Consider the following 57,671-nt stretch of genomic DNA (forward strand, 5'->3'; position numbering starts at 1 on the left):
GGATCAGCATTATCCATTACTGTAGCTACTTGTGATTCACTCTTTGGAAATGCCATCATATTAGTATTAGGATAGACATCTAAATCAGCAGTTACTCCTACAAAACGATTTTGATACTTTCCATTTTCTGTAGAATTGTGAGATACACTGATAATTCTAAAACTTCCATAATCAGAGTTTTCTCCTTTTATTTTTACAACTTGACCAAGATTAACACCAGGATTATCACTTACTCCGTGTATTTCTACTTGTCTTACTTCTGTTGCTTTCTTTTGTTGTTCTACGTGTTTGTCTAGTCGCTTTTTTAATTGAGGGTCATAGTATGAGTTTACGTAGATACTTGTTTCTTTGGCAAAGATTGCCTCGCTTTTTTGACTAGTAAAACCATTAAATCCATTGACACCAGAATTCACTTGGGCAGTAGCCATCTCGTGCTGCTCATCGGTTAGGTAATCATTCGTAAAGTATTTAAAATTATTAGGAATAGGATTGAGATTTAAAGAAAACTCTTGTAAATCATGGCCGTAATTTAGTTCTGTTGCTTCTTTATCTTCGGGTTTTCCGAATACTAGTTTACTACCATCATAAAAAAACCATTCACTATACTGGGCAGCTAATCTACTAGCATATTTGAAAGCGCTCTCATTATGCTGTACACTATAATGAAGACTTTCTGAGTTTTGAGGACTAATATTAGTGTCAAGTTTAGATTTATCATATCCTTGAAAAGTTTTATCCAATATTTCAGAAAGTCCAACATCACTATGAGAGTCATAATGCGGACCATCATCCGTAATAATGCTGCAAGAATGTGCTTTTATAGAAACTAGATCACCGCTTTGTTGATGAAATCCTTTTGTATTACTTACTGAGGTAACAATACCTTTAAACTCTAATTCTTTATATCCGTTTACAGTATCTAAAGAGGATACTTTTACTGTTAGAATTTCGCCAAGATAATTTTTGCTTTCCGAGGCAATTTCTCCTGCGATAGTTTCTAATACATCCATTCGACATAAAAGTTCTAACACATGATGTGCATCAATTTCTTGATGTAACATTAACCTTTTATAAGCTTTTATGGGAGATCCTCCGATAAAAATTTGTGTATTTGATTGCAGTGCCATGATTTTCCTTATTTCCAGTTTTATAAAATGCCCTAATAATAAAAATTCGTTATTCAGTCAACTATTAGTATACCATTTATAGTCATAGTTAACAGTTCGAACGATTTGGGGAAAGAATGTATGTTCGAATTGTGTGAAAACTATCAAAAATAGCATCTAACTATTCTATTATAAAAATACTTAAATTTTTAAAAACCTTATAGTTAGCAACGTTATATTTACGTTTTCTTACACAAAAATGGGTTGTTTTCCCCCTTTATTTTGCACGTTCTACACTATATACAATCTATAGTATAATTGTTACCCTTATATATTGGAAAATGTTTTGTAGATGTGTAATAGAAATTTGTAGAGAGTAGTGTGTTATTCTGTTTTGGACGGACTAGAGCCTCTAGGATTATTAGAATAAAATATTTTATTTATGTATTCTAATATGTATATTCTGATAGGATTTATTATAACTTCCGGAGCTTTCCCACATCGTGGCTATAGGAGTTGCTTTTACTACAAAAGAGAGATTAGAAGTCCAGAGAATTTCTGTGTTCTCCATATTTTGTCCCCAATAAACTATTTCTATTTGATGCTTTAACGTAATTTGGTCTTTATTATCTATCTTATAAATAAACAACTCAGAACGTTTATTGTATATATCAAAATAGAAACAAACTATTGTTTTTTTATCTGGTGAAATATGTGGGTAATCAGGGAACCTAGTTTTTATTTTTCCGTTATTTTGATCAACAAAAAAGAAATCTCCTTCTTCAAAATAACTGCCTGCTATTAAGTGGTAATTGAATGATTCTAAAAACCCAATATATTCGTAAGATTCCGTACTCTCTAGGTATTCTGTGTTATTTATGAATGTTTTTTTATTTCCATTAGTTAGTGGTAGTGTTATTTTATCTTTTTCTAGTATTACGTTATCATTTTTGGTGATAAAATTAGTAGGGATACTATTGGGTAGTTTTTCTAAAATAATTGAATATGTGTCATCTAAACAAACTCTTTCTCCGTTATTAAAAGGATCTTTATCATCCTCTGTGAGCATATTTGGACATAATTGAGTATTATATAGTTTTAATGCGGTATCATCAACAAGGTATCCATCAAAAACATATCTTCTTTTGTTATAACCAGATTCATAATTACATATTTCTACTATAGAGCCATTTATGATTTTTCCATTATCGTTTACAGATAGTTCTTTATTGGTATATTTTATAATATTTACTTTTTCTCCATACAGTAATTTGCCAATTTTGTTTCCGTTTTCATCTCTAATATTAAGCCCATTTAATGCTTGTACATATTTTACTGCTAATGGATCAAAATAATGAATACAGGTATCTGGGATGTCTCCATTGTAGTATTCTTTTTCACTTACAATTTCACCTGTATCTTTAAAAATAAAATTTATGTATTCTATCTGTTCTGGTTCGATATATAATGCATCCATTCTGTGAATACGGTGTCGGGTAATAGTACTTTCTGATAAAGTCCATCCTTCTGCGTTTTCATCCATTGCAAGTTGCTCTGAATCGATAAAGTTATATTCTAAATCGTAATTTACAAGGGTGGTATGAAGTTCTTCGCCCCAATAATAATAAAGGACCCAAGTAATATAGTTTTCGGATAATTTGAGGTTATAAAGTACTCCACAATCTACTTGTTTCCAATCTTCTGTGATTTTATCAAAATGAAGTGCTTTTTTTTGAATTAATGTAATGTGATTCGTCGGTGCGTTCTGATCTAATTTCGTTTTTTCTTCTAGTGGAACTTCTTTAGTAGAATAATCGTTTAAAAACTTATAATTAAACTTCTCTTGTCCAAAAGATAAGGTTACAGTAACGATAGAAATGAGCAAAATGAATATTTGAAGTCTTTTCATAAGATTAATAAACTCCTGTTGGATAATTGTTTTCGAATTGATATAATAGTTTTTCTCCTTGAATAGTACTTTCTTATTCGTTATGAAACATTAACATGGAAAGAAATAACGAAGCTCCACTAGTTTTTCGTTTCGAAATGTAAATATATAAAGATCATCAGATAAAGGGTGTGAGAACATGTTGATTGTAATTATTCCATTTTTTTCTTCACTCTTATTTTTTATAAAGGAAACAGGGAAATCTTCTTTAAAATTTAGCAGCGTATATTTTTTTGAAAAAATAACATTCTTATGTTTAATGGTATAATTAGAAGATTTTAAATCTATTTCTCTGAATGCATATTCAGTTTTTGATACTTCAATTTCACAATTTAGATAATTCCATATTTCATAGGAGTCTTCTATAACATAACCACAATCGTCTTGTTGTTTTCTTATGGAATCAGCTTTTTTTATTAGAGGTTTTAGGGCATCTAGTTTTCCTTCAAACGGATATTTGCTGTTTATATATAAAGTCTCGGATAAATATTCAACTTCAGGCTGTTGAAACAAAATAGTATCCACTTTGATTCGAGAATCAGTTGGTTTTGTATTTATATTGCTTACATAAACAGTGGAAAGTAATATGGCGAAAAATAATGTGATGTGTATTGTCTTCATCAACTTCTATATGTGAATTATTAACCATCGAAATCCTCACAATCAATTCCTCCAAACTTGGAAATAATAGTCTCATTCGCAAAGTATTTACTCATGCGAATATCTTGAGAAATGCTTCCTTTGAATTCTGTTTTATATAAATAGAGGTCTTTTATAAACTTTGTAAGAATTAGTTGAGTTAAGCTGTCATTTTCTAATTTAAGAATAAGTTTTTTCTCTTCGGATATACTATTTTTAATATCAATTACCATTTTTATTTTTGGATCATAATAATTACTAAGGGCTATTTGATTTTTACTTATTTCTATTACACAAAGGTCACTTGAATAACAAGCTCCTGTAAAGTCTACTGAATATTTTTTATATGGATCATTTTCTTTATCCTCTTGATTAGATTCCATACCGATAAGTCTTTGACCTATTAGTTCATTTATAGAAAAAGCATCTTGATCTGTGATAATAATTTTTTCTATATTTTCATTGGCTTGTTGAACAATCACCTGACTGTTTTGGACATTAGGCTGTGGATTGTTTTTACAGGAAAAGAATGATATTAGTAATAAGAGAATGACTTTCTTCATGGATTCTTGTTATTTCTGTTTTATTGATTAGATTGAAACAACTTTTGTCTAAGTTATCAAAAAATATACTTTTAGATAGGTAATGTTTTTAGAGAGGTTATTTATAATCTAATGTTAACGATGTGCCTTTGTTTTTATAGACAATATCAAGTACATTACTTTCTCCTAAAAATATGGAATAGACGAAATTATCCGTTTTAGTATGATACTTTATTTCTTTGATTTTATTAAATACCTGATATAGCGTTTCTAGTTTAAATTCATTATTGTTAACTTTTAGAACACGTCGATTTATTTTGGATGAGGTTTGAACCGTAATAGAAATAGAACTATCTTTATATTGTTGACCGACAACTATATTTTTAATGCTGAATTGTTCCTCATTCAATTCATATACCATAACCAAATCTTCATCATTTACTTGATCAAAAGAAAATTCGTTTGGAGGAGTATATAAGTATACATCACTTGCTGTTAACGATAAAGAAGTACCATATTGATGATCTTTATAGGTTTTTGGCAAATTATCCATATAGCTGGATGCTTTTAAAGAATCGACAAAGTGTTTTTGGGCTTTTATTTCACCTACTACATAAAGATTCATTTTTTTCAATGCATCGATATCATTTTCAATATCAAAAACATAATTGGTGTAATATTCATTTAATGAGCAATAACGAATACTCATTCCTTGTTGCTGCGGTTTACAACAGTTTACTAGAATAATTATTAATAGATATTTTAGAGTCTTTTTTTTCAATTAATAATAAGGATTATTTACCTTTCCAAAATTAAGATTATTATCTCAACCAAATTTGATTTTGATGTTTACTAAACAATACGTTTTTTCAATTCTATGTTTATTAATCTCTTTTTTTTCCAATAGTCAGGAAGTTACAAATAATTGGGTAGCTGGAAAGTGGAATATTGAAGAAGTGATCGTTCCGGATCAAAAATTTAATGATAAAAAAGAGAGAATATTTATTGCCGAATTAGGAAAAACAGTTTTACATTTTAAGGGGGATGGACATTTTTCTTTTATTTATAGTGGAGATGATAAGGAACTTATAAGAAACATTAAAGAACTAGAAAACGTTAGATGGAACGCTATTGAAGGAGAAAACGCGATCTTGTTAGAAAAAGAAACTCCTTTGGTTGTACTACCGGTCGAAATTGGAGAAAATATTATAATTGGTTTTTTTCAACCTATCAAGTTTCGAGTTTCTAAAATAAAAGATGAGCTCGTTAATTTTTTACCGAAACCAGCAATTGAACGAGAAAATGTTGAAGTCGAGCGAAATGTAGATTCGGTATTCAAGTTCGTTGAGGTTGACAAAAAAGGTTTGAAAGACTCAGTGATTTCTGAATATCCGGTTCTGGAAGGTTGTGAGAAAAAAAAAGGGGTTAGTTGTTTTAATAAAGTTATTAGAAATAGAATAGCAAGGGAATTAAATTTAAAAAAATATAAGTCCGTACAAGATTCCAAACGTATGAGGTTATCAGTATCATTTGTTATAGACATTGATAAGGGGATTAAGAATATTGAAACTACCTCTGAAGATGAAGCTTTATCTTATGATTTAAAATTGATTATGAATAATTTGGGAGTTATCGAACAAGCGAAGGATGATAGAGGGAAGCCAATGATCAGTTCTTATATCATTCCTTTAACATTATTAATACGATAGATTACTTAAAAGATTTAAAGTAACTATGATGAAATTTGCAATTACCATCCACCTATCTTTTCTCGTTCTTCTTGTTGTTTTTTAGTGGCTTCTGGAGTTTTGATAATGCTTGGATATTGAGGTTTTGGAAACCCTTCGGCTTTGCGCCGTTCATAATCTTGTTCCCGAAACTCATCAAAAGCATCACCAGGAGGTAATGGTCGATTTTTATCCATATACCAGGTAATCATTGCTAAATCTTCATAACAATTAGTGCCGCCAAATGAAAAAATATCAAAAGATCTTATTTTATTGGGCCTTACTACTTGCAGTATAAAAGCTCCAGTACCATCTTCATTACCAGTAGTATAATTAAATTCGACATCCTGAAATGTCATTGTTATATTTTTTTGCCAAAAAGTACCTGTAAAGGTAATTAGTCCATCTAATCTATTAAGTATATGTTCTTTTTTTGGCATCGTTAAATAATAAACAATGAAGAAAATTAGAGAAATTATTGATATAGAAAAAAGGCTAATGCCCATAATCCCTAAAGAACCTTTAAAGTACCAGACATAAGAGAATAATAATAATACGAAAATGCAAATTATACTTCCTACCAAAGGAATTGCGTTAGCACCCGTTTTTATTTGAACATATTCATTACTTAAATATAAATAGTTACCGTTTTTAGATACCCATTCTTTTTTAATACCTCTTGGCTTTACACCAATATTTTTGGTTAAGCCTTTATAATATTTTTTATTTAAATTGTTCGTTTGGTAAGCTGTGTGTGTGACTTGTCTTTTAAAACCTACCATGTTTCAGGGTTTTTGAGATCACCTAAAGAAGTAATGTTTACTGCTTTATTTTGTTTTAAACTACTAATATATAATCCCGCACTTAAACTTCTCACTCGTATTTTGGCTCCTAGAAAACGTTCTTCACCAGCTAGTGGATAAGGGAAATGTAAATGTTGACTTTTATCAAGGTGTAAACGCCCTGCAAAGATTACTTCAGATTGTAAACGAATTTTATCTTTATGTATATCAGGTACTGAAAATTCTACCTGTAGTGCATTATCTCTTTTTGGATCTTTTACCGTAATGGGTTTGTTCATGATCATCTTAATTGCTCCTCCATTTTTTACTCCTTTTGGGTAAAAATATGCATAAGCTTCTAATTGATCAGGGTCATTAAAAAACTGACTAAATACCATAGTCGCAGTAAAACGAGATGCTGTAGATACTGAACTACTTGTGCTCACTCCAAAGGAATCACGTCCACTGGTAAAGGTTTGTGTATCTGGATCTATAGGTTCAAAAGCAATTTGTTTACATATAATAGCGTCAAACAAACTGGCCTCAGCATCTGCTGGATGCATCAATGTTTCCGTATAATCGTCATCCACTAAATCTTCTTTGCTAGCCAGTACCTTACGACTGTATATCATTGGGGTGTCTTCTTCATCTTTAGGAAATGCTTCCGTATCGCTTAATACAAAGTTTTTGAAAAATGTTTCCAATTCACTATCACTTAATAACGTAGCAATAATAATTAATCCTACGCCAATACCCGCAGCGATCCATCCAACTGGGCCAGCAACCGAGGCAGAGGCAAAAATATATGGTGCCGCAGTTGATAATGCAAATGCAGCTCCAGCACCAGCCAGAGCGATTCCACTATCTACATCTCCTTTATCCATGGCTTCTATACTTTCCCAAAAACACATTCCAGCTGTAAATGCCCCTCCAACTACACTTGCTACTTTAGTTGAATTTTTTAAAATACTAGAAACTTCCTTACCTCCAAACTCCACAAATGCTTTTCTTAGATTTAATCCAGCTTCTCCCATTTTTATGCTGGCACCAGCAAAATTGGTAATATTTTTTTCATTTATTTCATCATTTAAATGGTCTTTTCGTACTTTATTAAACGCGGCTCCAAGATTGATAAATTCCAAAATTGCAAATACCCCATTAAACGCACGACCATTCACCATTTGAGCAATTTTTACATTTTTTGCATTGGATTTTATTTGATCAGCATCTATCTTCTTTCGTACGCGTAAACCTATTTTGTTTTGTGTGCCACCACTTTCCACACTTTCCAATATTTCAATACCTTCACTACCATGTATCGCCCTTAATACTTCGGTTTGCATTTTGGTATTCTTAAAACCAGGTTTTCGTTTGAGTAAATTCCCTTTTTTCCCCCCATAATTTTGTTTTCCTTTTACACGTACGTGATTAGATTGTTTGATATAATCATCATCAATTTCAACACCTAGCTCGTGTAGCCGCATTCTCATCTCTCCATCCTCGATATGAAACATTGCTTCATCATAAACAGTAAGGTTTTCGTTTAGTTTTTTAACTATGAATTCCTGTTTTTCCGTAATCTCTTTAAACATGGTTCGCCCTACTTGTTTCATTACGAAAGCCTGTTTTGCATGATGGCCTAATTTTTTCTTGTAAACCTTTGCAATTTTATGGCTAATACTTCTACCTTTATCAATTACTTTGTCCAAATTAATGGTAGGTGTAAGCAGTGCATATATAGGATCTAATTTTTCATATCCTGAAGTCTTACTTTTTGCATTAGTATTAGAAAACTCTTCTTCATAGTCTTTATCTATCATTCGATACACCCAATCGATCCATTCATCAGAATTTTTATAGTGCTTTTTTAATAACATATGCCTGTCGAAATCATATGTGTTAATAGTAATAGCATCAATAATTTCTAACACTAATCCACGTCCTTCTATGGTTCGTTCTACTAGGTTATCTATATAATCATCTAGAACCGTTTTAAACTCCTTTGTGTCAAGGTAGGTAGCAAAATCTTTTTTATATTCAAAGACTTCTTCTCTTAATGCTTTTCTTTCTTTGATCCCAAGAATTCCTTCTAGTTTTTGATAATCTAGACCATAGCCAATTGTACTTGTATTAGGTAATGTATGTGTGGTATGTTTACCATAAAATGTTTTGGTTTTGGGACGAGGATCTAAAGAGTGTCGATCACTAAAATTCCATCCTGGTGACCCGCCATCATAATCTAGTATAGCATCATTATCATTGTAAACCATCAAATAACAGGTGAGAGCCAATGATATCAAAGATTGATATTCTTTTTCCGGTTTAGGTCCTTCAAGATTTCCATCTAATATTCTATCATAAGCTTGTTTTAAAGTTTCACCAGTTTGTATGGCATCAACTAAGGCTTTAAAATCAAGTATTTTATCTGATAAAAAGTTACTGATTTCTGCTGCAGAACTTATAGGATCCTCAAGGGTTATAAACATATCTGTTTGTAAGTCAGGTTCCTGATGATTTGGGTTTTCTGTTCGGTTTTTTTCTCTTTTTTCTTCCTGTCGTTGTATGGTATCTATTTTTTGCTGGATCGCTCTACATAGATTTTTTCTGTCTGCAGGAAAATAGGTTGTTATGTAGGAATAAGGTGCATGCTCAGTTGTACTTTGTATGAGTCCCAGAGGAAAACCGCTGGCTTGTATTTGGGTCATACGCTCTTTACGCTTATTAGTATCACCTGCTAAAGAATCATAATATGCTTTGGTCCATTGGATAGGAGAGTACGCTGCCCAAACGATGGATTCAAATTCTGCTTCATAAAATCCATTCGTATTGCTTTTTCCATCGGTAGTACGAACATCTGGAAAACCGTCGCCTCCTTTTTCCCAAGAGATAGATTTGAAATTACCGTATTCATCAACTTCAAACTCTATAGGTTCATCTGGTTTATTTTCATCTATGATATAGATATATCCAGGATTTAGACCTGTATGTACGGTACTAAAATTCTCTAATTTAGGATCGGTAATAATAACTTCTTCTAGAATAACATTTCCATTTTCATCTTTTTGAGACTTCCCATCCTTGGTTTTCATTTTAGCCTTTATATGGCTCTGTTTTGGATTGTCTTCGAGTATACCCGATCGCAAAAAGTGAAGCTTTATAGTTGGTTCTTCTTTACATTCTAGCACTAATGTTTGATTACTAAAATCAAAAGATCTTCCTTCTGCTTCTATTTGTAATGTTAATTTTCTAGTTCTGTCACCCATAATAATAGAAATTTACTCGATCACGAGATTACATATTCTGAGACTTTTATTGAAATCAAAAATGTTTTCAAAGAAAATATCTCTTCTTACTTGCCATTAGTACTTTGCTTTTCCTTATTCCAATCTTCTTTTGTATCTAATGGCTTTAATTCCGCAGAACCATCTGCTTTAACTGTACCTGTGTATACTATTTGATTTTGTTGTCCATCAATTTGTTTTCCGTTTTTTTCGGAAACATTTACTTTTACACTTTTGCCAGGATCCATATTTTCTGTCATAACAAATATGGTTGCTTTTTCTCCATAATTGATTTTATCAATCTTTTCTTTACCAGCAGCATCCATCCAATAACTTTCTACTACCTTGGGAGCTTTGTCGTTGCCCATCATCGCACCAGGAATAGTCATTGCAATTTCCTTGAATTTTTCACTAGCATTTCCACCAGTATTGATCTGCATAGGTTGCATAATGGTAACTTTACCTCCAGTACCACACATACATTCAGAATCTTCGTATAAGAATTTTTTACTTCCTCCTAATGTTGAGGTTTTAGTAGTTTTAGTCCACTTTTGTAGCGCTGGAATACAAGGTAAATATCCACCACTAGTTGGTTTTAGTTTACATTGTCCGAAAGTAGCAGGCACCTGAACATCCATATCCGTAGCTTTAAACTTGCCTTGGATTTTCACTTTTTGATTTTGCGTTACTAAAAGCTTAGCAGGCACAAAGCCCTGATTACATTCTAATAATGCGCCATCTAATACATATATTTTACTACTCATCTTTTTCTAAATTAAAGGTTATGGTAGTTGTTTTTTTTATATAAATCCTTTACTTCGAAGGAGTAATTTAATTTTCCTTTGGTTACCAATCCAAATTGGGGTTTTACTTTATAAGTACCTTTATACTCAAAATCTAACATGTGTTTATCACCTGGATTCGTTGGTAATTTGCCTAAAAATCCGTTAAGCTTAGCTAATGGAAACTTTTTATGATCAATATCCATTTCGGCATCTGATGTAATAGTTACCTTGGTGAACCCAATATCTTGTTTAGAAATCTTTTTTTGCTCTAAAATTGGGATGTTTATATTACCTAGGGCATTGGCAGATACTTTAGTTTGTTGTGCTAACTTTTTATCTTCAAATTCTTGATAAAAAATATTAGTAAAAAAGAATTGATAAAAATTATCTTCTAAAAATACGCGCTGAATATTATCTTCTTGTAATTGCCAATCAAAATCACTTGTCATTTTAAGCAAATCTGGGTATTCTTCTAAAAGATCAATTTTTACTTCTTTCCATTTTTGTCTTATTTCTTTGGTGTTGTTTACCTTATTCAATTTAAAACTCTTGTCAACTTTTAGTTCTAAGATATCATTAACTGAAGCAACTTTTAGCGCGATTTTTTGTGCTTTATCTATCTTACGAATAACACTAAATTTTTCATTTAATAGGAATCTCTTTTTAACTTCCATTCTATAATTTAGAAGCCCTTCTTGATCAATTCCATAAAAAGTTAAATCAAATTCGATCCCCACAGCAGCAGAGGATTTATTTTTACCTTGTTCTATAAGGTTAACTACCTCAGAAGTATAGGTGCGGGTAATTCGCTCTCCGTTGAGTTTTATAATCTGATTGATATGGGGTAGGGCACGTTGCATGATTATTTTGTTATCCAGCTTGTGTTACTCGTTCTCGATTACCATTTACTCTATTTGGTCCCATACCTATACTACTGTAATGAGCAGAAAAATGGAAATAACGGTTTCTAAGCGTCTCTAATAATATTCTATGTTCTGGATTGTCATAAGACATTTCTACACCATCGTTAAATACATATTCATCCAGAATGGTTTTAGCTGAATTTAATTCATTAGGTATTTTAAACTCTCGAGAGATTTTGCTCATTATTAAATTCACATTTTTATCAATTGAGAATTTTGTCATAATTTGTAAAGGAATAAAACTGTATTTGTTACTTAGACCTTTTCTATCTCCAGTGAGCGTTCCCCAAAAGTCACTTACCGTTATTTCTTTAGGTTTAAACCATCCTTGATCAATGAGTAATTGCCTTTCTCTTTCTAGATCATTAAGATTTGTAATTGTATAATCAAGACGAACTTCTTCATCTGCATTATCCACATAACCGCCTCCAATGTCAGAATGAACTCCAGGAAGAAATTTCTCGACACCTCTATTACCTGTACTTCTGATATCCGTAAGTCTAAAATTACTTCGATGTTCATCGGCAGCAGCAAGTTGCAATGTATGTTGAGATTTTTTTACAGCGTTTAACTTTAATTGAGTAGTATTATTATGGTGAGACAGTCCTAAGGAAGCCACCGTATCAAATAATCCTGCAAAATGAATTATTATCATTTTTACTTTGATTCCTTTTTCTTCTAGGAATTCACCAAGTGCTCCATAATCTACCTTATAATAGATTTTTCCACCGCGTCCTACACGTTTTTTAAATTGCCCTTTTCTTTGAGTTATTTCATATATAAAATTCCTTGCAGCTGCTGCACCTCTACTAAAGCCGTACGTTTCTATAGTGAGTGTGTTAATATTTGTAATACTTAAATCTGCAATAGCATTAGATACTTCTTCACACCCTTTTTTTACTTTAGCTCGGACTCCAGTAGATCCTGTACCTAATCCCATTCCCGTTTTAGAATCGGAACTTTCATTTTCTGTACCAATACCTTCTATGTAAATAGAAAATTTTTTTATTGTCTCTTCTTCTACAGGTTCATAAGCTGGTTCCATTCGGGATACATTCGAGTGATCATTATCATAGCTACCTGTTTTATTAGGACTCCATGGAGTTCCCCACCAAAAATCGCGATACTTTTTTACAAGCTCCTCATCATGTGGCTCACCTCTTTTCATCTTCTCATACTCCAAACGAATATTCGTATTTTCTCTATTGTTGGCTGTTCCATCAAAAAAAACAGCGGCTGTGACATTTACAGAATCATCTGGTGTTAACTCTTCATACTCTGCATTCCCTACATGAACTGGAGCGGTTTGCACATTAACTCCGCTTAGTACATTTTTGCTAGCCTCTTGAGCTCCCGATGATGTAGCTGTCAATCCAATACCTCCCATAATATTTATTAATTAGAAGTTTCGTATACTTTTATTCTTGCCTTTTTAATATCGATGCTTTCTGATGCATTCTGTAAAGCAATAGTAATATCGCTATTATATTTATCAATAGTTAACATCAATTCTGTAGGCACATCTTTTGACTTTTCATACATTTTTTCGAAAACAGTGTGTATTTCATTTTCTTCAAAATAAATTCTAGTCCCATATTGATTATTATTTTGGTCTGTCCATTCCATTCTGATATGATCCGGAATAGCATAATTCTGAAATTGATCTAATATTTTGTTTGAACCAATAGTATATAGACTTTCACCATTAAAAAATGTTATTCTTATTTCTTCAAGCTTTCCTTCTTTTTTAAATGCAACAGAGGGCTTCCATTCGAACTTTTTTCTATACGCATTCCATTTGCCAAATGGAATACTATCAGGATTCATTTTAGCTTTTACTTCGTCTTTAAAATCTTCTTCTAGTACAGAATCAATAAATTCTTCCATAGAAAGTTCTGCATAAGGTGAAAATTCCTTAATACTTACTTCTGTTTCTGAAGCTTTAAATATACCGATCTCTTTAGACCACCCATTTCCCATCATCCATACGACAACTTCTCCTCCTGGAATTAATCCGATATTAATCCTTCCGTAGGTGTCTTTCTTACCTAGTCGATTAATATAGCCTTCTTTAAAAAGTTTATTTATTTTTTCTGAAGGCAAGTCAAAATTACCTGTATAGAATTTTCTTTCTAAGTAGGAAATCCAAGTTATTTCTAATTTTACAGGTGCAGGCTTTAAGTCTTCACCCACCACGTGTGTTGGCCCTATTTTACCCCATCCTTGATGTAATGTATGCCCTGAAGGAATATAAATACTTTCTCCATTTTCATACAGCAATCGTCCCTTATGAATCTGCATAGGATTATATTTCGGTGCACAAGCAGTAGGTCTCCATTCGTATTTTTCCATTTTTTTTGTAGTCTTAATTTCTTGGGAATTATTCTTTTGACAAGAAACAACTCCAATACTCATTACGGTGAATATTACCATCAATAAAGAAGCGGTATTACGAATACTGCTTTTATTCTCCATATTCAACTGTTTCGGCACTAGCAATTGTAATTTTACCTCCGGCATTGGTTTTGATTTCGCCACTTGCATCTGTAGTTATTTCCTGAGCTTCCTGCTTATATTCACTACTAATTACTTTGATTGTTTCTCCTATCTGGCGATCTTCATTAGTCGCACTGATAAAATAATCTTCAGTAATTGTTTCACTTTTATTTTTTCCAACAGAAATATCTAAATTTTCATCTACATTTATCTGCATGTTTTTAGCATTCAATGTCATATTTTCTCCAGCTGAAATGGTGATATCATTATTGGCAGTATCAATATTTATAATATTTTGATTCTTATCGGTAATAGTAATAAATTCTGCGCCATCGGCATCATTTAATTCTACCGTATGACCACTTCTCGTGCGCAACGCTTTTACATCATTGCTTTGGGTATTCCAACTTGCAGGATTAGCTCCTCCTGTATATAAAGTTCCCAATACATAAGGTCTTTCTGCATTACCCCCTTCAAAACCAATCAATACTTCTTCATCAAGTTCTGGGATGAAATGAAAACCTTTTTCTCCTCCAGCGTGCGGAGTGACAATACGTAACCAAGGAGTTAATTCTCCTGTTTCTCTTTGCCAAGGGAATTGTACTCGTATTCTACCAATTCCATCAGGGTCACTATTTTCTTTTACAATAGCTACCTGAGATTCACTTTTAGGAAAAGCCATTAAATTGGTGTTTGGATACACATCCAATTCAGCAGTAACTCCTTCGAATTTATTTTGATATCTTCCGTTTTCGGTATTAGTATGAGTAACTTTTGTAATTCTGAAACTACCGTAATCTGCGCCTTCTCCCTTTATGTTAACTACTTGTCCAATTTTAACACCAGGATTGTCGCTAGATCCTTTAAAAATCACCTGCTTTATTTCTTCAGCCTTTTTCTGTTGCTCTACATGCGTATCTAATCTTTGCTTCAGTGATGGATCGTTGTATGAATTTAAATAAATATTAGTTTCATTAGGGAAAATTTCATCTCCTTTATTGCTAGTAAAACCATTATATCCATTTACACCAGAACTAACTTCATTCGTGGCTTTTTCATGCTGTCCATCTGTAAGGTAGTCGTTAGTAAAATATTTGTAACTATTAGATGTAGGTTTTAAATCCAAAGAAAATTCCTGAAGATCGTGTCCATAAGTTAAGGTAACTTCTTCTTGATCTTCTGGTTTTCCAAATATCAAAGCACTTCCATCATAGTAAAACCATTGACTATATTGCGCAGCTAATCGACTTGAATATTGAAAAGCACTTTCTTTATTCTGTACACTATAATGAATGTTATCAGATCCAGAAGGGTTAAAGACTGTTTTTAATTTAGACTGATCATATCTTTGAAATGTTTCATCTAAAATGGTAGTGAGATCAACATCATTAAAAGAATTATAATGTGGTCCATCATCAGCTATAATACTACAACTATGCGCTTTTATAGTTACTAAGTCACCATTTTGTTGATGAAATCCCATAGTGCTATTTACAGAGGTTACCACTCCTTTAAACTCAAATTCTTTGTAGCCCGAAAACGTTCCAATAGAAGAAATTTGTATGGTAATGATTTGTCCTAGATAATCCTTGGTTTGAGAAGCAATATCTCCAGTTATATTTTCTAGAACATCCATTCTACAAACTAATTCTAGTACATGATGCGCATCGATTTCTTGATGCAGTATTAATCGTTTATAAGCATTTATTGCTGTTCCTCCAATAAATATTTGAGTGTTAGATTGCAACGCCATGTCTTTTGTTTTTTAGTGATTTAACAACCGATAAGTTGTCAATATAGTTTTCACAGGTTTTTATAAAGTTACCATTTTTAGATTAACAAATAGTATGTTTTTAAACAATACTATGTATTATCTGGTGTAATAAGGATAACTCATATCTATATTATATATTCTAAGATAAGAGATTTTTGTTTTTAAAAATCATTTTTAGCTTTTCCCGTTCTTTCCCAAATAAACACCAAGAATTAAGAAGAGATACTTTTTAGACGGTTTTATCCCATAATATTCCTCTAAAACACTAAAAACTTTATGATAAATATTAAAGCAACCACTTTATAGGTATCATTAGTTTTTAGTAAGTTTATTTAATTTCAGAAATACTGTTATCTTAGAATAAAAATCCTTTGATATTCTATTCAATTATGAAAATATTCAAAATCACAACTGATAATAAAAAAAGAATTATTACACTTTGGAAGGCCAATTGTTGGTAAACGTAGTTCCTTTAATTGAAATTTCCTTAGCGGATAATACTAAATGTATCTGTAACGGCTTTGTGCTTTCTGCATTAAAATGCTCCGTGTATTCGATACAATAAGCGTCCTTAACTTCTACATTTTTTAGACTAGACATATTATCTCTTCTGAAAAAAGTAATTTTACAACTTTTAGTAATAGTAGGAGAGATGGTCCAGTCCAAAAAATCTGTTTTGGCAGTAGATTCTATTAATAAACTAACTTGTCCTCCTTGTGGTTTTGCACAAGGTCTCCCTGTGTAATCGGTATCTTGTCTGAAGGTGAAAGAGCAATCCAGAATGTTTATCTCTTCCCCATCAAGATCTAGTTTTGCTAAAAATGACATAAGTAATAATTTTAATGTGAATAACTACTTTATCAGTTCCATTATTGTTTACAAGAAAATGTAACAAAGAGGAAATGATGATGTAAGATAAGAAAGGGAGTGAAAAAACCACTCCCTTAATTTAAATCTTATATAAAACGAAATGATTTATACCCATTCGTTTGTATGCTCACCGTTTCCAATACCGATTTCTCTTGCAGAAATGGTAATTTTTTCAGTCATTGGATTAGAACCTTTAGCGTCAAAATTTTCCATATACTTTACTGCATAAGCATCGGTAAAATTTAATTCTTTGGAAGTAGCTTCTGTATCTCTCTTTAAGAAAACAATAGATCCACTTCTCATTTCGAAATTGTTAAACATCCAATCAGAAAGGCTAGTGTCTGAAGTAGATTCTACTTCAATAGTAATCATTCCACCTCTAGTTACAGATGATGGACGTCCTGTTGCGTCGGTTTCTTGAGCTAAACCATAATTACAGTTTAATACATTGTACTCATTTCCTCCAACTTTTAATTTTGCTTTAAAAGACATAATAAATAATTTTTAAATTAATAATAATAAATAATGATTATAATAAATGTAACTTGTACGATGTAAAGATAGTAAAATATATCAGACTTAGGTTGTTACTATATCGTTAAGTGTGAAGGGATTAATGGATTAAGAAAGAAAAAGACTACACGGTTTTCAGGGAATTTGCACTTTATCGTGAAGTTTGTCTAATAAAAAAAAGATCTCAACGAGTAAACTGAGATCTTTTTTTAACAAAATTTTAACACTAATTTTTTATGCTCTTTTGCAGATGATTACATCATTTTCCTTGATATTATTTCCCTCTATTGTTCGAGTGAAATCAACATGTGTTTGCATGCCCATCCAATTTGGTTTTGTATAGAAAATCCATCCATAAGGGTTGTTTTTATCATCTAAAAACTCTATTTCACCTTCAGGATGTCTATCATTGTAATCGTTTATGAAAAAGTAGAATAGCTTACCAAACTCCATTTTTTCTGGTGCTTTTAATCTAAAGTTGCTCAACTCATCAATATTTTCACCCTTATTAAATTCAAAAGAAATAACCAACGGGTTAATTAATTCGTCGTCTTTAGGGTCTTTCATCTTTTTGTCAATAGGGTAGAACCATTTTTTATATATAGGTACAGGAACGGAGACTGCAAATTCATAAAGTTTCACAATCATTATAGGAATAAGAAAGCAAATTGATGATGCTGTGAAAATATATTTGTAATCAGGTTTGTAAATCCCAACAACGAACAGAAACGTAATTAATCCAACAAATACTGTTACTATAGTATATAAAAATTCTGGCCAGAATTTTGTTGGATCTTCTTCTGATAGGTTTGGGAAAAATTTACGCATAGCAAACACGTGTAAAGATCCCAAGCATAAAAATATTATTTGGAAACCTATAAAGCTGTTTAAAGGTATGTCATTAAGTACTTTTTCATTACTTAATAGGGCTGTCGCAGCAAATAATAAAAGTACCACTAGCATGTATAGTAAAAACTTCTTTTTGTTTTTGACAAAAAGTTTCTTCAACCCGGCAACAACTCCCATTAAAATAGCACTAACGGCCAATAGTAAGATTCCTACCTTAAAAAAATCAGCATTTAATGCTGCAGATTGTAATATCAAATTCATATCATAGTTGTTAGACCCATCCTGGGACCGTTAGTCTCATTTAATACAAATGTTTCTTCTTTACTCGAATATGTTACGTTAATTTTTGTATCTATTTCCATAGGGATAAAATAGTCACAAAAGATAGTAATAAATTTTTTAGTAGCACCACTTACTATATATTTATCAATATTTTTTTGGTCAACAGGCCCTATTGTTATTTCCCAGCAAGGATAGGAGATTACAGTTTCTTTTAGTTCTAAAACCAAATCAACTCCTAGTTGGTGTTCTTTAGAAGTGTCATTTATATTGTCATCTAAAGTTTTATACTTTTTTTCGATAGTCACTTTTTCTCCTATGATTTTCTCTAGACTTAAAGCAGTTAGTTCAATCTCACCTGATATTTTGTGTACATAAGGTAATAATTGCAAAAGTTTAATGCTGTAATCAGAAGGAATCTCAGGGTCTAAATTCCAAAATTTTAAAAGAAAATCTGTTTTTAGGTTCGCAAACTCATTAATTAGTTTACGTTCGTTTTTTTCAATATTGACTCTTTGAGTGAAAAATTCGTTTTCTAACGGGGAGAAAAAAGATCGAGCATCTTTTTCTTGTTTCTTCTGTTTTTGGTGTAATTCTGTAAAGGAAATATCACTTTTCGCTTTTACCGGTTCATGGAATAGTCCTTCTGGTAAGGTGTCATAAAGACCATTTCTAGCAATATTAAATTGTAACTTATCTGTATTTCCAGAATAAGAATCTAATTTAAAATTAATTACATCTCTTCTGTAGGATCTGGAGAAAGTACTGTTATTAAAAACATCAATATCTGTAAGATTTACACTAGATTTTTCTAAAATTTCAGTAACAAAAACTTCTGCTTTTAGATTTTGATAGGTAGTGGTTAATTCTTGATAGATGTCTTGGATCTCTTTGTTCTTCATTCGTTTAGTTGGTGTAAAGAATGCGAGCTTCTTCTCTAGTTTTCTACAGTGTTGGTGTTATTATTAAATTTAGGTTTTTTTCCAGCAGCGACAAACATCCTTTTCCAAGGTTGTTTGGATAAGTCACTAATTTGAACTCCATTTCCTCCAGAATTTCCTCTTCTTGAAGTAGAGTGAACAAATTTATTGTTTCCAAGATAGAACCCTACGTGGGTTATATCACGAAATTCAGAACCTTTATTGTTAAAAAAGATTAAATCTCCCTGCTTTAGATTATGTAATCCTTTAAACTTATTTGTGTCTGGTGCGTCAAATTGTTTTTGTGCGGTACGTTCAATTAAATTACCATAAATGTCGTGATATATATATTGAGTAAAATAAGAGCAATCAATTCCTTGTTTAGTATTTCCCCCTAATTTATAAGGAGCATTCATCCAATCATCTATAAACTCAAATAAAGGAACGTTATCTATTTTCTTCGGTGGAACACCTAATATTGCTCCATATTTTTTCTGGATAGGAAGGATAGCATTTTGTTTCGCCAATGCAATAGAATCTCTTCTTGCCTGGGCTAAAGCTTCTTGTTCCGCTTTTTTAGATCCACCACAACTCATTGCCCCAACAATAATGATAAATAAAAATAGTGTTTTAAAAAGTGTATTCATTTGAAAAATAAAATTTACACAAATATAAAAAACTTATGCGTATTTTCTATTCTTAGTCTATTGATAACAATAAAATAAAATCATAAAATCATGGATTGTTGTTTTTTTAGTTAGTTTATTGAATTATGAAGTGTAGATAAATAAAATCTTTATTAAATTGCATTTGCTTTGTAAGTAAATTAAAGCGCACAAATTATCCTGTATGAATAGTTCTTATTATAAGTTGCCTTTAGATACATTTAGAATAGTTAAAAACAAAGAGATTGATAGTTGTGATCTTAATCAATCTATTGTTGGATATATTCATTTGATTACTACATCGTATTTTGGGGAATGTACTTTTGATGAATCTTTTGGGTGTTCTATTTGGAATGTTGATTTTGATAATCTAACTAGTACAAATAAGTTGCGTAATACTATTTCCGAATCTTTGGTGGAAAGTATAGTTTCTCAGGAAAGAAGACTTAAGAAAGTCACGGTTGATGTTACAATACAACAAGAGGAGTTTAAAAATAGAGGAAGTTTAAATAGAATTAAGAAACTAGTAGAGATAAAAGTAAATGGGGTTGTGAGTAGAACAAATGAACAATTTGCTTGTTTAGAAAAATTTTATATTGCTCCACTTTCATTTTAATAGGGTTTATGAGTACAGAAAATAAAGTTCAGATAAAAAATAGAATGATCAAAAAGGCGGCTTCACTTTGGGGAGTTTCCCCTAATGAGATAGAAAGCTCTTTTGATCCTGTGGTATCTCTTCTAATTGGTGCCTGTGCTTCTGAGATAGAAAAAATTTCTGGAGAGATTGATAATTCGCAAACACGAATTACGGAGCGGTTGATTCAATTAATGACGCCAGAAACTTTATATGGATCTCGTCCTGCTCATGGTATTGTTTATGCAGAACCTATAGAGAAAAAGACGACAATAACTCCTGAGCATTTATTATACTATAAAAAGAAGATAAAGACCAAGAATGCTAGTACAGAATTAAAAAACATATATTTCTCCCCAATTCAACAGAATCAATTAATAGATGCTACAGTAAGTCGTATGATTTGTGGTAATAAGATTTTTGAATTAGAAGGAAAAAGAAAATCAACTAATGATTTGTCTTTAAAGGCAGGAGGCTCGTTGCCACCATCAACTTTGTATTTAGGTATAAAAACTGAGCAGAGTAAAATTTCATTAAAAGATGTCTCTTTTTATTTTGAGTTATTGGATGTACAAGAAAATGAACTTTTTTACCATCATCTTAAAAACGCAAATTTTAGCTTTTTAGATCAGGAGTTCAAAACTTTTCCAGGGTATTATAATAGTGATGTTTCCAGACGAATTAATTTGGAGTCAATATTTAATTATAAGCCTAATAAGACACGGAATATAGAAGAGCAAGTAAAGAAGTTGTATAAAAAACATTTTATTTCTATAAAATCAGATATTTCATTGGGCTCTAAGGCGGATATGCCAGAAGAATTTTCTAAATTTATAGATCAGAAAGATCATGATGATTTGGCTGATTTTAATTGGATTAAAATTGAGTTTCCTAGAATTGTAGATAATTCAATTTTAGAAAGTGTTTTCTGTACAGTAAATGCTTTTCCCGCATTAAATAGAAAATGGGAGAGTATATCGTATCAATTAAAGGATTATATTGATATTGTACCTATAAGTACTCAAGAATTGTTTTTGGATGTGAAGTCTATTTCTAATACTTCTGGTAAAGATTATAGATTACGAGAAAATGATTCGGCTACAGATGATAAAGGGACTTACGTTATTAGAAGGGATAATGTAAGTAAATTAGACTATAGAAAAGCAAGAGAATATTTGATCCATTTAATAGAATTATTAAAAGACGAGAGTGCTTCTTTTTCGTTTTTTGGAAATGATTTTTTGCAATCTAATATTAATGAGTTAAATCAAAATATTTCTCTTTTAGAGAAAAAGGTTTCTGATATGAAAAAGTCTTCGGAAGAGACTAATTATATTTCTGTAAAACCTTATAAAAAGAAAGATACCCTTCTTGTAGAATATTGGACGACTAGTGGAGAAGATGCTAATCAGATTAAGTCAGGTAATAGTCTTAGTATTTATCAAGGAAGTGATCTTAAGCAAAAAGGTAGTATGTTTCTAACTTCTACATTCCAAGGTAAAAATAACTTAGGGATGGAAGAAAGGCTAAATGCCTATAGAAGAGCACTACTTTCTAGAAACAGAATTGTAACTAGAGAAGATGTAAAAGCTCTATGTTATGAATTGTGTAGTAATAAAGTAATAGAAGTGAAGGTGTCTAAAGGTTTTAAAACAGATATCCATGTTTCTAAAGGTCTTATCCCTTGTATTGAGGTGAAACTTTTGGAAAACAAGAAAGAGAATACTTCATCTGTAGAATGGGATTCTTTAAAAAGTAATATTTTATCTATTTTAGAGCAACAATCTTTAAACGTTTTTCCTTACAAGATAACAGTAGTAAGTTAAATATATATTGAAAACAGATACTAATGAAAACATCAAATAAAACAACAAATTATCATTTAGATAAAAGTGTAATATTGTTTTTTTTAATAACAATATTAGTAACGGCAACGGTGTTTGCCTTTAAGTATGTGAATTATGTTCCTTGTGAGGTTATTGAATTTTCTTTTAAGGAAACTGAAATAAGAGTTGATGAATCTATTGAGTTTGAAGATAAAACGATAGGCGCATTGGAATGGAAATGGGATTTTGGTGATAGCACAGCTATAGATACTAGAAGAAAACTATATCATACTTTTAAAAAACCTGGAGAATATAATGTTTCGTTAATTGTTAATGGTAAATGTCCTAAAATTCAGAAAATTACTGTTTTAGAGAAAAAAGAAATTTTAGATCCACTGAAGAAAGCAAAGTTTAGAATTTTAACTCCTAGAATTAGAGTTGGAGAAAAGTTAAAGGTTGAGGATAATACGTTAAATGCTGAAACTTGGGAATGGAACTTTGAGAATGCTTTAGGAGGAACATCCAGAGAGAAAAGCCCTGAATACATATATAGTACAGAAGGAAGGAAAACGATTACCTTAATTGTTAACGGAGAACTTAAGTATTCTACTAAACAGACGATAGAGGTATTGCCAAAGAAAAAAGAAAAAATCCGTAAAGATGATATAGTGATAAGAGATGTTTCTGTTATACCAGATGATCCTATTGGAGACGATCCAATAGCGGATGATCCTAAGGATGAATTTAAGGCTCCTTTTATTAATGAAAAATCGTTTAAGTCTAAATTGATTTTGGTATCTACCAAAAAATTGACGGCTAAAGATTTTAAAGATTATTTATGTGGGAATTTGGACCTTCCTATTATCGTAAAGAAAAAGCGAACTACTTTTATTGAGTTTTGTGAAAAAATAAAAGGTAAGAGTATTGTTATAAAGGATTTAGACTTAACTCATGAAGATAATAACTGTATAAAGAACATTGTGATTGATTATAGGAAAACAAGTATATTTTAATTAAATGTTCTATAACAAGTATATTTTAAAAAGATGGAATTAAAAAATAAAAATCATCATCGTGTCAATTGGATTGACGGAATGAAGATTAATAAGAATCATTTTATTGAGGCGGATAATGCATTTACTAATTTCTCTCAATTAATAGGTTCTAAAGATATCAACGCTATTAATTATGGTTTGTTACCTGATTTAGCAGGTGATGATGCTGTGGATATGGTTTTTTCCATGGACGGTCAGGATACAATAAAAGTTCAGCTTAATAAGTGTAAAGCGATTACTAAAGGTGGTTATATTATAAATATTACACCAGAAATTTCTTCTGCATTAGAACAAAAAGGAAGTATCATTAATACAGAATATAAGATCAATAGCGCAGAAGAAGAGTGTTATATAGTACTTAGCGTGGATCCTTATGGAAGAGTTCCTGTTGGTGATGCCGATCCAGAGGAAGAGCCTCCTAGACATCCTTTTGTATTGCCAGAGTACAGTCTTAATGTAATCAATCTATCAGAGGCTAATGAAGAAGAGTTCGGGAGACATCATATTACTATAGGAAGAATCGAATTTAATGATGGTGTTGCTTCTTTAGCAGAGGATTTTATTCCACCTTGTGTGTCTATACAGAGTCATCAAGATTTACGTTATATCTATACCGAAATACATACTTTTTTTAATGCTATAGAAAAATATTCTATGAACATTATACAAAAGATCTATCAGAAGAAACAATCTAATGAACTAGCTACAATGGTTTTAACTTTAACTCAGAATACATTACAGTATCTAGGTGGTATGTTACCAGAGTTTAGGTTGTACGATAGGCATTTGCCACCAGTTACTATGATTACTAAGCTAATGTCTCTAGCACGAGTGATCAAAAATAATATGGATGTATATGTAGGAACAGGTAAAGAAGAACTATTAAATTATTTATCGGATTGGTGTGATTTAAATCAAGGAGCTTTTGAGAATGTTTTGATTGAAATGATGGACTTAGAATATCAACATACAGATATTAATAAAGCTTTACATAACGTGTCTAGTTTTACAAAATTGATGCTTTCTTTGTTTAAGAAATTAAATGAGCTTGATTATATTGGAAAAAAATCAGATTCTAATATATTTGTGAAAGAAGAGGTAATCGCTAAACCTGATGTTAAGAATAGAAGAAGTTTCTTATTAGATTAATGTGTAATTAAATATAATTTACGGAAAATGAAACCAAAAAACAGTAAAGAAAGAAGAAATAGTGTTTTAAAATTTGCCTTACTATTTTTATTTACAGCAGCATTAATTGTTACTGCATTCTTTTTTGATTTTGATAGAATACCTTTTAAAGAAAATGAAGTCTTACGAGAACGTACAGCAATTGTAGAAAAAGACGCAAAATTTCAGAAAGATTTTTCTAAAGGAATGTTTAAAATAGAAAAGCTAATTGATTCGTTAGAAAGACCTGGTAAAGAAGATAATCTTTATTATATAAATAGAAATCTTGAATCAGAAATAGGGGATCTAAACGAAGCTATAGATCCAAATGACACTACCTATAGATATAAAATGTATGTCAATATAGTAAGCTCTTATAGACAGATTAAAGAGTTAAAAGCTCAGCTTGCTAAACAGGAAAAAGAATTTCAAGAGTTTGAAGAATATAAAGCAGCTTTAGAAAAAGCTAGAGAACAACTTGATAGAGCTAGAAGCGATCTTGATCGTTGTAGAGCTGCTCTTTAGTTGCCAAATAAAAAAAGTCGACAATATTTATATTGTTGACTTTTTTTATTCTGTTCATTAAGAACGAATTATTTAGCCTTTAACCAATTTTCTCTTTTCAGTAAAGCTTTTTTACTTGGTTTAGAAAATTGTGTAATAATAACTTCTGGATCAACACCAAATTTTACCAAAACCTTTTTCTCAACTCCAAGTCTTCTATAGATTAACGTAGCTTTTTTGCCAGGCTTGTATTTACTGATAACGTCGTTAAATTGATCAATATCTGAAAAAGATTTATTATCAATAGCAACAATTACATCTCCTTTTGCTAAACCTACCGTATATGCTGGTGTTCCTTTTTTTACATATTTAGAAATTTCGGCATTATCATCATTGTTAAATGTAATATTTGCGCCTAAATATGCCTTTTTACTATTTGTCTTAGGGTATATCGCAACAGATCCAAGTAATTTTTTGAAATCTGGAGTTTGACTATCGTAAATATATTTTTCGAAAAAGTCATCCGCAAAAGACTCTCCAGCATATTCCCTTAGTGTAAAGAACAGGTTCTCGATAGTATAAGGGATTTCAGTTTTTCCATATTTTGTCCATACAAGTTTAAGATAATCATCTAGATTTAGATCGTCTTTATCTCTTAAGGATAGATCTAAAGCAAGTCCTAACATACTTCCATAGGAATAGTAAGATATAAATGTATTGTCTCGATTAGTCGGATCTATGGAACTAGCTGCATCAACAAAAGGAGCTTGGTAACTCATTTCAATTGGGTTGAAATATTGTAAGGCAGGAGAATTCCAAACATAGTTATATGTTTTACTTAATCCTGCAATGTATTCATCTTGTGTTATAATTCCTGCTCTACACAAAATTAAATTTGTATAGTAGCTGGTAAATCCTTCAGCAAACCATAACTCCCCAGACATGTTTGCATTTTCGAAATCAAAAGGCTCTAAAGATATCGGTCGTATACGTTCTACATTCCAAGCATGAAAAAATTCGTGAGCAACTGTACCAATATTTTTTTCCATTCCTCCATCAGCCAAACTTAATGTGCTTGTTAGAACCGTAGAATTACGATGTTCCATTCCGTCACCCGAAACCTGAGGTATATAGCTAGCTAAGAATGTGTATTCTCCGTAATCGAAATTTGGATAATCTCCAAAAACAGCTTTTTCTTGTTCTACAATCTTTTTTATTTGTTCGAAATACTGATCGGCTTCTTCCTCTGTTCCTTGATGTAGTAGAGCCAGTTTTATAGTATATTCTGTTCCGCCAGAAGCTACTTTAAATTCTTTTACTGTATGATTACTGATTTGCGCAGGACTATCCATGAAATACTGAAGGTTTGGTGCTAAAAAAGCATTACCTCCTAGCGGAATCAATTGAGTTGCAACTTTCCAATTAAGATCTTCTCTTACCTGATATGTCACTTGTACCGGACGATCTTTTAAAGTAGGTATATACATAAAAGTTGCAGGCATATTTAAGTGCGCATGAGTTTCATCAATTTGCGAATAAGTACCATCACCTCTATCAGCAAATAAAATATAAGAAACATTTAAGGTTCCATCATGACCAGAAACATCCCATTGATATGGGTTTGGTCTTGTTACGGTAACGTCTTTTCCTTTGCTGTCAGTAATCTTAACATCATAAACATTTTTTGCAAATTCATGCAAAGCATATCTACCTGGAGAAGTTCTGCTCATCCTAAGAGAAATTGTACCGCTCTCTAAATTGGTAAATACCGCATTGATTTTAGCCTCATGATGCACAGCATTTTCAAAAGAAATTTGGTATTCATTTCGTACTTGAGTATATCCTAGTTGAATAACAAATAGAAAGAAAATGGAAATAAAAAATCGAAAAGATTTCATTAAAAAGGTTTTTGGTTAAAAGATTCGTGCTTTTATCAGCGGCAAAAATAAAAATAATTTATTACCGACAGCAATTAGGGAAGTTCGAAATATTTATGGGGCTCTGAAATAAGTTTAGACCGAAGTTTAAACTAAAACAGAATTCAAAAATACAACAAACTCTTAATTGGACAAATATTACCTAAGGAAATTAGATGTTAGGTTAAAACAGTAGGTTGATTGTTGTAATTCTTATCTAAAATTGAAACATATGTTAATTTTTGTTTAACTAATAGTTTAAATAGTTAAACAATTTTGTAGCTTTGGTATTGTAAAATTTCACTTAAACTAATAATATGAGTGAGATTATTGGTTTAAAAACCTTAATAAATTTTAAAATATAATAGTAAACTAGATGAAAGTAGGAATAGATACATTAATTGAGCCTAACGGATATAATTTAAACGGGTTTTCTATTGATGAGATAGGAGATGATCATATAAGTACTGGGATGGAAACTCCTATGAAAGAAGATGCGTTCAATATATCAGATGAAGAAAAAAAGGAAAAGATCGCATTTTTATTTAAAGAAATCATGGATGTTATGGGACTCGATCTCACTGATGATTCTTTAAAAGGTACTCCTGATCGCGTTGCTAAAATGTATATAGAAGAAATTTTTTCTGGATTAGATCCTAGAAATAAACCTAAGATCGCATTGTTTGATAATAAATATAAATATGAGCAGATGCTCGTAGAAAAAAATATTACGTTTTATTCTAATTGTGAACATCATTTCGTTCCTATAATTGGAAAAGCGCATATCGCTTATGTTTCTTCTGGTAAAGTGATCGGTTTGTCTAAGTTAAACAGGATAGTTCAATATTTTGCTAAAAGACCGCAGGTGCAAGAACGATTGACCAATCAAATAGCTATGGAATTAAAAGAGATTCTGCAAACTGATGATGTGGCTGTTATTATTGATGCAAAGCATCTTTGTGTATCTTCTAGAGGGGTTAAAGATGATACTTCTGCTACAGTTACTTCGTATTATGGAGGTGTATTTAGAACATCTGAGAAAATAGCTGAATTACAGAATTATCTTAATGACTAGTTGTTTAATTTAAATTGTCTTATTAGAAGATAGTAAGTTTTATATGCATTATACAAAACAACAGATTGAAAACATGGAACGCGTAAAGCGTTTGAAAATTATAAACTCAGTTTCTGGAATAAAACCAGCAAATCTAATTGGTACAATTGATGATTCTGGAAAAACTAATGTAGCAATATTTAGTTCTGTAGTTCATTTAGGAAGTGATCCTGCGTTGATGGGGTTTATTATGCGTCCAATAGGAGAAGTGCCTAGACATACCTACGAAAATATTTTACAGAATAAGCAGTATACAATAAATCATATTCATCAATCATTTGTGAGAAATGCTCACTATACATCGGCTAAGCTAGATAAAAATGATTCGGAGTTTGTGAAATGTGGATTAACGGAAGATTTTATTCCTGACTTTAAAGCCCCTTTTGTCAAAGAAAGTCAGCTTAAAATTGGGTTAGCGTTTGTAGAGGCAATAAAAATCCCTCTTAATGGAACTATTCTTATGATTGGAGAAATACAGCATTTAATTATTCCTGAAGCAGTTATTACCGATCATTTGGATGTAGACTTGAGTCAGACCAACACTGTTGGAATATCAGGACTTAATACATACTATGCTTTAGAGAAAATTGAAGAGTATCCGTATGCTAGAGTTTCAGAAATGCCGGATTTTAAATAATATGGACTTTGGAATAGCGCGCTTAGTTTTAGATTTTTCATTATTAGTGTTGATCTTAATAGTACAATTAATAATTTATCCGAGTTTTAGGTATTTCCAGACTAAAGATTTAATAAAATGGCATTCTAGTTATACCAAGCGTATTGGTGTAATAGTAATGCCTCTTATGACTGGACAGTTGGTTATAGGTATTGTTCAGGTTTTTCAGGATTTTTCTTCCATTTATAATATTGTTTATTTGGTTTTAGTGATTGGTGTGTGGGTTTCTACTTTTTTCCAATTTGTTCCTATGCATTCATTGATTTCTAGAAATATGGTGAACAACAAAATTATTAATAAGCTTATTGTTATGAATTGGTTACGTACAGCTTTATGGCTAATGATCTTTTTGTTAAGCTTGTTTACGCATGTTTACTAATCAAATAGTATTAATGCTTTCTAGAACCTCTTAGATTTTCTTAGTCTTCTGTAGTTTTTGATTTTGCACTTCCGATATGTTTTAGTCTTGTTAAAATCCAATTGTTAGTGTATTTTTGTTTAAACTTTTTGTAAATTTATTAAACAAAATTAAATTATGAAAAAATCTAACCTTCCTACTAAAGTTTGTAAAGTATGTGAGCGTCCTTTTACTTGGAGAAAGAAATGGGAAAAAGTATGGGAAGAGGTTCAGTATTGTAGTAAAAAATGCAGAAATAATAGGAATCAATTAAAGATGACTTCTTAGAAGTTAGATGATATGATGAAGACAGGACTTGTGTGGTTTAGGAATGATTTAAGAGTTAGGGATAATTCTTCTCTTTACAAAGCAGTATCTACTAATAATAAGGTAATAGCTGTATTTTGTTTTGATCCCAGACTATTTAATTTAAATCAATATGGTTTTAGAAAAACAGAGGTATATCGAACTAAATTTCTTTTAGAAAGTGTAGTTGAGCTAAAAGAAAATTTAGCGAAACTTAATATTACGTTGCTTATATATCTTAGTCGTCCAGAACAAATTCTTCCAGAAATAATTAAAGATCATTGTGTAGATACTGTGTACCTCCAAAAAGAATGGACTAGAGAAGAGATGATAGTTTCAGAATCAGTAAGGACTGAGCTTAATGAAATAAAAGTAGGTTGGATCGAATCTTATGATCAATTTCTTTTTCACCCAGATGACATTCCTTTTGATAAACAGGAAATACCAAAAGTGTTTACTGTTTTTAGAAAGGGATGTGAAAAACTTGTAGTGGTTAGGCCAGAAACTTCGATGAAGCCATTATCACCGGATAATTTGTTAATTAATTTAACTGAGATACCTTCATTAAGGATGTTGGGTTTTAACGATTTTCCAGTTGATTCTAGAACAGCATTTCCTTTTCTTGGAGGCGAGAATCAAGTTTTACAAAGAATTGAGGACTATTTCTGGAATAGTAAAAACATATCATTTTATAAAAAAACAAGGAATGGTTTGGTAGGAACTGAATATAGTTCAAAACTTTCTGCTTGGCTTGCAAATGGATCTATTTCTCCTCGTACTATTTATCATCAAGTGATGAATTATGAGGCACAAGTAGAAAAAAATCAGAGTACATATTGGCTTGTTTTTGAACTTATTTGGAGAGATTTTTTTAAATATATTTCGCTGAAGCACGGAGATGATCTTTTTAAAATAGATGGGATTCTTCATAAAGAGTATTCTTGGTCTAAAAATAAAGAAAGTGTTAATCGATGGATTCATGGAGAAACGGAAGAGCCATTTGTAAATGCTAATATGATCGAACTATATCATACTGGATGGATGAGTAATAGGGGTAGGCAAAATGTGGCATCTTATTTTGCAAAAGAGCTAAGATTGGATTGGAGAATTGGAGCAGCATATTTTGAGTCTTTATTGATTGATTTTGATGTTCATAGCAATTATGGTAATTGGCAATATGTTGCCGGAGTAGGTAATGATCCGAGGGATCGAAAATTTAATATTAAACTGCAATCGGAACGGTATGATCCCAAAAATAAATTTCAAAATCTTTGGTTACAACCAACCTTATTTTAACTTATGAAACTACGTTTATTACTTGGCGATCAACTAAACTATAATCACTCTTGGTATAAGAATGAACAAGATGATGTTTGCTATTTTATGGCAGAAATGCGGCAGGAAACAGATTATACAATACATCATATTCAGAAAGTTGTTGGTTTTTTTCAGAGTATGAGAAACTTTAAATTATGGCTAAAAAGTAATAAACGCAATGTTGTTTATTACGAGTTGGATCATAATGATAATCAACAAAATCTAGTAGAGAATTTAAAACAAATAATTGCTAAGAAGAATATAACAAAATTTGAATATCAGCTTCCGGATGAGTATAGATTGGATATTCAACTGAAAAATTTTTGTAATGAATTATCAATAGAAACAGAGGTTTTTGACACAGAACATTTTTTAACCTCTAGAACAGATTTATTAGACTTTTTTAAAGGTAAAAAGCAATACATGATGGAATACTTTTATCGTAATATGCGAAAGAAGTATGATATTTTGATGCTTACTAAAAAAGATCCTGAAGGGGGGAAATGGAATTTTGACCAAAGCAATAGGAAAAAGTGGACAGGAAAGCCAGAGATTCCAGGCAAAAAAGATTTTTATAAAGATGTCAGTGATATCGTAGATGGTATTAGTAAATCCAATGTCAAGACTATAGGTAATATTAATAGTAAAGAGTTTAATTGGCCGACATCAAGAGAAGATTGTTTATCTCTTCTAACGTATTTCTGTGACAATCTACTCATGTATTTTGGAGATTATCAGGATGCAATGCATCCAGAAGAAAAGTACTTGTTCCATAGTAGACTCTCTTTCGCAATGAATAGCAAGATGCTTCATCCAATGGAAGTTATTACTACGGTAATTGATTATTGGCAAAATAATAAAGATAATATAGATATATCTCAAGTAGAAGGGTTTGTTCGTCAGATTCTGGGTTGGAGAGAGTATATGCGCGGAATGTATTGGGCAAAAATGCCAAATTATAAAAATCTAAATAAACTAGATAATCATAATAGACTTCCGTCTTTTTATTGGACAGGAGAAACTAAGATGAATTGTATGCGTTCTGCTATTAAACAAAGCCTCGACGATTCTTATGCACACCATATTCAACGGTTAATGATTACAGGTAATTACGCTTTATTAACAATGACGAATCCTGATGAGGTTGATCAATGGTATTTGGGAGTTTACATTGATGCAATAGAGTGGGTAGAAATTACTAATACCCGTGGAATGAGTCAGTTTGCAGATGGAGGATTGGTAGCTACTAAACCATATGTTTCTAGTGGAAGTTATATTAATAAAATGAGCAATTACTGTAAAGGTTGTCATTATAAAGTAGCTAAAAAGCATGAAAATGATGCTTGTCCTTTTAATTCTCTTTATTGGAATTTTTTAGATGAAAAACAGGCGTATTTTAAAAATAATCAGCGAATGTCCATGATGCTTAATTTATTACATAAAATGGATAGAGAAAAATTAAATAAGCTTAAGGAGAGAGCTAATCATATTATAGAAAACCCGGATGAGTACTAATAAAGAACATATCAATATAGTTTGGTTTAAGCGTGATTTGAGATTGCAGGATAATGAGGCGATATATAATGCCATTAATACCAATTGTCCAACATTATTATTATATGTATTTGAAAATTCACTTAAAGAAGATAAACACTACAGCGAACGACATTGGAATTTTATAAAGCAATCATTACAAGATTTAAATAATCAGTTGTTAGTTTATAATACAAAAGTGTTATGTGTGTCTTCAGAAGTTATTCATGCGATTGGAACCTTACAACAATTCTGGAAAATAGACCACGTATTTTCGCATCAGGAGACTGGTATCCGATTAACCTATGAAAGAGATAAGGCATTTTCGAGATTTTGTAAAAACAACCTAATTGATTGGAAAGAAAACACGAATAATGGTATACACAGAGGATTAAAAAATAGAGAAAATTGGAGGGATGATTGTGAGCATTATATGAATCAACAACCGTTTGAGTTTGATCCAAAACCTACTAGTTTTATTGCTATTGAAAAAATCTTAGAGCTTGAAAAAGTTTTTAATGTTGTTGATTTAGATACTTCATTAGATTATAATTTTCAACAAGGTGGAACCACAAAAGGGTATGAATATCTAACCTCTTTTTTTAAAGGTAGATACAAAAATTATAGCTTTCATATTTCAAAACCAGAATTAGCACGTAGAGGTTGTAGTAGATTGTCTCCTTATATAGCTTGGGGGAACCTTTCTATTCGGCAGATTTGGCAATATGCTGTTCATCAAAGAGAATTATTAGGAGATAAAAAGCAAATTGATGCTTTTACATCTAGATTACAATGGCAAGTACATTTTGTTCAAAAATTTGAAATGGAGGACATTATGGAGTTTGAAAGTATCAATAAAGGATATAGGAAATTAAAGAAACAAATTTCTGACACGTATCAATTAGCTTGGAAAGAAGGTAAAACAGGATACCCTTTGGTAGACGCATGCATGCGTTGTTTAAACGAAACAGGATATATTAATTTTAGGATGCGTGCTTTGGTAGTTTCATTTTTTACGCATAATCTTTGGCAACCATGGCAAAATGCAAGTGCTCACTTATCTAGTATGTTCTTAGACTTTGAACCCGGGATTCATTTTCCACAATTACAGATGCAAGCTGGTGAAACAGGTATTAATACACTTAGAATATATAATCCAGTCAAAAATAGTATAGAGCATGATCCAGATGGGGTTTTTATAAAACAATGGGTTCCAGAATTAAAGAATGTTCCCATAGCTTATATCCATGAGCCGCATAAAATGCCTCCTATGGAACAACAGTTTAACAATTTTGTGTTAGGAGAAGATTATCCTTTTCCAATAGTAGATATAGATACCACTAGAAAAAGAGCAAGTGATACTTTGTGGAGTATGAAAGAAGATGCTTTAGTTAAAAAAGAAGGATATCGAATATTGAAAAAACATACATTACCGAATAGAAAAATTTAGATAAATATGCAAAGAGATTTAACAATACGAGATATTGATAGAATTATTGAAATGGCTTGGGAGGATAGAACTCCATTTGATGCTATTCTCATGCAATTTGGATTAAAAGAACAGGAAGTGATTACTTTCATGCGCAAAGAAATGAAACCATCAAGTTTTAGGATGTGGCGTAAGAGAGTGCAAGGGAGAAAGACGAAACATCTTAAAAAACGTACTTTTGAAGATGGAAGATTTAAATGTTCGAGACAAAAACAGATTACACATAATAAAATTTCAAAAAGATACTAATGAGCGATAAAAAACCAGATCAGGTAGTTTATAATGAAGAAGAGAAAAGGTATGATGCGGCATTAAAACCTTATGCCACAGGTGTAGGCGCTCCTGTTATTACAATTCCAGATACTGTAGCTTGGAAAAACACAAATGTGCATAAGGTAAATAAGCAGGTAAAAGCAAAATATGATGAATTAAAGGCGCAGTATGATGTTTTGATGGAGCAATTTGAATACAATAATTTAATTTATAATGCTAAGTTTACTTTTGAGCCAATAGTTGGAGAGGTTTATCATTTATATAGAAATATAAAAGAAGAATCATTCTTATCTATAATTGCTCCATCAGAGTGTAGTTTTGATCATTTGGGAACTTTTAGGCTTAATGCTGATAAAATGTGGGAACAGTTGTAATAAATGTATAGTTATGATTTGTTGTTGAAAAAAAATGATGCTATTTTATTTTATCACAAGAAATTTTCCAAGTTGGATAGATAATTTTTTCCGTGACATCAACCCATTCTCCAATCCATTTATATCCTGTTTTGGACGTGTCATAAAAGGTCAATCGATAGTAGCCTTTAGTTCCATTTGGGGCTACTTGGTCTTTATATAAAATTATTTTTTCATTTTTTTTATTTCCCTCCCAAACAGGGAAAATCGTGGTAGGTGATTTAGAGGAATAATAGTGAACATACCATTTACTGCTATCGGCTATAAATTGTCTGATACTACCAGAGTGTCCTCCATCTTCTTTTATTGTTTCATCCTGGATAGCCATTCCGTTCATAATGTATTTAAATGTCCAAGTCATATTAACAGGGGTTCCCCAACTTTGATCCTTTTTGCGTACGATAGATTTGCAATTACAAACACCAATCATAGGTTCAAAATCTTTAATTTGTTTTGGAGCTTTAGGATTTGCCTGACCATATGGAAATTCTGGTGAAACACCATAATCGTATTGTGCTGTAAGTGCAATGGGAAATATAATTGCTAAAATGAGTATAGAGCATTTCATGATTTCTATTTTTTGTTGATATGCTCAAATCAATGAAAAAAAACAATGCTGAATTGTAACAATGCAGGGGAACTATTTGTTTTTGCAGTAAACTTGGTTAAAGAATTCTAAATTTAGAACTTAAGAAAGAAATTGCTTTACCTTTTTAAGGTTACTTTTTGAAATAGGGATAGCAATATCTTTAGAGATTATTAGTTTTGGGCTACTTGAGAGGTTTAGTTCTTTGATAAAATCCATGTTTACAATTGATTTTCTGTGTACTCTTAAAAAATTAGGCCCTAATTTTTCTTCCAGACTTTTTAATGTGCTTCGCATCACGTAGGTGTCTTTGTCGTTGGTGTGTACTTTTACACAATAATCATCAGCTTCAATCCAATGAATATTTGAAGTTGGAATAATTTTACGTTTATTTCCTATTTTAATGTTAAGAACGGTGGTTTTGTCGTCTACTTTAGAGATTAATTTCTGATATAAATGTTTGTTGATTTTTTTAATTTCAGATAAACTCTGAACTTTTATTTGTAATTGTTCATTCGAAAAATGTAAATGAAGAATAATTGTTATTGCAAAATAGCCTAATGTGTAAATAGGAGTTTTTTGAAAAACAAAAAACGGTAAATATTCGGTGAGTAGTAATTTGATAGAAAAAGAGTCTTCTGATCTTAATTGTTGTAATAATGCAATAGTTAAAATACAAATCAGAACTAATCCAAATATTGTAAAAACATAGTATAAGATATCCGCAATGGTATTTTTTTTATCTGTTTTTTTTGTTTTTACAAGTTTAATAAGTGCAGATGAAAATAGTATCCAAATTATCCAACTATAGAATTGACTTTTTAATAGGTCGTAAAATGTTGTATTAGGAGAAAGGTTATATCTTTTTATATAATAAAGCTGTTGTGATGTTTCAAATGTTATAGCAATTATCAATATTAGAAATATGATAATCAAACTTCTTCTAGGGTTTGTTAATTTTAGAATAGTTTTTTTCATTTGATTTTCATTTCTATTATAAAGCCTAATTTTGTTTTTTCTATGTTATTTTAATGATCAAGAGTTTAAAATTAAAACTATTTTTAAAAATTGAAATAAAAAAACGCCTCATCGTAAGATGAAGCGTTTTTTGCGGAGAAAGAGGGATTCGAACCCCCGGAGGTGTGACCCTCAACAGTTTTCAAGACTGCCGCATTCGACCACTCTGCCATTTCTCCAGTGTTTAGTCTCATCAGGTATTCCCTGAATGCGGGTGCAAATATAGTACCTTTTTTCAATTCTAAAAAAAAAATGTAAAATAATTTCAGGATATTTCTTTTAAGAAAATATTCACTATTCGATCTCTCTCTAAATCTGTATATTGCATGGAGTTATAAAAAAGAATTAAATGAAAAATATTATAGTTGTATTTGGTTTGCTACTACTGCTATATTCGTGTGGTAGTTCACAAAAATCGTCAAATACAGATAGCTCCAATTCTAAAGAAGTTAAGTTAGATGTAACAGCATATGCAGAGACTATTACTTCAGGGGAACTTAAAGATTATTTATTTACGTTTGCCGACGATAAGTTTGAAGGAAGGGACACTGGAGAGCCAGGACAAAAGAAAGCAGCAGAATTCTTAAAAGAACAATATAAACGAATGGGTATTTCTTCTCCATTGGATGACGATAATTATTATCAAGAAATACCTGAAAGTTATTTTAGAGGAGGTATCAAATCCTCAGAAAATGTATTAGCGTATATAAAAGGAGTAGAGAAGCCGAATGAAATAGTGGTGATATCTGCTCATTATGATCATGTAGGTGTTGATAGTGACGGGAATGTATATAACGGAGCAGATGATGATGGTTCAGGAACTGTAAGTATATTAGAGATTGCCGAGGCATTTGCAAAAGCTGCTAAAAATGGACAAGGACCTAAAAGATCTATATTATTTTTGCATGTAACAGGAGAGGAAAAAGGTTTATATGGATCAAAGTTTTATACAGAAAATCCGATTTTTCCATTAGAAAATACTGTTACAAACCTTAATATCGATATGATAGGGCGTATTGATAAAGATCACGAAGAGAAGGATAAGAATGATTATATTTATTTAATAGGAAGTGATAGGTTGAGTACTGAATTGCACAATATAAGTGAAGAAGTAAATAAGGAATATACTAAGTTAAATTTGGATTACACTTATAATGCAAAAGATGACCCTAATAGATTTTATTATAGAAGTGATCACTATAATTTTGCAAAAAATAATATTCCTATAATATTTTACTTTAATGGGGTTCACGAGGATTATCATAAGCCTACAGACACTCCAGATAAAATTGAATATGAACTTATGACCAAAAGAGCACAATTAGTTTTTTATACAGCTTGGGAAGTAGCAAATAGAGAAAAAAGACTTATTGTAGATGGTATAGGAAAAGAGTAGTTTTTCTATAAAAAAAAATACTTAAAAAATAAAAAGACTCTGTAAATACAGAGTCTTTTTTTTAAAAGGGTGGAAGATCGGTTTCGAACCGACGACCTCCTGAACCACAATCAGGCGCTCTAACCAGCTGAGCTACAACCACCATTTAATTTCGGCTGCAAAAATAAGGTATTTCTTGCTTTCTGCAAAAGAAAAAATGAAATTATATTAAATCAAAAATGGAATTCACTGCAGGATAGCGTTCTACGGTATACCCTTCAGCGTATTCAACTCCTATTATTCTTCCTAAATCTGCTGCACGATATCGAACACTTTCTTTAAAATTCTTACTAGAGATTGGAGTGGACGGAGCATCATTGGTAGCATCATAAAACTGAGTCTTATATGCTAATACACTTTCCATTTTTTTATCCATATATCCACTAATATCTACAACAAAATCTGGTTCTAGGATTTCCCATTGAATATAGTGATATACTTTTTTAGGTCTCCAAGCTTCTTGTTTGTTACCATCAATAGAAGTTTCTATTTTTCGCAAACCAGATAGGAAACAGGCATCACTTACTAGTTGACTTCCTTTTCCGTGATCAATATGTCGATCTTTAATAGCGTTACAAAGAACTACTTCTGGACGATATTTTCTTAGTATTTCAATAATTGCTAATTGATGAGCTTCGTCATTCTTAAAAAAACCATCTCTAAAGCCTAAATTCTCCCGAACTGATACGCCTAAAACAGCCGCCGCATCTTTTGCTTCTTGATCTCTTGTTTCTGCAGTACCTCTGGTACCAAGTTCACCTCTGGTAAGGTCAAGTATTCCAACTTTTTTTCCGCTGTCTACTTCTTTTGCTACTGTTCCAGAGCAACCTAATTCTACATCATCTGGATGTGCTCCAATAGCTAGAATATCTAATTTCATTTTAGTGTTCAAATTCTAAGATCTTTATTTTTTTTAGTGCTTGTTCGATATCTGCTATGAGGTCTTCTGTTTCTTCAATACCCACACTAAATCGAAGTAAACCATCATTGATTCCTTGGTGTTTTCTTTCTTCTTCAGTTAATAATGCATGAGATGTTAGGGTAGGAGACAGTATTGTACTTTCTACTCCCGCGAGACTCATAGAGCTTTTAATTAATTTTAATTCTTTTTGAAATTTACTAGCGTCAAGCCCCTCTTTCAATTCAAAAGATAGCATTCCCCCAAATCCTTTCATTTGACTTTTGGCTAATTTATAGTCTGGATGAGATTTCAATCCAGGATAATATACAGCTTGTATATCATCATGTTTTTCTAACCATTTGGCCATCTTTTTGGCATTTTTGTTTTGTTGCTTTACGCGTAATCCTAACGTTTTAATACTTCGTTCTAACATCCAAACTGTGAAGTCACTTAAGCTACCTCCAAAGTTTTTTGCTAGATGAAAAATTTGTTCCATGTTTTTTTCAGAAGAAACAACTGCGCCAGCTAAAATATCACTATGACCTCCTAAATATTTTGTAGCAGAATGTATTACAATATCAATTCCTAATTCTATGGGGTTTTGATTTACAGGAGAAGCAAAAGTATTGTCTATCATTGTTGTTATACCTTTTTCCTTTGCTAATTCGGCTATTGCTTTTATATCGGTTATAGTTAAAAGAGGATTAGAGGGAGTCTCAATATAAATAACTTTAGTGTTTTCTTTTATTTTTTCCTCAAAGCCATTAGCATCTTGAGAATCTACAAAAGAGTATTCTATTCCATATTTACTAAATTCCTCATTTACCAGATTTGCTGTTCCGCCATACAATGTTCTTTGTAGTACAATATGATCTCCTTTTTGTAAAAATGCAAATAAAGCAGTACTAATTGCGGCCATACCACTCCCAAAAATTAAAGATGCTTCTCCTTTTTCTAGCTGTGCTATTTTTTTACATAATGCTTCCTGATTAGGAGTATTAAAGTAACGAGGGTATCTTTTGATATCTACGTCTTCAAAAGCATAGGAAGTAGATAGATAAATAGGAGATATTGCGCCTTTAAATTGTTTGTCTTCAATTTCTCCAACGTGGGTGCAGATGGTATTAAAACCTTTGTTTTTTGAGTTCATGTCTGTTTAGTAAGCTTGAATTATTGCTCTAAAATAATATATTCAAGAATAATAAGAATAAGCTTTAACAGAATAAATTATGTATACTAATTGAAATCTAACTTATGTATTTCACTTTAGAAATATTCTTCATAATAGTTTGGAAGAATTGTTGCGTATCATATGGTTTTATGATGACATCATTCATGCCTACGGATAATGCCTGATCTCTAATTTCCCCTTCTTCTACAGCAGTAAGTGCTATTATAGGAATATGAGAATTAAAAGTTCTGATAACGGTTGTAGCATCTAATCCATTCATTTCTGGCATATTAATATCCATTAAGATTAAATCAAAACTTTCACTTTTTACCATCTCTATAGCATCCATACCGTTACTAGCCAAGTTACAAGTATAACCTTTCTTTTTTAAGATATTTTGAGTAACAATTTGATTAATTTTATTATCATCTACAATTAAGATATTAAAATTGGTAGTTCCTATACTAATGCTTTCACCAGTTTGGGAGGTACTATCTTGTGCTTTAACAGCTTTTTCGTAACTTAAATCAAATGTAAATTCTGATCCAACACCTTCTTCACTATTAATAAAAATCTCACTGTTATGTAGATGAATTAATTTTTTTACAATTGCTAAACCTAATCCCGTTCCTTCGTATTCTTGGTTTTGATTTTTTACCTGAGCAAAATTATCAAAAATAGTCTCCTGCTTACTTTTAGGGATTCCTATACCATCATCCTTTATAATAAAACGTAATTTATGGATATCACCTTCTAAACCTTGACTTTTTACTTTAATCCAGATATTTCCATTATTCGTAAACTTAAGTGCATTACCAATCAAGTTTATTAATATTTGTGATAGTCTAACCGAATCTCCAAGAAGTGTAGTTTTGATATTTTTGTCAATGTCGATATGAACAGTATTACTATTGTGCTTTTGTTTGGAGTGCAATGAATTTACAATTCCTTCGATTAGAGACCTTATGTCAAAAGAAACTTTTTCTAATTTTACTTCATTAGTTTCTATTTTACTTAATTGTAAAACATCATTGATTAACGCCAATAAATAATCTCCCGAGAATTTAAGAGATTCTAAATATTCGTTTTTCTTTTTTTCTTCAGGGTGCTCCATTAATAATGAAGTAAGGCCAATAACTCCATAAAGAGGAGTTCTTAGTTCATGACTTACTGTGGATATAAATTGAGACTTTAATGTAGAAACTTGCTCAGCGGTTTCTTTAGCGTTTACTAATTCCTTATTTTTCTCTATAAGGTCATTATTAAGCTTTTTCTTTTGTAGATTGTTTTTGTATGCGCTAATTAAAAAAGCAAGAGAAATTAATATAAGAACAACTCCAAGAATTGTAATAATATGCCATTTTATTTCTTTAGAATAGTTTTTAGCATCTTTTTTATTAGCCTGCTCAACTTTATCTCTCATCTGATCAACATCATTTTCTACGATGGCTCTAAGTAATTCTATCTCTTTGATTAAATCTTCTGATTTAGAAAGATGCTCATAATGTTTTTCTAAAAATGGATTTGCTAGTTCAAACTCTTTTTGCGCTTTAAAAATTTTATATTTTGTATGGTAAGCTGTTGCAAGTTTTACATGGAATGTGGATATCAATCTTAGATTCTTATCAGATTTATGGATATCAATTTCTTCTTCAGCAAAATTTATAGCGTTATCTACATGTTCAGTTGCTCGCTCATACCTTCTAACGCGTAAGAAGTACTTTCCGAGCAAATTACTTAACTTAATTTTTTGTGTGCTTTCTATGTTTAATTCAGAACCTATAATTGCTCTTACCTTTGTTAGGTACTTATCACTAGTTTTATAGTCATTATTATCTATATAATGTTCTGCTAGATTTAATAAAGGTTTTACCATTTTTACAGTATCCTTTATTCCTCTGGCGATATCGTGACTTTGTTGAAAACGTTCTACACCTTTATGCCTCGTTTTATCATTTTTGATATAGAGGGTTCCTAAACTATTTAATAATTTGGCTTTTAGTTTGCTACTTTTAGCACTAGCAGCATAAGTTAGTGCAGTAATATAATTGGTAATAGCTTCACTTTCTTGTTCGTTTAACTCATGTATTTGAGCGATTAAATCGTAAATTTTAGCTAAGCTTTTATCGTCATTGTTGTATTTGGCACTTTTAAGAGCTGCATTCGCTTTTTCTAAAGCTTGCTGGTATTTATATTCTTCTAAGAATTCTTCGGCCCTTTCAATATATAATTGGATACTATCAGTATCAAGAATAGATTGAGCAAAAGTGTTTATTGAAGAAAACACTAAAAAGGCTAATATAGTATGTTTAATAAAGTTCCTCAACTTTTAAATCTCTAGGCTAAGTTTGTTTAGCGAAAATACAAAAATAGATCTAACAAAGTGTAAATCATCGTGTAAAAAGGACAATTTATCCGTAATTTATGTAAGGTATTTTGCTTTTTTGTAAGAATTTATATAAATACATGAAGGAATTGAAGTGTATTAGAAAAAACTATCAACATATAGAAAATTAAAATTATCTCTTAATATATGTTGATTAATGAGATGTATATTTGCCACTTCAAAAAATAATTAATCACATTTTAAAAAACAAAAAATGGCATTTGTAGGTAAAAAATTCCCGAATTTAAACGTTGATGCAATGAACGATATGGGAGATACTTTCAAACTTAACGTATTGGAAGAGGCTAAAAATAATAACAAAAAAGTTTTATTATTCTGGTATCCAAAGGATTTTACTTTTGTTTGTCCAACTGAATTACATGCTTTTCAAGAAGCACTTGCTGAATTCGAAAAAAGAAACACAATTGTTATAGGAGCTTCTTGTGACACTCCAGAAGTTCATTTCGCGTGGTTAAATACTTCTAAGGATAATGGTGGAATTGAAGGTGTTACGTATCCAATATTAGCGGATTCTAACCGTAATCTTTCTAATACATTAGGAATTTTAGATATTACTAACGAAACTTATAATGAAGAAACTGGAGTAGTAACTGTAGAAGGTGATAATGTTACTTATAGAGCTACTTACCTTATAGATGAAGAAGGTACAGTTTTTCATGAAGGAGTTAATCATATGCCAGTTGGTAGAAACGTAGCTGAGTTTTTGAGATTAATTGATGCTTATGCTCACGTTCAGAAAAATGGCGAAGTATGTCCTGCAAATTGGGAAGAAGGAAAAGATGCTATGTCGGCTAATAGAGATGGAGTAGCTTCTTACTTAGCTTCTCACTAAGAAATAATAGTTTGAAAACTTCTTCAAAACCCATGTTTTGGAGAAGTTTCTTTTATAGTTTTATAAATTATGGTTCAAGAATTAACAACGGATAACCTTTCTGAGGTAATAAAAGATAACAATACAGTAGTAGTTCAGTACTCTGCAACTTGGTGTGGAAACTGTAGAATTATGAAGCCTAAATTTAAAAAATTAGCTTCAGAAAAAAATGATACCGCATTTGTTATAGTGGATGCTGAAAAAAATCCTGAATCTAGAAAGATGGCTACAGTGGATAACCTTCCTACGTTTGCCACTTTTAAAAATGGAGTTTTTGTAAATCAGGTTCAGACAAATAAGTTTGACATTCTAAAAGAATTAGTAGATGAAGTTGCCAATAATTAAACACCTTACCTCTTTTATTGAAGAAAACGATGAGGATTTTGTGGTAGAAACGATTGAAACGTTAGAAACTCTTACGGAAGTTCCTTCTCTAAAAGATGAAGAGTTAGATGTGATAGGAGAGTTGATTTCTAATATGTACGGAGCTATCGAAGTTAATAAAATGATTAAGGATGGTACCCCTAAAAAAGAGGCGCTAAATAATTTTATGCAGCGAGTTATGGGATCTATTGATTCCTAAAAAAGATTGCTTTTAAATATAAAAAAAACCACTCATCATTAATGATGAGTGGTTTTTTTTATATTTAAGAATAACCGATATGTGTTAATCTTTTACAAATTTTAAAGTCCCCTTTTTGTTTTTGAAAGATCCAAAATAGACTCCTTTAGGTAATTTAGAAATGTTTATTCTTGTTATGTTTTCTGTGATCGAGATTTCCATTAATTGTTGACCTACAAGATTATATATTTGAAGCGTTTCTTTATTGTCAAATTTCCCATCTAAAATAATATTATCTTTAGCTGGAACCGGGTAGAGCGTAATACCAGTTTTCTCAATGAAATCTTCTGTGTCAAGTGTGTTATTATCTACGGTTAGATTAAAAGTACAAGTGACAGAAGTGTTTCCGGTTGCTGTTATTGTTATTGCATGAACACCTTCTGGTAGTAATGTGCCTGCTATTGGGTCTTGAGTAATGCTGGCATTACATCCTGTATTAATAGCATTGGCCATAGGAGTATAATCTTGGACTGTATAAGACGAACTTCCAGCGTCTGGAGAGACAGATTGATCTTGTGGACAATTAACTACAAGATCAATTGCGGGCATTGTATATCCAGTTGTTGTAAATTCAGTTGTAAATACATCAACATCTGCACAACTATATCCCATGTCTATTGCTGCTTGTCTAACAGCAATAGCAGCATTTTCTTGATTAGTAGAACTATTTGTCATTCCTAGTCCTTCTAAAAAAGCCTTATCTGTTTTCTCTCTACCAATAACATCAAAAATTCTCATCAAACTAGTTGCCCAAATTTGCCCATTATTGTGATTAAAACCAGTGATAAGATCATTAGGGTATTGAGCAGAATAATTAGTTGATCTTCCACCCCAGAATTGATTATGACCATCCCATCCAAAAACAAAATGATAAGAAGCATCGGTTGATTGCCATTGTCCTAAGCTTCTTTTATATGACTGCGCCCAATAATCTCCACATCCTTCGCTTAAAGCTTCTACTTGTGATAAAGAACCGTTAGTAATCCAATCGTGTAATCCGTGCCCTAATTCATGAAGAATAACATCAGCATCCTCTGCGTCATCAACTCCTCCTTCTCCAAAATTTAATTGACCACCACCATATGAGGAATTGTCAGCTCCATTAAAGCTACTAGGATCATATTCTAAAACTCCGTTATTAAATAATGATACTAAATCAATACCAAGTGTTTCATTAATATAACGCAGACTTTTATCTAAATGGTAATAACAGTTTACAGCTTCAAAACCATCTTCACTTCTGTTAAAATTAAAATTTGAATTTGCTTGAGTGAATAGCCCTTTAGAAGGTGCCTGAAGATCCGCAATTTCTACATATGGTCCTTTTAATCTATATACGCCATTAGTTAGAGTAATATCTTTAAGTACAACAGATGTGCGAGCCGCATCTAACTGTGCGTTAGTTGCATCATTATTATCAGCATAATTCCCACCATAAGTTTGGCCCGTTGCAGATAAAGGGTCTGGGTCAAATATCATTCCTGATCCTTCTACCAGAAATGAAGCAGCTTCATTTTTCTTCTGATTTTGAAGATCTTTTGCTATGCCTTTATCATCTTCATTACGATCAAGAGTAGTATTTTTTTTATTAATAAATTTAAAATTATGTTCAATATCTATGTTTTGTGATTTTAATACTTCTCCTGTTTGCGCATCTACAATTACTTCCCAATACCCAATTGGAGTGGTTGCTCTAATTTTATTAACATAAACTAGTTTTGTGCTACCCATTTTGTTGTACACGTATAATTTAGATTCTTCTCTAGAAAAGTACCCTTTAGCATCTATATGTGCCTTGGCTATATCTAACGCAGATGTTTTAAAAACAACTGGTGTAGTACTTATTTTAGCTACGTTTATATCATAATTATCAGCTACATGGGTAACTTTGTTTTTTTTAGAAACATGTATAGTTAGCTCAGTATCATAAACTGGAATGTTATTGATAGTTTGCTGATATCTTAATGTGTGGCCAGATAAGCTCGTTCTAGAAGCTCTAAGCATAAGATTATCATCTATAGCAATTTTGAGAGTTGCTTTATTCTCATTGATCCATTCCCGTGCTATTTCTTCGGGTGTCTTTTGAGCATTAACTAAAGAAAATAGTGTGAATGCAAATAGCGTTAAGATATTGGTTTTTCTCATAGTGAATAAAGGTTTGTGTTATTATAAAAACAATTATTCTGTTTAAAACCCTAAAAATTTTTTTATTTCTCCTGTTATGTGTAAACTTGAAGTAAAAATAAACCTACCTAATTTTTAGGTACAAAAACACACAAAATGGCAGCAATAACACTAGGTGGAAACGCAATACATACAAATGGAGAATTACCTAAAGTAGGTGAATCAGCTCCGGATTTTGAATTGGTAAATACAGATTTATCCGTATCCAAACTTTCAGATTATAAAGGTTCAAGAGTTGTTTTGAATATTTTCCCGTCAATTGATACTGGAGTTTGTGCAGCTTCGGTTAGACAATTTAATAAAGAGGCTAGTAATTTATCGAATACTAAAGTTCTATGTGTCTCCCGAGATTTACCATTCGCGCAAGCTAGATTCTGCGGTGCAGAAGGATTAGAAAATGTAGTTAATCATTCTGATTTTAGAGATGGTAAGTTTGGAAAAGATTATGGATTAGAAATAGTTGATGGTCCAATGAAAGGACTTCACTCAAGAGCTGTAATTGTTGTTGATCAAGAAGGTGTTGTTGTGCACGCAGAACAAGTACCAGAAATTGCACAAGAACCTAATTATGCTGAAGCTATAAAGACATTAGCATAAAAATTAACTATGAGTAAATTCTCAACGTTTATTGTTGGTAGATTACGTGGTTGTGGATATGCGATAAAAGGTGCGCTAATACTCTTAAAAACAGAACCAAGTATACAAGTACAGGCTGTTATCGCAATTGTGATGACAGCCCTTGGCTTTTATAATAATATCACAGGAATAGAATGGATATTACAAACCTTTGCAATTGGTCTTGTTATGAGTGTCGAAGGAGTAAATACAGCCATAGAAGCAATTGCAGATTTTATACATCCTGATTTTCATAATAAAATTGGATTTATTAAAGATATTGCAGCCGGAGCAGTATTTATTGCTGCAATAACGGCGGTTATTATTGGTTGTATTATTTACTATCCATATTTATTCTAGAAAATTTTTTTTCCATTTTTACGTTCCAATATAGATATTCGTATTTTTGCGATAACACATCCAAAAAATGGCAAAAAAAAAGGTAACAACAAAAAGGAAAACTTCAAAAAAACCTAAAACTCCTTTAAAAGAAAAACTAACCTTATCCAGACAACAAAAAGTTATTTTGGGTAGTTTCCTGTTTTTTTTGGGGATTGCATTATTCTTTGCGTTTGTATCATTTTTCTTTAATTGGAAAATAGATCAAAGCGAAATATCTCAATTTCCAAATAGAACTTCTTCTGCTAAAAACTGGCTAAGTATATCAGGGGCAAAAGTCAGCGACTTTTTTATTTTTAGAGGGTTTGGTATTTCTGCAATAATAATTCCAGTATTGATTTCTTTATCTGGAGTTTATTTGTTTTTTGATCTAAACAAAAAGAAGCTTGCAGGATTTTGGTTCTGGGGAACGCTGGTGATGCTATGGATTTCTGTGATTTTTGGTTTTGTACAAAAAGAAAGTGGATTATTTGCAGGAGTGATAGGGTTCGAAATTAATGATTTGATGCAGGACTATATTGGTTTTATAGGAACCGTATTGGTTTTAGCGTTTTTTGCAATTGTATATATAGTTGTCCGCTTGCGTTATACTCCAGAAAAAATTTCTGCTTCTTTAAGGAAAACCCAAACGGAGATTACAAAGGATTATGAGTCTGCTAAAAAGATAAATGGTTCGAGAACCCAAAGAAAAGAAAATAAAGAAGTAGTATCTAAGACAGAGAATATATCTGCAGGCGATACTAAAGAACTCTCAGTAGATACACCTGTATTAGAAAAAGTTAAAACTTCGACAGAAACTAAGACGGCTACCAATTCTACCAAAACAACTGTAAACGAGTTTTTCGGTAATCCAGAAAACCAATCTGATGAAATTCCTGAAAAATTAATTATCAAGTCCGGAGATAATCCTGATGACATTGCTATGGAAGTCGAGACTGTTGTGGAAGAAGAGGAAGTTGAAAACTTAAGTGCAAAACTGGTGAAAGATTTTGGTGAGTTTGATCCAAAATTAGAACTAGGTAATTTTAAGTTCCCAACTATTGAATTGTTAAAAGATTATTCAATTCAAAATGGAGGGATAACTATTGATCAAGGGGAGTTAGAAGAAAATAAAAATCGTATTGTAGAAACATTAAAAAACTACAAAATAGAAATTGCTCAGATTAAGGCTACAGTTGGTCCTACAGTTACGCTTTATGAAATAGTACCAGAAGCTGGAATCCGTATTTCTAAAATTAAAAATTTAGAAGATGATATTGCTCTTTCTTTAGCAGCTTTAGGAATCAGAATTATTGCTCCGATTCCTGGTAAAGGAACTATCGGTATTGAAGTACCTAATAAAAAATCGACAATTGTTTCTATGAGATCAGCGATTGCTTCTTCTAAGTTTCAAGGAGCAGAGATGGAGCTTCCTTTATCTTTAGGAAAAACAATTTCTAATGAGACTTTTGTTGTGGATTTAGCTAAAATGCCTCACTTATTAATGGCTGGAGCAACAGGACAAGGTAAATCAGTAGGATTAAATGCTATCTTAACATCGCTCTTGTATAAAAAACACCCTGCAGAAGTTAAGTTTGTTTTAGTAGATCCTAAAAAAGTTGAACTTACCTTATTTAATAAAATAGAACGTCATTATTTGGCCAAACTACCAGATGAAGAAGAAGCTATTATTACTGATAATAACAAGGTGATTAATACATTGAATTCTCTTTGTATAGAAATGGATGCTCGGTACGATTTGCTAAAAAATGCAATGGTCCGTAATATTAAGGAGTATAACGCTAAGTTTAGAGCTAGAAAATTAAATCCAGAAAATGGGCATAAGTTTTTACCTTATATAGTACTTGTAGTAGATGAGTTTGCAGATCTTATTATGACCGCTGGTAAAGAGGTAGAAACACCAATTGCTAGATTAGCACAATTGGCAAGGGCTATTGGGATACATTTAATTATTGCAACTCAAAGACCTTCGGTGAATGTAATTACCGGTATGATTAAAGCGAATTTTCCGGCAAGAATTGCTTTTAGGGTAACATCTAAAATTGATTCTCGTACGATTTTAGATACTGGTGGTGCGGATCAATTGATTGGTCGAGGAGATATGTTATATACACAAGGTAATGATCTAGTTAGGATTCAATGTGCCTTCGTAGATACGCCAGAAGTAGAGAGGATTACAGAGTTTATAGGAAGCCAAAAAGCGTATCCAGATGCGCACTTATTACCAGAATATTCTGGAGAAGAAAGTGGCACAAGTCTTGATATAGATGTAAAAGATAGAGATAAACTTTTTAATGATGCAGCAGAAGTTATTGTCACAGCGCAGCAAGGTTCGGCGTCTTTATTACAAAGAAAACTTAAATTAGGTTATAATAGAGCAGGAAGATTAATTGATCAATTAGAAGCAGCCGGTATTGTAGGCCCTTTTGAAGGGAGCAAGGCTAGGCAAGTTTTAGTAACAGATTTAATTGCTTTAAAACAATTGTTAGACGCTGAAAAGTAATTAAATTATATAAAAGAGTTTTTTAAATACAATAGAAATACATAGATGATACATAGAATATTTTTTTTAGTAGTAACACTTTTTATAGCAAATACTCAAGCACAAGATGCTAAAAAACTTTTGGATGAGGTGTCCACTAAAGTAAAGAGTTATGATAATATAGTTATTGGGTTTAAATACGCGCTTAATAACCCAGCGGAAAATGTTTCTCAAGAAACAAGAGGTGACGTAACTCTTTTGGGAGAAAAGTACTTATTAAATTTAATGGGGACTGAGCAAATGTATGATGGTAAGAAATTGCATATGATAGTTCCTGAGGATGAAGAAATAAATATTTCTTCTCAGAGTGCCGAAGATGAATCCAGTGTTACCCCTTCAAAAATGCTTACTTTTTATGAAGATGGTTATACTTCTAAGTTAGATATTGTGCAAGATGTACAAGGAAGAAAGATTCAATTTGTTAAATTGGTTCCTATTGATTCTAATAGTGAATTAAAAGAAATTTTATTAGGTATAGATAAGCAAACAAAACATATTTATAAATTGATTTTGATGCAAAATAATGGAACTAATATTACAATTACAGTAAATAGTTTTAAAACAAATCAACCATTGTCAAAAACATTATTTGTTTTCGATGAATCAAAATATGCTAATTATTATATCAATCGTTTAGATTAATGATATATTTATAGGCTAATATTAAAAACAATTTACATCCCGAAGATTTCGGGATTTATTTTACAGACGAATAGGTGAAAATACTTGACAGATATATTCTAACGACTTTTTTAAAGACTTTTTTCCCACTCTTTATTATCATTATGTTTATTCTTTTATTGCAAACAATCTGGTTATTTATATCAGAGTTAGCTGGAAAGGATTTAGATTTTGCAGTAATAATAAAGTTTTTAACATATGCTACTCCTAGATTAATACCAATGGTACTGCCATTGACCATTCTTCTTACATCAATAATGATATTTGGTAATTTTGCAGAAAACTATGAGTTTGCTGCAATGAAATCATCTGGAATATCATTGCAGAGAGCTATGAGAACATTAGCTGTTTTTATATTTTTTGTAGGTATTGGTGCGTTTTTATTTTCCAATACCGTAATTCCTAATTCTGAGCGTAAGTTTGTAAACCTCCGTAAAAATATTGTAAAAGTCAAACCGGCTATGGTGATTACTCCCAATCAGTTTAATGATTTGGGAGATATTAATATACGTGTATCAGAAAAATATGGAGATAATGATCAATTCTTAAAAGATGTGATCATTCATAAAAAAGGTGCAAGACTTGGTAATTTTACTGTAATAAAAGCTACCGATGGAGAATTACAAGGAAGTATTGATTCTGATTTGATTACACTTGTCTTAAATGATGGAAATTATTATGAAGAGGTTCAACCAAAATCTCCTAAAAAAAGAAAAAAACTGCCGTTTGCTAAAACCCATTTTAAACAATACATATTAAATATAGACTTGTCATCTTTGGATAATGTTGATATGGATGCTCAACAATATAGTAAAGGGTATAATATGTTAAATGTAAATGGACTAAGACAACAAATAGATACGTTATCTATTCAGGTAAATCAAGAAAATATTACAACCGAGGATGATGTAAATCGAAGAAACGGTTTTAAAGAATTAAATAGAAATCTAAAAATAGATACCTTAAAAGTAGCTGCAAAGGATACTATAGATTTAATAAATGATCGATTTAATACTAAGCAAAAGTCTCAAATCTATAATCTGGCATTTTCTAACGTTGATGGAGTCATAAGAAGACTTCAAACAGCTAAAAGAACATTAGATGTTAAAAAGAGAGCACTTAACAAGTATGAAATGTCATTACATGATAAGTACGCTCTAGGTATAGCTTGTATTCTATTATTTTTCGTAGGAGCTCCATTAGGTGCGATTATAAGAAAAGGAGGATTAGGGTTGCCAATTGTTATCGGAGTTGTTCTATTTCTAACATATCATTTTATTGGAATCTTTGCTAAGAATGGGGCAGAAGAAGGAGGGATTCCTCCATTTGTTGGATCTTGGTTGTCTACGTTTATTATTTTTCCACTTAGTATTTTCCTAACGTATAGAGCTACTAGAGATAGAGGATTAGCGAGCTTTGACATGTTAGTTCAACCTATTCGAGATTTTTTTGAAAAGAGATCGGATAAAAAGAATAAAAATAAAAGTTTATCGATTGATCAAGAAATTGATATAGAGATAGATCAAAATACTCTTATTGAAGTTGAGAAAAATAAAATAAGTTTTCAAGAAAATTCTTCGTTAGTGTTTGCATTGTTTTTACTATTGTTAATAGTAAATATTGTAATTATGTTGATCTCAAAGGATGCTGGTGGTAATAAAACAATGCTATTAATTTTTAATGGTCTAGGTGTAATCTCGTATCTCGTCTTTTTTGCTAAGTCATATGCTAATCTAAAAAGTTTTTATACAAAACTTGAAGGGTTATTAGAGAAACCATCCTTGATATTTTTTCTAATTGTCGGCATTCCATTATTTCCGATAGTATATTTTTTCTATACTAAGAGATTGAATAAAGATTTTAAGAAAATCAGATAATTAGTGGATACTATTCCATTTAATAATTATATAAAGTACCTTTGCTTTTAAATTAAGAATTGTATTGCTATGTCACAAGTTACTGAGACTAAAAACAAGTTAAAACTGAATACTATCCAAGAAGCTATAGAGGATATTCGCCAAGGAAAGGTGATTATTGTGGTTGATGATGAAGATAGAGAGAATGAAGGAGATTTTCTTGCAGCAGCGGAAAAAGTTACTCCGGAAATGATCAATTTTATGGCAACTCATGGGAGAGGGTTAATTTGTACTCCAATAACAGAACAGCGTTGTGAAGACCTTAAACTAAATATGATGGTCGATAACAATACGGATCCTATGGAAACGGCTTTTACAATTTCTGTAGATCTTAAAGGGAATGGAGTAACCACAGGGATTTCTGCTAGTGATCGTGCTAAAACTGTGAAAGCTTTAATTGACCCAGATACTAAATCTTATGATTTAGCAAGACCTGGCCATATTTTTCCATTAAAAGCAAAAGAAGGTGGTGTTTTACGACGAACAGGACATACAGAAGCTGCAATTGATTTTGCTAGATTAGCAGGATTACAACCTGCTGGTGTTATTGTAGAGATTATGAACGAGGATGGTACAATGGCAAGACTTCCTCAATTAGTAGAGGTTGCTAAAAAGTATGATCTTAAATTAGTTTCTATTGAGGATTTAGTTGCGTATCGCATGCAACACGATTCGCTTATAGAAAAGAAAGAAGATTTTGATATCGTAACACGTTTTGGAAGTTTTAGATTACGAGCTTATAAGCAGACGACAAATAGTCAAATTCATATAGCATTGACAAAAGGAAGTTGGTCCGATAATGAACCGGTACTTACTCGTATCAATTCTACATTGTTTAATAATGATATTCTTGGTACGCTAACCAACAATGCAGATGAACGTTTGGATGCTATGTTCACTCGTATTAACAAAGAAGGTAAAGGCGCAATTGTTTTTATTAATCAAGAAAGCCAGTCTTTTAATTTATTAAACAGATTAAAAGCGTTACACGAAGCACAAAACGGAAGTGATATTGTTAAAGCACCAAAAATAGCAATGGATACCAAGGATTTTGGGATAGGTGCTCAAATTTTACACGACCTAAATATTCATAAACTTAGATTAGTGTCTAACTCTGTTCAACAAAAACGTGTTGGAATGATAGGGTACGGATTAGAAATAGTAGAATATGTAAACTACTAAGAAACCGTCCCTTTTTATAATATACTTTGTAGAGCTTCAATCATTTTTGAAGCTCTTTCTTTTACCTCTGCTTCGGACCAACCTACTTTTATTAAACAAGAAATTGTTCTACCCATCCAAGCATCACTAGCATCAAAAGATTGATTATTTCTTTGTAAACCATCTAACTGTGCTTGCGATAACGCATTTAACGATGTAGGCTGTAATAGATGTTCCCATTTTTTATAATAGTGCCAGTTATTATCGAACCAATAAAAACAGGCATCTACTCCTTGACTACCAAGGGCCTTGTGTCCTTTTCTTGCTAAGTCTTCAGAAGGTAAGAATATATTTAAAAAAGCATAACTTTCAACTCCAGTTTCTGGAACTCGTCTAAAACTTACTTGTGGTAAGTCTGATAAAGCCTCTCGAAAAATTGAGTAATTTTTTTCTTGAATAGCTATAGTCTGATCTAACTTTCTTAATTGAGCAATACCAACAGCAGCATTCAATTCAGAAAGTCTATAATTATATCCTAAAAAGGGGTGTGATTCTGCTCCGCGATCGTTACCAACGTGATCGTGTCCATGATCTTGATACTTATGAGCATTATCAGCGTATGTTTTAGAATTGGTGATCAATCCACCACCTTCTCCGCAGGTAACAGTTTTTACATAATCAAAAGAAAAACATCCTAAATCACCATAACTACCTAATGGTTTACCATCATAACTACCTCCAATTGCTTGGCATGCATCTTCTAAAAGGATTAAATTGTTCTCTTCACAGATTGCTTTTAAGGCCTTTAAATCAGCCATAGAACCACACATATGAACGGGCATAACCGCTTTAGTTTTTGATGTAATTGCAGCCTTTACCGCCTTAGGATTTAAAGTTAATGTGTCATCAATATCACATAAGATAGGAGTAGCTCCAACAGAAAGGATTGCTTCAAAACTGGCTACAAAAGTAAAGGTAGGCATGATTACTTCATCACCTGACCCAATACCAGCAGAGGCTAAAGCCACTGTAAGAGCTGCTGTACCACTAGATACTACTTGAGCATATTTCGTTTGCATTCTTGCAGCTAAATCTCTTTCAAGTTCTAAAGCTTTATAATGTCCATTACGATTCCCATCAAAACCATAACGCATTAAAACTCCATTGTCTAATACATCTTGAACTTCTTTTTTTTCTTCAGCTCCAAATAGCTCGAATCCAGGCATAGGTGAGGTGTTAAATTAAAAACTCTTTTCGGCAAAAATACCGAAAAGAGTTTTGATTATATAGTGTATGTTTTATCTTTTTATTTAGTCATTCTCAATAATCATGGTAACAAAACTAAAGTATCTAGCAGGATCTCTAAGAGAAGCACTATAGGAGCCTTGTTTACCAAGTACTTTCCCTTTATGATTGAGTGCAATTATATTAGGAAACCCACCTTCTTTATTATATTTAGCTAGTAGTTTTTTATTTGCTTTTAATTGTTCCTCAGAAATTACATCCATTCTTCTGGGAATATCTACTTTTAATAAAATCACTCTTTTTGATAGTTCCTTAAATCTCATGGTACTAAAAAAATCTTCTTCAAGCATAATACAAGGAGCACACCAATCACTACCGGTAAAATACATAAGAATTGGTTTCTTAGCATCTTTAGAAATTTCTTTAGCAGTTTCAAAATCATTTAACCAGTACAACTCACTATTTTGAGCAAATACAGCCGTTGTAGCGATTAATGATAAAAACAGAACTATTTTTCTCATTTTTTATTAAGTTTTATGTGCAACAAAAATATAACATTTTTAAGACACCAAATATCCTGCCAAGTATTGATTACAATGTAATGACGGTTTCATTAATAGAACGTCTTACTTTTTTTAAATCAGCAAACATATCATCTTTAGATCGATATCCAACAGGTAGAACTAACACAGAAGTTAACCCCAATTGAGTAAGATTCAGAATTTCGTCATATTTTTCAGGAATAAAACCTTCCATAGGACAGGCATCTATTTTTTCTGTTGCGCATACGGTTAACAGATTTCCCATAGCTAAATATGCTTGTTTAGCTGCCCAATTAGAAATTTCATCTGCACTTTTATTTCCAAAAGAATCTATCAGTTGCTCTTTAAAAGGTTTTAATATTTCCTCGGGAGTATCTCTTATTGCTTTTACATTATCAAAATATTTTGTGATATATGCTTCACCTACTGTGTTTTCAATACAAAAAATTAAGATATGAGATGCATCCGCTACTTGTTGTTGATTCCAAGAATGTGCGGTAAGTTCTTTCTGAATTTCCTTATCATTTAAAACAACAAGTTTTAAAGGTTGCAATCCATAAGAAGTGGCAGTTAGGTTAAAAGCTGTAGTAAGTATATCTATTTTCTCTTGTGGTAGTGTACGAGTATTATCAAACTTTTTTGTCGCATATCGCCATTGAAGGCTTTCAATAATTTCCATCCTAGAATTTTAAAAAATATAGAACAAAGATACAGGTATAACGAGTATCTTTATTCATTAAAATGATAAGAAAAAACTATATAACTATTGTATGAATACTATTGATGAATTAATCAAAAGATCAGAAACTAGGATCTTCAAGGCTGTTTTTCCTAATACAACCAATCATTATGAAACTTTATTCGGCGGTACAGCGTTACAATTGATGGATGAGGTTTCTTTTATTTGTGCTACCCGTTTTAGTAGAAAAAAGGTAGTGACTATTTCTACAGGGAAAATTGATTTTGAAAAACCTATTCCAGAAGGTACCATTATAGAGCTTGTAGCTAGGATTCATGAAGTGGGTAGAACTAGTTGTATGGTAAAAGTTGATATCTATAAAGAAGAGATGTATAACTATGATCGTGAAATAGCGGTTTCAGGGTTATTTAAATTCGTAGCAATTGATAATGATAAAAAACCAATCCCTATTATTGATAAAAACTGAAAACTAATAAAAAAGCGCACTCTTTAAAGAATGCGCTTTTTTATTATGATATATATTACTATTTATCTCCTAATTGCTTAATTTTTATTCTGAAAGCAGCAAAAAGTAAAGTAGTAAACGGACTAAGCCAATTGAAGATGGCAAAAAAGAAATAATCTACGACAGGAACACCTAAAACACCACTTTGATAAGCTCCGCAGGTATTCCACGGAACTAATACCGAAGTCACTGTTCCGGAATCTTCTAAAGTTCTACTCAAATTTTCTGGGGCAAGCCCTTTGTCTTTAAATGCTTTGGCATACATTCTTCCTGGTACTACAATTGCTAAATATTGGTCAGAAGCAGTAAGATTTAATGCTAAACAACTAGCTACGGTACTGGCAAATAATCCAAATACAGAGTCAAATAAACTTAATAAAGCTTTGCTAATTCTTGCTAAAGCACCAATAGCATCCATAACACCACCAAAAACCATAGCGCAAACAATTAGCCAAATTGTACCAAGCATTCCGGACATTCCACCAGCTGTAAATAGGTCATTTAATTCTTTACTAGAAGTCTCAACAGCCGTATCTACTGTCATTGCTTTCATTACACCTATATATGCAGAATTGAAGTCAAGTTTTTCAGCTCCAGCTATATCCATAACAATGTCAGGCTGAGCAATAATTGCAGCGATAGCACCTAATAATGTTCCCGCTAGCAAAGCAATTAACGGAGGTGTCTTTTTAATAATAAGACCAATGACAATAACTGGTACTATAAACAACCAAGGAGAAATTGTAAATGCGCTTTTTATTGCTTCTAATTGTTGACCAATTTCTGGAGTCCCAGAAGTATCTAATGTAAGTCCTATTATAATAAAAATAATAAGGGTAACTATCACAGTAGGCACTGTGGTATAGGTCATATATTTTATATGCGAAAATAATTCTCCTCCCGCCATCGCAGGAGCTAGGTTCGTGGTATCTGATAACGGAGACATTTTATCACCAAAATATGCTCCAGAAATAACAGCACCTGCAGTCATACCAAGCGAAATACCTAAGGTGTCACCAATTCCTATTAGTGCTATACCTACAGTTGCAGATGTAGTCCAAGAGCTACCAGTAGCAATAGAAATAATCGCACAGATAATTACACAAGCAGCTAAAAAAATGGTGGGATTAAGAATTTGCAAACCATAATAAATCATTGTGGGGATAATACCACTAATTAACCAGGTTCCTGCTAATGAACCTACCATAAGGAGTATTAATAAAGCCCCAGTAGTTGATTTAACATTTCGAGCAACTTCCTCCATCATCTGTTTGTAAGAGACTTTATTAAAAAAACCAACGATGGCAGCTACCGCTGCTCCTAGAAGTAAAATAAATTGATTACTTCCACTTAAGGCATCATCACCAAAAGCAAAATAAACATTGTAAAATAACATTCCTACTAAAGCAATAATCGGAATTAATGCTTCCCAAATATTTAATTCTCTATTCT

At 31.6% G+C, this 57,671-nt stretch carries 54 protein-coding genes and 2 tRNA genes (2 of these 56 running past the window's edge); 26 read left to right on the plus strand and 30 right to left on the minus strand.

Annotated features, from left to right (window positions below):
- The 5 genes from NMK29_RS06095 to NMK29_RS06115 form a co-directional block, all read right to left on the minus strand.
- On the minus strand, positions 1-1,127 hold the 5' portion of the coding sequence (locus NMK29_RS06095) for a type VI secretion system Vgr family protein (protein WP_108803042.1). The gene continues 661 nt to the left of window position 1, outside the view; 1,127 of the gene's 1,788 nt are visible here — the first part of the coding sequence; the start codon lies at positions 1,125-1,127; its stop codon lies beyond the left edge, outside the window.
- A gap of 415 nt (positions 1,128-1,542) precedes the next feature.
- Positions 1,543-3,015: an SH3 domain-containing protein gene (locus tag NMK29_RS06100; protein WP_108803043.1), complete on the minus strand. Its 1,473-nt coding sequence runs from the start codon at positions 3,013-3,015 to the stop codon at positions 1,543-1,545.
- Positions 3,016-3,105: 90 nt separating this feature from the next.
- Complete coding sequence (locus NMK29_RS06105) at positions 3,106-3,675, minus strand: hypothetical protein (protein ID WP_108803044.1); 570 nt, start codon at positions 3,673-3,675, stop codon at positions 3,106-3,108.
- Positions 3,676-3,695: 20 nt separating this feature from the next.
- The gene (locus tag NMK29_RS06110; protein ID WP_108803045.1) at positions 3,696-4,256 is read right to left on the minus strand and encodes a hypothetical protein; all 561 of its coding nucleotides are present in this window, start codon (positions 4,254-4,256) and stop codon (positions 3,696-3,698) included.
- Between the two features lie 97 nt (positions 4,257-4,353).
- The gene (locus tag NMK29_RS06115; protein WP_108803046.1) at positions 4,354-4,944 is read right to left on the minus strand and encodes a hypothetical protein; all 591 of its coding nucleotides are present in this window, start codon (positions 4,942-4,944) and stop codon (positions 4,354-4,356) included.
- A 136-nt stretch (positions 4,945-5,080) separates the two neighbouring features.
- Between NMK29_RS06115 and NMK29_RS06120 the strand changes: the two genes are divergently transcribed.
- Positions 5,081-5,944, plus strand: coding sequence for a hypothetical protein (locus NMK29_RS06120; RefSeq protein ID WP_108803047.1), 864 nt, complete (start codon positions 5,081-5,083; stop codon positions 5,942-5,944).
- A gap of 41 nt (positions 5,945-5,985) precedes the next feature.
- On the opposite strand, the gene NMK29_RS06125 is transcribed toward NMK29_RS06120, so the two are convergent.
- The 12 genes from NMK29_RS06125 to NMK29_RS06180 all read right to left on the minus strand — a co-directional run bounded on the left by NMK29_RS06125 (position 5,986) and on the right by NMK29_RS06180 (position 20,081).
- Positions 5,986-6,744: a hypothetical protein gene (locus NMK29_RS06125; protein ID WP_108803048.1), complete on the minus strand. Its 759-nt coding sequence runs from the start codon at positions 6,742-6,744 to the stop codon at positions 5,986-5,988.
- A complete protein-coding gene (locus NMK29_RS06130; protein WP_108803049.1) occupies positions 6,738-10,007 on the minus strand; it encodes a toxin VasX in 3,270 nt (1,089 codons plus the stop codon). Before NMK29_RS06130 ends, NMK29_RS06125 begins: the two co-directional genes overlap by 7 nt.
- An 86-nt stretch (positions 10,008-10,093) precedes the next feature.
- Positions 10,094-10,789, minus strand: a complete 696-nt coding sequence (locus NMK29_RS06135) for a PAAR-like protein (protein WP_108803050.1) — start codon at positions 10,787-10,789, stop codon at positions 10,094-10,096.
- An 11-nt stretch (positions 10,790-10,800) separates the two neighbouring features.
- Positions 10,801-11,670 carry a hypothetical protein gene (locus NMK29_RS06140; protein ID WP_254097181.1) on the minus strand — a complete coding sequence of 290 codons (870 nt, stop codon included), beginning with the start codon at positions 11,668-11,670 and terminating at the stop codon, positions 10,801-10,803.
- Between the two features lie 10 nt (positions 11,671-11,680).
- On the minus strand, positions 11,681-13,120 hold the full coding sequence (locus NMK29_RS06145) for a DUF2235 domain-containing protein (RefSeq protein ID WP_108803052.1): 1,440 nt from the start codon (positions 13,118-13,120) through the stop codon (positions 11,681-11,683).
- Positions 13,121-13,128: 8 nt separating this feature from the next.
- Positions 13,129-14,208, minus strand: a complete 1,080-nt coding sequence (locus NMK29_RS06150) for a DUF2931 family protein (protein ID WP_158594438.1) — start codon at positions 14,206-14,208, stop codon at positions 13,129-13,131.
- Positions 14,198-15,982 carry a type VI secretion system Vgr family protein gene (locus NMK29_RS06155; protein ID WP_108803054.1) on the minus strand — a complete coding sequence of 595 codons (1,785 nt, stop codon included), beginning with the start codon at positions 15,980-15,982 and terminating at the stop codon, positions 14,198-14,200. The genes NMK29_RS06150 and NMK29_RS06155 overlap by 11 nt, the downstream gene beginning before the upstream one ends.
- Positions 15,983-16,435: 453 nt before the next feature.
- The gene (tssD, locus tag NMK29_RS06160; protein WP_108803055.1) at positions 16,436-16,831 is read right to left on the minus strand and encodes a type VI secretion system tube protein TssD; all 396 of its coding nucleotides are present in this window, start codon (positions 16,829-16,831) and stop codon (positions 16,436-16,438) included.
- A gap of 147 nt (positions 16,832-16,978) precedes the next feature.
- Positions 16,979-17,365, minus strand: a complete 387-nt coding sequence (tssD, locus tag NMK29_RS06165) for a type VI secretion system tube protein TssD (RefSeq protein WP_108803056.1) — start codon at positions 17,363-17,365, stop codon at positions 16,979-16,981.
- Positions 17,366-17,620: 255 nt separating this feature from the next.
- Positions 17,621-18,496: a TssN family type VI secretion system protein gene (locus tag NMK29_RS06170; RefSeq protein WP_108803057.1), complete on the minus strand. Its 876-nt coding sequence runs from the start codon at positions 18,494-18,496 to the stop codon at positions 17,621-17,623.
- Positions 18,493-19,416, minus strand: coding sequence for a hypothetical protein (locus NMK29_RS06175; RefSeq protein WP_108803058.1), 924 nt, complete (start codon positions 19,414-19,416; stop codon positions 18,493-18,495). The genes NMK29_RS06170 and NMK29_RS06175 overlap by 4 nt, the downstream gene beginning before the upstream one ends.
- A gap of 35 nt (positions 19,417-19,451) precedes the next feature.
- On the minus strand, positions 19,452-20,081 hold the full coding sequence (locus tag NMK29_RS06180; RefSeq protein WP_108803059.1) for a C40 family peptidase: 630 nt from the start codon (positions 20,079-20,081) through the stop codon (positions 19,452-19,454).
- A 202-nt stretch (positions 20,082-20,283) separates the two neighbouring features.
- On the opposite strand from NMK29_RS06180, the gene NMK29_RS06185 reads away from it, so the two are divergent.
- From NMK29_RS06185 to tssO, 5 genes are read left to right on the plus strand one after another with little or no spacing between them, the layout of a single operon-like run.
- Entirely contained in the window at positions 20,284-20,715 is a 432-nt protein-coding gene (locus NMK29_RS06185; protein WP_108803060.1) for a GPW/gp25 family protein, read from the plus strand.
- Between the two features lie 8 nt (positions 20,716-20,723).
- A complete protein-coding gene (locus tag NMK29_RS06190) occupies positions 20,724-22,559 on the plus strand; it encodes a type VI secretion system baseplate subunit TssF (RefSeq protein ID WP_108803061.1) in 1,836 nt (611 codons plus the stop codon).
- Between the two features lie 23 nt (positions 22,560-22,582).
- A complete protein-coding gene (locus tag NMK29_RS06195) occupies positions 22,583-23,572 on the plus strand; it encodes a PKD domain-containing protein (protein ID WP_108803062.1) in 990 nt (329 codons plus the stop codon).
- A gap of 33 nt (positions 23,573-23,605) precedes the next feature.
- On the plus strand, positions 23,606-24,763 hold the full coding sequence (locus NMK29_RS06200; protein WP_027392879.1) for a hypothetical protein: 1,158 nt from the start codon (positions 23,606-23,608) through the stop codon (positions 24,761-24,763).
- 27 nt (positions 24,764-24,790) lie between these two features.
- On the plus strand, positions 24,791-25,306 hold the full coding sequence (gene tssO / locus NMK29_RS06205) for a type VI secretion system TssO (protein ID WP_108803063.1): 516 nt from the start codon (positions 24,791-24,793) through the stop codon (positions 25,304-25,306).
- Positions 25,307-25,374: 68 nt separating this feature from the next.
- On the opposite strand, the gene NMK29_RS06210 is transcribed toward tssO, so the two are convergent.
- Positions 25,375-27,183 (minus strand): M61 family metallopeptidase, encoded by a 1,809-nt coding sequence (locus NMK29_RS06210; protein ID WP_108803064.1) that lies wholly within the window; start codon positions 27,181-27,183, stop codon positions 25,375-25,377.
- A gap of 394 nt (positions 27,184-27,577) precedes the next feature.
- Between NMK29_RS06210 and folE the strand changes: the two genes are divergently transcribed.
- The 9 genes from folE (at position 27,578) to NMK29_RS06255 (ending at position 34,680) form a co-directional block, all read left to right on the plus strand.
- Positions 27,578-28,276 carry a GTP cyclohydrolase I FolE gene (folE, locus tag NMK29_RS06215; protein ID WP_108803065.1) on the plus strand — a complete coding sequence of 233 codons (699 nt, stop codon included), beginning with the start codon at positions 27,578-27,580 and terminating at the stop codon, positions 28,274-28,276.
- A gap of 73 nt (positions 28,277-28,349) precedes the next feature.
- A complete protein-coding gene (locus tag NMK29_RS06220; RefSeq protein ID WP_234424247.1) occupies positions 28,350-28,952 on the plus strand; it encodes a flavin reductase family protein in 603 nt (200 codons plus the stop codon).
- Between the two features lies 1 nt (position 28,953).
- Positions 28,954-29,370, plus strand: a complete 417-nt coding sequence (locus NMK29_RS06225; RefSeq protein WP_108803067.1) for a hypothetical protein — start codon at positions 28,954-28,956, stop codon at positions 29,368-29,370.
- 156 nt (positions 29,371-29,526) lie between these two features.
- Complete coding sequence (locus NMK29_RS06230; protein WP_108803068.1) at positions 29,527-29,676, plus strand: DUF2256 domain-containing protein; 150 nt, start codon at positions 29,527-29,529, stop codon at positions 29,674-29,676.
- Between the two features lie 15 nt (positions 29,677-29,691).
- Positions 29,692-30,990 (plus strand): DASH family cryptochrome, encoded by a 1,299-nt coding sequence (locus NMK29_RS06235; RefSeq protein WP_108803069.1) that lies wholly within the window; start codon positions 29,692-29,694, stop codon positions 30,988-30,990.
- Positions 30,991-30,993: 3 nt separating this feature from the next.
- Positions 30,994-32,526 carry a cryptochrome/photolyase family protein gene (locus NMK29_RS06240; RefSeq protein WP_108803070.1) on the plus strand — a complete coding sequence of 511 codons (1,533 nt, stop codon included), beginning with the start codon at positions 30,994-30,996 and terminating at the stop codon, positions 32,524-32,526.
- On the plus strand, positions 32,516-33,994 hold the full coding sequence (locus NMK29_RS06245; RefSeq protein ID WP_108803071.1) for a cryptochrome/deoxyribodipyrimidine photo-lyase family protein: 1,479 nt from the start codon (positions 32,516-32,518) through the stop codon (positions 33,992-33,994). Before NMK29_RS06240 ends, NMK29_RS06245 begins: the two co-directional genes overlap by 11 nt.
- A gap of 6 nt (positions 33,995-34,000) precedes the next feature.
- Positions 34,001-34,282: a TIGR03643 family protein gene (locus NMK29_RS06250; protein ID WP_108803072.1), complete on the plus strand. Its 282-nt coding sequence runs from the start codon at positions 34,001-34,003 to the stop codon at positions 34,280-34,282.
- Positions 34,282-34,680 carry a DUF2452 domain-containing protein gene (locus tag NMK29_RS06255; RefSeq protein ID WP_108803073.1) on the plus strand — a complete coding sequence of 133 codons (399 nt, stop codon included), beginning with the start codon at positions 34,282-34,284 and terminating at the stop codon, positions 34,678-34,680. The genes NMK29_RS06250 and NMK29_RS06255 overlap by 1 nt, the downstream gene beginning before the upstream one ends.
- A 40-nt stretch (positions 34,681-34,720) precedes the next feature.
- Here the strand turns inward: NMK29_RS06255 and NMK29_RS06260 are convergent, their stop codons facing one another.
- The 3 genes from NMK29_RS06260 to NMK29_RS06270 all read right to left on the minus strand — a co-directional run bounded on the left by NMK29_RS06260 (position 34,721) and on the right by NMK29_RS06270 (position 36,501).
- Entirely contained in the window at positions 34,721-35,287 is a 567-nt protein-coding gene (locus tag NMK29_RS06260) for a hypothetical protein (RefSeq protein WP_108803074.1), read from the minus strand.
- Between the two features lie 120 nt (positions 35,288-35,407).
- Positions 35,408-36,283: a LytTR family DNA-binding domain-containing protein gene (locus NMK29_RS06265; RefSeq protein WP_108803075.1), complete on the minus strand. Its 876-nt coding sequence runs from the start codon at positions 36,281-36,283 to the stop codon at positions 35,408-35,410.
- Between the two features lie 133 nt (positions 36,284-36,416).
- Positions 36,417-36,501 (minus strand) — tRNA-Ser (locus tag NMK29_RS06270).
- 170 nt (positions 36,502-36,671) lie between these two features.
- On the opposite strand from NMK29_RS06270, the gene NMK29_RS06275 reads away from it, so the two are divergent.
- Complete coding sequence (locus NMK29_RS06275) at positions 36,672-37,718, plus strand: M28 family metallopeptidase (protein WP_108803076.1); 1,047 nt, start codon at positions 36,672-36,674, stop codon at positions 37,716-37,718.
- 67 nt (positions 37,719-37,785) lie between these two features.
- Here the strand turns inward: NMK29_RS06275 and NMK29_RS06280 are convergent.
- The 4 genes from NMK29_RS06280 to NMK29_RS06295 form a co-directional block, all read right to left on the minus strand.
- A tRNA-His gene (locus NMK29_RS06280) sits at positions 37,786-37,861 on the minus strand.
- A gap of 59 nt (positions 37,862-37,920) precedes the next feature.
- Positions 37,921-38,637, minus strand: a complete 717-nt coding sequence (gene bshB1, locus NMK29_RS06285; protein ID WP_108803077.1) for a bacillithiol biosynthesis deacetylase BshB1 — start codon at positions 38,635-38,637, stop codon at positions 37,921-37,923.
- A gap of 1 nt (position 38,638) precedes the next feature.
- Complete coding sequence (locus NMK29_RS06290) at positions 38,639-39,808, minus strand: PLP-dependent aspartate aminotransferase family protein (protein WP_108803078.1); 1,170 nt, start codon at positions 39,806-39,808, stop codon at positions 38,639-38,641.
- Between the two features lie 97 nt (positions 39,809-39,905).
- A complete protein-coding gene (locus NMK29_RS06295) occupies positions 39,906-42,155 on the minus strand; it encodes a response regulator (RefSeq protein ID WP_159092186.1) in 2,250 nt (749 codons plus the stop codon).
- Positions 42,156-42,429: 274 nt separating this feature from the next.
- Between NMK29_RS06295 and NMK29_RS06300 the strand changes: the two genes are divergently transcribed.
- From NMK29_RS06300 to NMK29_RS06310, 3 genes are all read left to right on the plus strand, one after another.
- Positions 42,430-43,068, plus strand: a complete 639-nt coding sequence (locus NMK29_RS06300) for a peroxiredoxin (RefSeq protein WP_027392864.1) — start codon at positions 42,430-42,432, stop codon at positions 43,066-43,068.
- 69 nt (positions 43,069-43,137) lie between these two features.
- Positions 43,138-43,452, plus strand: a complete 315-nt coding sequence (locus tag NMK29_RS06305; protein ID WP_027392863.1) for a co-chaperone YbbN — start codon at positions 43,138-43,140, stop codon at positions 43,450-43,452.
- Positions 43,433-43,690 carry a hypothetical protein gene (locus NMK29_RS06310; RefSeq protein WP_108803080.1) on the plus strand — a complete coding sequence of 86 codons (258 nt, stop codon included), beginning with the start codon at positions 43,433-43,435 and terminating at the stop codon, positions 43,688-43,690. Before NMK29_RS06305 ends, NMK29_RS06310 begins: the two co-directional genes overlap by 20 nt.
- An 84-nt stretch (positions 43,691-43,774) precedes the next feature.
- Here the strand turns inward: NMK29_RS06310 and NMK29_RS06315 are convergent, their stop codons facing one another.
- Positions 43,775-45,874, minus strand: coding sequence for a T9SS type A sorting domain-containing protein (locus NMK29_RS06315; RefSeq protein ID WP_108803081.1), 2,100 nt, complete (start codon positions 45,872-45,874; stop codon positions 43,775-43,777).
- Positions 45,875-46,009: 135 nt separating this feature from the next.
- Between NMK29_RS06315 and tpx the strand changes: the two genes are divergently transcribed.
- The 6 genes from tpx (at position 46,010) to ribB (ending at position 53,248) form a co-directional block, all read left to right on the plus strand.
- Entirely contained in the window at positions 46,010-46,510 is a 501-nt protein-coding gene (gene tpx, locus NMK29_RS06320) for a thiol peroxidase (protein ID WP_108803082.1), read from the plus strand.
- A gap of 9 nt (positions 46,511-46,519) precedes the next feature.
- Entirely contained in the window at positions 46,520-46,888 is a 369-nt protein-coding gene (locus NMK29_RS06325; RefSeq protein ID WP_108803083.1) for a diacylglycerol kinase, read from the plus strand.
- A gap of 67 nt (positions 46,889-46,955) precedes the next feature.
- A complete protein-coding gene (locus tag NMK29_RS06330; RefSeq protein WP_108803084.1) occupies positions 46,956-49,430 on the plus strand; it encodes a DNA translocase FtsK in 2,475 nt (824 codons plus the stop codon).
- 45 nt (positions 49,431-49,475) lie between these two features.
- Positions 49,476-50,111: an outer membrane lipoprotein carrier protein LolA gene (locus tag NMK29_RS06335; protein WP_108803085.1), complete on the plus strand. Its 636-nt coding sequence runs from the start codon at positions 49,476-49,478 to the stop codon at positions 50,109-50,111.
- Between the two features lie 143 nt (positions 50,112-50,254).
- Entirely contained in the window at positions 50,255-52,027 is a 1,773-nt protein-coding gene (locus tag NMK29_RS06340) for an LptF/LptG family permease (protein WP_234424248.1), read from the plus strand.
- Positions 52,028-52,096: 69 nt separating this feature from the next.
- Positions 52,097-53,248, plus strand: a complete 1,152-nt coding sequence (gene ribB, locus NMK29_RS06345) for a 3,4-dihydroxy-2-butanone-4-phosphate synthase (RefSeq protein WP_108803087.1) — start codon at positions 52,097-52,099, stop codon at positions 53,246-53,248.
- Between the two features lie 14 nt (positions 53,249-53,262).
- Here the strand turns inward: ribB and NMK29_RS06350 are convergent, their stop codons facing one another.
- From NMK29_RS06350 to NMK29_RS06360, 3 genes are all read right to left on the minus strand, one after another.
- Positions 53,263-54,453, minus strand: coding sequence for a DegT/DnrJ/EryC1/StrS aminotransferase family protein (locus tag NMK29_RS06350; RefSeq protein WP_108803088.1), 1,191 nt, complete (start codon positions 54,451-54,453; stop codon positions 53,263-53,265).
- A gap of 84 nt (positions 54,454-54,537) precedes the next feature.
- Positions 54,538-54,993 (minus strand): thioredoxin family protein, encoded by a 456-nt coding sequence (locus NMK29_RS06355; protein WP_108803089.1) that lies wholly within the window; start codon positions 54,991-54,993, stop codon positions 54,538-54,540.
- Positions 54,994-55,063: 70 nt separating this feature from the next.
- Entirely contained in the window at positions 55,064-55,693 is a 630-nt protein-coding gene (locus NMK29_RS06360; RefSeq protein WP_108803090.1) for an NAD(P)H-dependent oxidoreductase, read from the minus strand.
- A gap of 91 nt (positions 55,694-55,784) precedes the next feature.
- Here NMK29_RS06360 and NMK29_RS06365 point away from each other — a divergent pair, with 91 nt between their 5' ends.
- Positions 55,785-56,180 (plus strand): acyl-CoA thioesterase, encoded by a 396-nt coding sequence (locus NMK29_RS06365; RefSeq protein WP_108803091.1) that lies wholly within the window; start codon positions 55,785-55,787, stop codon positions 56,178-56,180.
- A gap of 58 nt (positions 56,181-56,238) precedes the next feature.
- Here NMK29_RS06365 and nhaC read toward each other — a convergent pair whose 3' ends face one another.
- Positions 56,239-57,671: the 3' portion of a Na+/H+ antiporter NhaC gene (nhaC, locus tag NMK29_RS06370; RefSeq protein ID WP_108803092.1), read on the minus strand. Its footprint extends 52 nt past the window's final position; 1,433 of the gene's 1,485 nt are visible here — the last part of the coding sequence; its start codon lies beyond the right edge, outside the window; the stop codon is at positions 56,239-56,241.

Origin of the sequence: Aquimarina sp. Aq107, from assembly GCF_943733665.1 — a bacterium.
Lineage (GTDB): Bacteria > Bacteroidota > Bacteroidia > Flavobacteriales > Flavobacteriaceae > Aquimarina.

Excerpts from the sequence above, each read along its gene's own strand:
- NMK29_RS06100 (WP_108803043.1), bottom strand. The coding sequence starts at position 3,015 with ATGAAAAGACTTCAAATATTCATTTTGCTCATTTCTATCGTTACTGTA.
- NMK29_RS06105 (WP_108803044.1), bottom strand. The coding sequence starts at position 3,675 with ATGAAGACAATACACATCACATTATTTTTCGCCATATTACTTTCCACT.
- NMK29_RS06110 (WP_108803045.1), bottom strand. The coding sequence starts at position 4,256 with ATGAAGAAAGTCATTCTCTTATTACTAATATCATTCTTTTCCTGTAAA.
- NMK29_RS06115 (WP_108803046.1), bottom strand. The coding sequence starts at position 4,944 with ATGAGTATTCGTTATTGCTCATTAAATGAATATTACACCAATTATGTT.
- NMK29_RS06120 (WP_108803047.1), top strand. The coding sequence starts at position 5,081 with ATGTTTACTAAACAATACGTTTTTTCAATTCTATGTTTATTAATCTCT.
- NMK29_RS06125 (WP_108803048.1), bottom strand. The coding sequence starts at position 6,744 with ATGGTAGGTTTTAAAAGACAAGTCACACACACAGCTTACCAAACGAAC.
- NMK29_RS06130 (WP_108803049.1), bottom strand. The coding sequence starts at position 10,007 with ATGGGTGACAGAACTAGAAAATTAACATTACAAATAGAAGCAGAAGGA.
- NMK29_RS06135 (WP_108803050.1), bottom strand. The coding sequence starts at position 10,789 with ATGAGTAGTAAAATATATGTATTAGATGGCGCATTATTAGAATGTAAT.
- NMK29_RS06140 (WP_254097181.1), bottom strand. The coding sequence starts at position 11,670 with ATGCAACGTGCCCTACCCCATATCAATCAGATTATAAAACTCAACGGA.
- NMK29_RS06145 (WP_108803052.1), bottom strand. The coding sequence starts at position 13,120 with ATGGGAGGTATTGGATTGACAGCTACATCATCGGGAGCTCAAGAGGCT.
- NMK29_RS06150 (WP_158594438.1), bottom strand. The coding sequence starts at position 14,208 with ATGGAGAATAAAAGCAGTATTCGTAATACCGCTTCTTTATTGATGGTA.
- NMK29_RS06155 (WP_108803054.1), bottom strand. The coding sequence starts at position 15,982 with ATGGCGTTGCAATCTAACACTCAAATATTTATTGGAGGAACAGCAATA.
- tssD (WP_108803055.1), bottom strand. The coding sequence starts at position 16,831 with ATGTCATTTTTAGCAAAACTAGATCTTGATGGGGAAGAGATAAACATT.
- tssD (WP_108803056.1), bottom strand. The coding sequence starts at position 17,365 with ATGTCTTTTAAAGCAAAATTAAAAGTTGGAGGAAATGAGTACAATGTA.
- NMK29_RS06170 (WP_108803057.1), bottom strand. The coding sequence starts at position 18,496 with ATGAATTTGATATTACAATCTGCAGCATTAAATGCTGATTTTTTTAAG.
- NMK29_RS06175 (WP_108803058.1), bottom strand. The coding sequence starts at position 19,416 with ATGAAGAACAAAGAGATCCAAGACATCTATCAAGAATTAACCACTACC.
- NMK29_RS06180 (WP_108803059.1), bottom strand. The coding sequence starts at position 20,081 with ATGAATACACTTTTTAAAACACTATTTTTATTTATCATTATTGTTGGG.
- NMK29_RS06185 (WP_108803060.1), top strand. The coding sequence starts at position 20,284 with ATGAATAGTTCTTATTATAAGTTGCCTTTAGATACATTTAGAATAGTT.
- NMK29_RS06190 (WP_108803061.1), top strand. The coding sequence starts at position 20,724 with ATGAGTACAGAAAATAAAGTTCAGATAAAAAATAGAATGATCAAAAAG.
- NMK29_RS06195 (WP_108803062.1), top strand. The coding sequence starts at position 22,583 with ATGAAAACATCAAATAAAACAACAAATTATCATTTAGATAAAAGTGTA.
- NMK29_RS06200 (WP_027392879.1), top strand. The coding sequence starts at position 23,606 with ATGGAATTAAAAAATAAAAATCATCATCGTGTCAATTGGATTGACGGA.
- tssO (WP_108803063.1), top strand. The coding sequence starts at position 24,791 with ATGAAACCAAAAAACAGTAAAGAAAGAAGAAATAGTGTTTTAAAATTT.
- NMK29_RS06210 (WP_108803064.1), bottom strand. The coding sequence starts at position 27,183 with ATGAAATCTTTTCGATTTTTTATTTCCATTTTCTTTCTATTTGTTATT.
- folE (WP_108803065.1), top strand. The coding sequence starts at position 27,578 with ATGAAAGTAGGAATAGATACATTAATTGAGCCTAACGGATATAATTTA.
- NMK29_RS06220 (WP_234424247.1), top strand. The coding sequence starts at position 28,350 with ATGGAACGCGTAAAGCGTTTGAAAATTATAAACTCAGTTTCTGGAATA.
- NMK29_RS06225 (WP_108803067.1), top strand. The coding sequence starts at position 28,954 with ATGGACTTTGGAATAGCGCGCTTAGTTTTAGATTTTTCATTATTAGTG.
- NMK29_RS06230 (WP_108803068.1), top strand. The coding sequence starts at position 29,527 with ATGAAAAAATCTAACCTTCCTACTAAAGTTTGTAAAGTATGTGAGCGT.
- NMK29_RS06235 (WP_108803069.1), top strand. The coding sequence starts at position 29,692 with ATGAAGACAGGACTTGTGTGGTTTAGGAATGATTTAAGAGTTAGGGAT.
- NMK29_RS06240 (WP_108803070.1), top strand. The coding sequence starts at position 30,994 with ATGAAACTACGTTTATTACTTGGCGATCAACTAAACTATAATCACTCT.
- NMK29_RS06245 (WP_108803071.1), top strand. The coding sequence starts at position 32,516 with ATGAGTACTAATAAAGAACATATCAATATAGTTTGGTTTAAGCGTGAT.
- NMK29_RS06250 (WP_108803072.1), top strand. The coding sequence starts at position 34,001 with ATGCAAAGAGATTTAACAATACGAGATATTGATAGAATTATTGAAATG.
- NMK29_RS06255 (WP_108803073.1), top strand. The coding sequence starts at position 34,282 with ATGAGCGATAAAAAACCAGATCAGGTAGTTTATAATGAAGAAGAGAAA.
- NMK29_RS06260 (WP_108803074.1), bottom strand. The coding sequence starts at position 35,287 with ATGAAATGCTCTATACTCATTTTAGCAATTATATTTCCCATTGCACTT.
- NMK29_RS06265 (WP_108803075.1), bottom strand. The coding sequence starts at position 36,283 with ATGAAAAAAACTATTCTAAAATTAACAAACCCTAGAAGAAGTTTGATT.
- NMK29_RS06275 (WP_108803076.1), top strand. The coding sequence starts at position 36,672 with ATGAAAAATATTATAGTTGTATTTGGTTTGCTACTACTGCTATATTCG.
- bshB1 (WP_108803077.1), bottom strand. The coding sequence starts at position 38,637 with ATGAAATTAGATATTCTAGCTATTGGAGCACATCCAGATGATGTAGAA.
- NMK29_RS06290 (WP_108803078.1), bottom strand. The coding sequence starts at position 39,808 with ATGAACTCAAAAAACAAAGGTTTTAATACCATCTGCACCCACGTTGGA.
- NMK29_RS06300 (WP_027392864.1), top strand. The coding sequence starts at position 42,430 with ATGGCATTTGTAGGTAAAAAATTCCCGAATTTAAACGTTGATGCAATG.
- NMK29_RS06305 (WP_027392863.1), top strand. The coding sequence starts at position 43,138 with ATGGTTCAAGAATTAACAACGGATAACCTTTCTGAGGTAATAAAAGAT.
- NMK29_RS06310 (WP_108803080.1), top strand. The coding sequence starts at position 43,433 with ATGAAGTTGCCAATAATTAAACACCTTACCTCTTTTATTGAAGAAAAC.
- NMK29_RS06315 (WP_108803081.1), bottom strand. The coding sequence starts at position 45,874 with ATGAGAAAAACCAATATCTTAACGCTATTTGCATTCACACTATTTTCT.
- tpx (WP_108803082.1), top strand. The coding sequence starts at position 46,010 with ATGGCAGCAATAACACTAGGTGGAAACGCAATACATACAAATGGAGAA.
- NMK29_RS06325 (WP_108803083.1), top strand. The coding sequence starts at position 46,520 with ATGAGTAAATTCTCAACGTTTATTGTTGGTAGATTACGTGGTTGTGGA.
- NMK29_RS06330 (WP_108803084.1), top strand. The coding sequence starts at position 46,956 with ATGGCAAAAAAAAAGGTAACAACAAAAAGGAAAACTTCAAAAAAACCT.
- NMK29_RS06335 (WP_108803085.1), top strand. The coding sequence starts at position 49,476 with ATGATACATAGAATATTTTTTTTAGTAGTAACACTTTTTATAGCAAAT.
- NMK29_RS06340 (WP_234424248.1), top strand. The coding sequence starts at position 50,255 with ATGTTTATTCTTTTATTGCAAACAATCTGGTTATTTATATCAGAGTTA.
- ribB (WP_108803087.1), top strand. The coding sequence starts at position 52,097 with ATGTCACAAGTTACTGAGACTAAAAACAAGTTAAAACTGAATACTATC.
- NMK29_RS06350 (WP_108803088.1), bottom strand. The coding sequence starts at position 54,453 with ATGCCTGGATTCGAGCTATTTGGAGCTGAAGAAAAAAAAGAAGTTCAA.
- NMK29_RS06355 (WP_108803089.1), bottom strand. The coding sequence starts at position 54,993 with ATGAGAAAAATAGTTCTGTTTTTATCATTAATCGCTACAACGGCTGTA.
- NMK29_RS06360 (WP_108803090.1), bottom strand. The coding sequence starts at position 55,693 with ATGGAAATTATTGAAAGCCTTCAATGGCGATATGCGACAAAAAAGTTT.
- NMK29_RS06365 (WP_108803091.1), top strand. The coding sequence starts at position 55,785 with ATGAATACTATTGATGAATTAATCAAAAGATCAGAAACTAGGATCTTC.